The organism is Thalassotalea coralli (assembly GCF_055786205.1).
This window is the reverse complement of the sequence record NZ_JBVVBK010000001.1, coordinates 980,061-1,037,731: the sequence shown is the minus strand read 5'-3', so window position 1 is coordinate 1,037,731 and position 57,671 is coordinate 980,061. Positions and strand designations below refer to the sequence as shown.

The 57,671-nt window shown below is 39.9% G+C and carries 42 protein-coding genes and 1 riboswitch (2 of these 43 cut by a window edge); of the genes, 23 read left to right on the top strand and 19 right to left on the bottom strand.

Annotated features, from left to right (window positions below; translation table 11 throughout):
* The 8 genes from ACOB80_RS04585 to ACOB80_RS04550 form a co-directional block, all read left to right on the top strand.
* Nucleotides 1-226: the 3' portion of a DUF3144 domain-containing protein gene (locus ACOB80_RS04585; RefSeq protein WP_473164625.1), read on the top strand. 11 nt of this gene lie to the left of the window's left edge; 226 of the gene's 237 nt are visible here — the last part of the coding sequence; the start codon falls outside the window, past its left edge; it ends in the stop codon at nucleotides 224-226.
* Nucleotides 227-350: 124 nt separating this feature from the next.
* On the top strand, nucleotides 351-971 hold the full coding sequence (locus tag ACOB80_RS04580) for a LysE family translocator (protein WP_473164624.1): 621 nt from the start codon (nucleotides 351-353) through the stop codon (nucleotides 969-971).
* A 31-nt stretch (nucleotides 972-1,002) separates the two neighbouring features.
* Complete coding sequence (locus ACOB80_RS04575) at nucleotides 1,003-1,479, top strand: hypothetical protein (RefSeq protein ID WP_473164623.1); 477 nt, start codon at nucleotides 1,003-1,005, stop codon at nucleotides 1,477-1,479.
* Nucleotides 1,480-1,566: 87 nt separating this feature from the next.
* Nucleotides 1,567-2,133 carry a GNAT family N-acetyltransferase gene (locus ACOB80_RS04570; protein WP_473164622.1) on the top strand — a complete coding sequence of 189 codons (567 nt, stop codon included), beginning with the start codon at nucleotides 1,567-1,569 and terminating at the stop codon, nucleotides 2,131-2,133.
* 64 nt (nucleotides 2,134-2,197) lie between these two features.
* A complete protein-coding gene (locus tag ACOB80_RS04565) occupies nucleotides 2,198-2,413 on the top strand; it encodes a hypothetical protein (protein ID WP_473164621.1) in 216 nt (71 codons plus the stop codon).
* Between the two features lie 100 nt (nucleotides 2,414-2,513).
* A complete protein-coding gene (locus tag ACOB80_RS04560) occupies nucleotides 2,514-3,005 on the top strand; it encodes a P-loop nucleotide/nucleoside kinase family protein (RefSeq protein WP_473164620.1) in 492 nt (163 codons plus the stop codon).
* A gap of 242 nt (nucleotides 3,006-3,247) precedes the next feature.
* Nucleotides 3,248-3,754, top strand: a complete 507-nt coding sequence (locus tag ACOB80_RS04555) for a PEP-CTERM sorting domain-containing protein (protein WP_473164619.1) — start codon at nucleotides 3,248-3,250, stop codon at nucleotides 3,752-3,754.
* Between the two features lie 330 nt (nucleotides 3,755-4,084).
* On the top strand, nucleotides 4,085-4,639 hold the full coding sequence (locus tag ACOB80_RS04550) for a cytochrome b (RefSeq protein WP_473164618.1): 555 nt from the start codon (nucleotides 4,085-4,087) through the stop codon (nucleotides 4,637-4,639).
* A gap of 47 nt (nucleotides 4,640-4,686) precedes the next feature.
* Here the strand turns inward: ACOB80_RS04550 and ACOB80_RS04545 are convergent, their stop codons facing one another.
* Both ACOB80_RS04545 and ACOB80_RS04540 read right to left on the bottom strand, forming a co-directional pair.
* Entirely contained in the window at nucleotides 4,687-5,520 is an 834-nt protein-coding gene (locus tag ACOB80_RS04545; RefSeq protein ID WP_473164789.1) for an acetoacetate decarboxylase family protein, read from the bottom strand.
* A 9-nt stretch (nucleotides 5,521-5,529) separates the two neighbouring features.
* Nucleotides 5,530-6,366 carry an acetoacetate decarboxylase family protein gene (locus ACOB80_RS04540; protein ID WP_473164617.1) on the bottom strand — a complete coding sequence of 279 codons (837 nt, stop codon included), beginning with the start codon at nucleotides 6,364-6,366 and terminating at the stop codon, nucleotides 5,530-5,532.
* A gap of 141 nt (nucleotides 6,367-6,507) precedes the next feature.
* Here ACOB80_RS04540 and ACOB80_RS04535 point away from each other — a divergent pair, with 141 nt between their 5' ends.
* Nucleotides 6,508-7,194 (top strand): response regulator transcription factor, encoded by a 687-nt coding sequence (locus tag ACOB80_RS04535; RefSeq protein WP_473164616.1) that lies wholly within the window; start codon nucleotides 6,508-6,510, stop codon nucleotides 7,192-7,194.
* Complete coding sequence (locus tag ACOB80_RS04530) at nucleotides 7,191-8,507, top strand: sensor histidine kinase (protein WP_473164615.1); 1,317 nt, start codon at nucleotides 7,191-7,193, stop codon at nucleotides 8,505-8,507. The genes ACOB80_RS04535 and ACOB80_RS04530 overlap by 4 nt, the downstream gene beginning before the upstream one ends.
* 115 nt (nucleotides 8,508-8,622) lie before the next feature.
* Here the strand turns inward: ACOB80_RS04530 and ACOB80_RS04525 are convergent, their stop codons facing one another.
* Entirely contained in the window at nucleotides 8,623-9,465 is an 843-nt protein-coding gene (locus ACOB80_RS04525; RefSeq protein WP_473164614.1) for a LytTR family DNA-binding domain-containing protein, read from the bottom strand.
* A 169-nt stretch (nucleotides 9,466-9,634) separates the two neighbouring features.
* Between ACOB80_RS04525 and ACOB80_RS04520 the strand changes: the two genes are divergently transcribed.
* Nucleotides 9,635-10,087, top strand: a complete 453-nt coding sequence (locus ACOB80_RS04520; RefSeq protein WP_473164613.1) for a DUF2141 domain-containing protein — start codon at nucleotides 9,635-9,637, stop codon at nucleotides 10,085-10,087.
* Nucleotides 10,087-11,613, top strand: a complete 1,527-nt coding sequence (locus tag ACOB80_RS04515) for a carotenoid oxygenase family protein (protein ID WP_473164612.1) — start codon at nucleotides 10,087-10,089, stop codon at nucleotides 11,611-11,613. The genes ACOB80_RS04520 and ACOB80_RS04515 overlap by 1 nt, the downstream gene beginning before the upstream one ends.
* Nucleotides 11,614-11,635: 22 nt before the next feature.
* On the opposite strand, the gene ACOB80_RS04510 is transcribed toward ACOB80_RS04515, so the two are convergent.
* The 3 genes from ACOB80_RS04510 to ACOB80_RS04500 are packed head-to-tail and all read right to left on the bottom strand — an operon-like array spanning nucleotide 11,636 to nucleotide 13,777.
* Nucleotides 11,636-12,046, bottom strand: coding sequence for a GFA family protein (locus tag ACOB80_RS04510; RefSeq protein ID WP_473164611.1), 411 nt, complete (start codon nucleotides 12,044-12,046; stop codon nucleotides 11,636-11,638).
* 2 nt (nucleotides 12,047-12,048) lie between these two features.
* Complete coding sequence (locus tag ACOB80_RS04505; RefSeq protein WP_473164610.1) at nucleotides 12,049-12,339, bottom strand: hypothetical protein; 291 nt, start codon at nucleotides 12,337-12,339, stop codon at nucleotides 12,049-12,051.
* 58 nt (nucleotides 12,340-12,397) lie between these two features.
* Nucleotides 12,398-13,777: a DEAD/DEAH box helicase gene (locus ACOB80_RS04500; protein WP_473164609.1), complete on the bottom strand. Its 1,380-nt coding sequence runs from the start codon at nucleotides 13,775-13,777 to the stop codon at nucleotides 12,398-12,400.
* A gap of 98 nt (nucleotides 13,778-13,875) precedes the next feature.
* On the opposite strand from ACOB80_RS04500, the gene ACOB80_RS04495 reads away from it, so the two are divergent.
* On the top strand, nucleotides 13,876-14,343 hold the full coding sequence (locus tag ACOB80_RS04495; protein WP_473164608.1) for a nuclear transport factor 2 family protein: 468 nt from the start codon (nucleotides 13,876-13,878) through the stop codon (nucleotides 14,341-14,343).
* Nucleotides 14,344-14,421: 78 nt separating this feature from the next.
* Here ACOB80_RS04495 and ACOB80_RS04490 read toward each other — a convergent pair whose 3' ends face one another.
* Entirely contained in the window at nucleotides 14,422-16,944 is a 2,523-nt protein-coding gene (locus tag ACOB80_RS04490) for an acylase (RefSeq protein ID WP_473164607.1), read from the bottom strand.
* Nucleotides 16,945-17,345: 401 nt separating this feature from the next.
* Here ACOB80_RS04490 and ACOB80_RS04485 point away from each other — a divergent pair, with 401 nt between their 5' ends.
* The 3 genes from ACOB80_RS04485 to ACOB80_RS04475 all read left to right on the top strand — a co-directional run bounded on the left by ACOB80_RS04485 (nucleotide 17,346) and on the right by ACOB80_RS04475 (nucleotide 22,983).
* Nucleotides 17,346-17,930: a TetR/AcrR family transcriptional regulator gene (locus ACOB80_RS04485; protein WP_473164606.1), complete on the top strand. Its 585-nt coding sequence runs from the start codon at nucleotides 17,346-17,348 to the stop codon at nucleotides 17,928-17,930.
* Between the two features lie 146 nt (nucleotides 17,931-18,076).
* Nucleotides 18,077-18,694, top strand: coding sequence for an MlaC/ttg2D family ABC transporter substrate-binding protein (locus ACOB80_RS04480; protein WP_473164605.1), 618 nt, complete (start codon nucleotides 18,077-18,079; stop codon nucleotides 18,692-18,694).
* A gap of 233 nt (nucleotides 18,695-18,927) precedes the next feature.
* Nucleotides 18,928-22,983, top strand: coding sequence for a M36 family metallopeptidase (locus tag ACOB80_RS04475; RefSeq protein WP_473164604.1), 4,056 nt, complete (start codon nucleotides 18,928-18,930; stop codon nucleotides 22,981-22,983).
* Nucleotides 22,984-23,313: 330 nt separating this feature from the next.
* On the opposite strand, the gene ACOB80_RS04470 is transcribed toward ACOB80_RS04475, so the two are convergent.
* Nucleotides 23,314-24,009, bottom strand: a complete 696-nt coding sequence (locus ACOB80_RS04470) for a winged helix-turn-helix domain-containing protein (RefSeq protein ID WP_473164603.1) — start codon at nucleotides 24,007-24,009, stop codon at nucleotides 23,314-23,316.
* 250 nt (nucleotides 24,010-24,259) lie between these two features.
* Here ACOB80_RS04470 and ACOB80_RS04465 point away from each other — a divergent pair, with 250 nt between their 5' ends.
* Entirely contained in the window at nucleotides 24,260-24,925 is a 666-nt protein-coding gene (locus ACOB80_RS04465) for a response regulator transcription factor (protein WP_473164602.1), read from the top strand.
* A gap of 44 nt (nucleotides 24,926-24,969) precedes the next feature.
* Nucleotides 24,970-26,376 carry an ATP-binding protein gene (locus ACOB80_RS04460; RefSeq protein ID WP_473164601.1) on the top strand — a complete coding sequence of 469 codons (1,407 nt, stop codon included), beginning with the start codon at nucleotides 24,970-24,972 and terminating at the stop codon, nucleotides 26,374-26,376.
* On the opposite strand, the gene ACOB80_RS04455 is transcribed toward ACOB80_RS04460, so the two are convergent.
* Nucleotides 26,369-27,727, bottom strand: coding sequence for a DUF1501 domain-containing protein (locus ACOB80_RS04455; RefSeq protein WP_473164600.1), 1,359 nt, complete (start codon nucleotides 27,725-27,727; stop codon nucleotides 26,369-26,371). The two genes, ACOB80_RS04460 and ACOB80_RS04455, sit on opposite strands and share 8 nt — an antisense overlap.
* A 31-nt stretch (nucleotides 27,728-27,758) precedes the next feature.
* On the bottom strand, nucleotides 27,759-29,651 hold the full coding sequence (locus ACOB80_RS04450; protein WP_473164599.1) for a DUF1800 domain-containing protein: 1,893 nt from the start codon (nucleotides 29,649-29,651) through the stop codon (nucleotides 27,759-27,761).
* A gap of 69 nt (nucleotides 29,652-29,720) precedes the next feature.
* A riboswitch (cyclic di-GMP riboswitch) is annotated at nucleotides 29,721-29,826 on the bottom strand.
* A 194-nt stretch (nucleotides 29,827-30,020) separates the two neighbouring features.
* Between ACOB80_RS04450 and ACOB80_RS04445 the strand changes: the two genes are divergently transcribed.
* From ACOB80_RS04445 to ACOB80_RS04430, 4 genes are all read left to right on the top strand, one after another.
* Nucleotides 30,021-30,629, top strand: a complete 609-nt coding sequence (locus tag ACOB80_RS04445) for a histidine phosphatase family protein (protein WP_473164598.1) — start codon at nucleotides 30,021-30,023, stop codon at nucleotides 30,627-30,629.
* A 31-nt stretch (nucleotides 30,630-30,660) separates the two neighbouring features.
* Nucleotides 30,661-31,668, top strand: coding sequence for an adenosylcobinamide-phosphate synthase CbiB (gene cbiB / locus ACOB80_RS04440; protein WP_473164597.1), 1,008 nt, complete (start codon nucleotides 30,661-30,663; stop codon nucleotides 31,666-31,668).
* Nucleotides 31,659-32,702 (top strand): threonine-phosphate decarboxylase CobD, encoded by a 1,044-nt coding sequence (cobD, locus tag ACOB80_RS04435; RefSeq protein WP_473164596.1) that lies wholly within the window; start codon nucleotides 31,659-31,661, stop codon nucleotides 32,700-32,702. Before cbiB ends, cobD begins: the two co-directional genes overlap by 10 nt.
* 187 nt (nucleotides 32,703-32,889) lie before the next feature.
* Nucleotides 32,890-35,070, top strand: a complete 2,181-nt coding sequence (locus tag ACOB80_RS04430; protein ID WP_473164595.1) for an OsmC domain/YcaO domain-containing protein — start codon at nucleotides 32,890-32,892, stop codon at nucleotides 35,068-35,070.
* A gap of 100 nt (nucleotides 35,071-35,170) precedes the next feature.
* Here the strand turns inward: ACOB80_RS04430 and ACOB80_RS04425 are convergent, their stop codons facing one another.
* The 6 genes from ACOB80_RS04425 to ACOB80_RS04400 all read right to left on the bottom strand — a co-directional run bounded on the left by ACOB80_RS04425 (nucleotide 35,171) and on the right by ACOB80_RS04400 (nucleotide 52,412).
* Nucleotides 35,171-36,268, bottom strand: coding sequence for a serine hydrolase domain-containing protein (locus ACOB80_RS04425; protein WP_473164594.1), 1,098 nt, complete (start codon nucleotides 36,266-36,268; stop codon nucleotides 35,171-35,173).
* Nucleotides 36,269-36,402: 134 nt separating this feature from the next.
* A complete protein-coding gene (locus ACOB80_RS04420; protein ID WP_473164593.1) occupies nucleotides 36,403-37,257 on the bottom strand; it encodes a helix-turn-helix domain-containing protein in 855 nt (284 codons plus the stop codon).
* A gap of 475 nt (nucleotides 37,258-37,732) precedes the next feature.
* Nucleotides 37,733-46,174: a tandem-95 repeat protein gene (locus ACOB80_RS04415; RefSeq protein WP_473164592.1), complete on the bottom strand. Its 8,442-nt coding sequence runs from the start codon at nucleotides 46,172-46,174 to the stop codon at nucleotides 37,733-37,735.
* Nucleotides 46,175-46,181: 7 nt separating this feature from the next.
* Complete coding sequence (locus ACOB80_RS04410; protein ID WP_473164591.1) at nucleotides 46,182-47,012, bottom strand: sulfotransferase domain-containing protein; 831 nt, start codon at nucleotides 47,010-47,012, stop codon at nucleotides 46,182-46,184.
* Nucleotides 47,013-47,298: 286 nt separating this feature from the next.
* Nucleotides 47,299-50,469, bottom strand: coding sequence for a tandem-95 repeat protein (locus tag ACOB80_RS04405; RefSeq protein ID WP_473164590.1), 3,171 nt, complete (start codon nucleotides 50,467-50,469; stop codon nucleotides 47,299-47,301).
* 383 nt (nucleotides 50,470-50,852) lie between these two features.
* On the bottom strand, nucleotides 50,853-52,412 hold the full coding sequence (locus ACOB80_RS04400) for a PKD domain-containing protein (protein ID WP_473164589.1): 1,560 nt from the start codon (nucleotides 52,410-52,412) through the stop codon (nucleotides 50,853-50,855).
* A 251-nt stretch (nucleotides 52,413-52,663) separates the two neighbouring features.
* Between ACOB80_RS04400 and ACOB80_RS04395 the strand changes: the two genes are divergently transcribed.
* Nucleotides 52,664-53,476 (top strand): NBR1-Ig-like domain-containing protein, encoded by an 813-nt coding sequence (locus tag ACOB80_RS04395; protein WP_473164588.1) that lies wholly within the window; start codon nucleotides 52,664-52,666, stop codon nucleotides 53,474-53,476.
* A 106-nt stretch (nucleotides 53,477-53,582) separates the two neighbouring features.
* Here the strand turns inward: ACOB80_RS04395 and ACOB80_RS04390 are convergent, their stop codons facing one another.
* The 3 genes from ACOB80_RS04390 to ACOB80_RS04380 all read right to left on the bottom strand — a co-directional run.
* Nucleotides 53,583-55,934, bottom strand: a complete 2,352-nt coding sequence (locus ACOB80_RS04390; protein WP_473164587.1) for an alkaline phosphatase D family protein — start codon at nucleotides 55,932-55,934, stop codon at nucleotides 53,583-53,585.
* Nucleotides 55,935-55,996: 62 nt separating this feature from the next.
* A complete protein-coding gene (locus ACOB80_RS04385) occupies nucleotides 55,997-57,601 on the bottom strand; it encodes an FGGY-family carbohydrate kinase (RefSeq protein ID WP_473164586.1) in 1,605 nt (534 codons plus the stop codon).
* On the bottom strand, nucleotides 57,588-57,671 hold the end of the coding sequence (locus tag ACOB80_RS04380; protein WP_473164585.1) for a glycerol-3-phosphate dehydrogenase/oxidase. It continues 1,644 nt past the right edge of the window; 84 of the gene's 1,728 nt are visible here — the last part of the coding sequence; its start codon lies off the right edge, out of view; its stop codon occupies nucleotides 57,588-57,590. The genes ACOB80_RS04385 and ACOB80_RS04380 overlap by 14 nt, the downstream gene beginning before the upstream one ends.

Genomic DNA, 57,671 nt, shown 5'->3' with positions numbered 1-57,671 from the left:
GTTCGAAGAAGTAGTAGAAAGATATATTGCAAAAGCAGAGGAAATCGAATCAGAAACTTCAAAAGCGCAAGCAAGTTCTTCTATGCTATTTGCCACAGCTTGTTTCAATGCTCAAAGCATTCTCGAGAATTCAAATCCAGAGACTCTCCAAGAGAATATTTCAGAGTATATTGAAATGTATGAAGACATGCTGAGAAACTCTATTAAACATTACACAGCAAGTTAAACACATAACAAATCAGTTATTGGCGGAACGGTTAAAGCTTGGCTCAATTTAGTTTCGCTGCTCAAGTTTAGCCAAGCTTTTATGCCGCCATAAGTTAGGCGTTATTTATAAGAGAGTTCACAAAATGGATTTATTGGTATTTTTTTTATTTTTGCCGGCATGCTTTGCATTAAACATGATACCAGGACCAAACAATTTACTCTGTATGGCCAATGCTCAACGTTATGGGTTTAAGTATAGTGTTTGTGCAGGGTTTGGCCGAATAGTCGCTTTTGTTGTAATGATATTTTTAGCCGCAACAGGAATGGCCACCGTTTTATATGCCTCAGAAGCGATTTTCTTAACAATAAAAATTGTAGGCGCTATCTATTTATTTTGGGTTGCATTCAAATTATGGAGCTCAGAAGTTTCTGAAGTCGACGTTCAAAATCTCGATAACAATAATATTTATCAACTTGCTAAACAGGAATTTTTATTAGCCGCAGGTAATCCAAAAGCTATTTTGATTTTCACAGCGTTCTTTCCGCAGTTTATTGACCCTAATCAGAATGCCGGTTATCAGTTCACTATTTTAGGAGTGACGTTTTTAGGTTTAGAGTTACTAGCTATATCTATTTATGCTATTTTTGGAGTACACCTGCGTCACTGGTTTGCAAAGCCGAATATGAAAAAATTGTTTAATCGTTGTTGTGCCTTTTTTATTAGCTCTATCGGCATCGGTTTACTTACTGAACGTAGGGTTTAACATTAAAAGAAATTGGAAAAGGGCAAAGGACATGCGTAAATTAATCACTTATTTCTCAGCGTTATTAAGCGGTGCTATTTTTTCAATACAAGCGAGTGAGTGCACAAGTCAACTGACTTTAGAGGAGCATTTTAAAGAGAGCCCTCATGTCGCAATTATTGAAGTTAAAAGCATAGAAATTAACTCATCTCTAAATTTAAACAAATTCCTAGAGACTAACGATATAAACCTTAGTACTAGAAAGTATACTAGTGGAACAGCAGTGTTAGTTGAAACTCTAAAAGGCGAGCCTGATGCTCAACTTTTTACAACGGGCGTGATAGAAGGTGATCCGTGTTATGTTCCACAACTCAAAGGGCAAAAGTACCTCGTATTTTTAGCAGCATCAGATATAGCTCCTTTTATCAAACGTTACGCTACGATCAATATCAATGACGTTTCGACTAACCTACTCAACAAATGGCGCAACAAAGAACTTAAAGAAGCGTTTAAAAAATCTGAAACCTAGCCCCTCTATCGTTTCCGCTTTATTTTTTACATATTGCCTATATGTATAATCATCACATTCAGACGATATGTTTAGAAAGAGAAATCAGTGCAAAAATCTATTCCTGAATTAATTACTGAGAATCTTATTATTACGGTTTTAAAGCCGGAAGATTTCGCGCTTTTAGCGATCTTTGAAAAAAATAATAACGCGCACTTAGCTAAATGGGAGCCTAAAAGAGACGACACTTACTACTCTGATATTGAAGTGGAACGCCGCGTTAAATTAAATTATGAGCAATTCATATCTGGTAAATCAGTACCTTTCGTAGGGCTTGATAAATCACGCTCGAAAATTATTTGCGTTTGTCATTTTACCAATATCGTACATGGAGTATTTCAAGCATGTCATTTAGGTTATTCCATTAATGAGCAAGACCAAGGAAAAGGACTAATGCTTGAGATGCTTGAACCTTGTACAACTTATATGTTTGAGCACGTCGGGTTACACCGAATTATGGCAAATTACATACCGTCTAATGTGCGTAGCGAAAAACTATTAACGAAACTTGGCTTCGAAAGAGAGGGACTAGCTAAATCTTATTTGAAAATAGCTGGTTCGTGGCAAGATCATGTTTTAACATCAAAAATAAATCCGAATCATGATTGCGACTAACACGTTTTTAATAACCTGTGACTTGGTCTTTGATTCATAACTTTTTTAACATGGAGATTAATCAATGGATAAAAACACTAAAGTTAAGTTTAGAAAATTCTATTTTAAATTAGGGTTTCAAGTTGGTGCGTTCTTAGCCTTTTGCCTTGTTACCGGTTGGTTTTTTGGTAAAGAATTGGCTATCGAATCTAAACAAAGAAATGCAAGCCAGAGTAGTGAAATTATAGAAAATAAACAAAGAAATGCAAGCCAGAGTAGTGAAATTATAGAAAATAAATAAAGCTTTTCAATTTTACTAACCACCTATTCACTGGATTGGTGCAACATCATCACTTCATTCTAAGAGCTAAAATTGGCTATAACGTAAATTGAGTAGAACAATGACTATAGGGACATTAACCTTTTTCTGCGGAAAAATGGGCGCAGGAAAATCCACGAAAGCTAACGAAATCGTTCAAAACAGCAATGCTGTGCTACTATCGGAAGATGAATGGCTTGCCGCATTATATCCAAACCAAATTAAGTCTCTAAACGACTACGTTAAATACTCGCAGTTGTTAAAACCTCAAATGAAAGATCTAGTGCAGTCTATTTTAAAGGCTGGTACTGATGTAGTAATGGACTTTCCTGCTAATACTCTATCGCAACGACAATGGTTTACGTGCATATTTTCGGAGGTTAACGCACCACATATGTTAATATTTCTCGATGTTACAAATGACATATGCCTTAAACACATAGAGAAAAGACGTATACAGCAACCTGAACGAGCTGCGACCGATACCGTAGAACTTTTTAATGCAGTAACAAAATACTTTGAAGCGCCCAGTCAGGAAGAAAGGTTTAATATTCAAAAAATTGTATATAAGTAAAAAATACAGACCCCAAATAGTACCCTTTTACTTAAAGATTATCTTACCCTTACCCGCAATCTATCACGTTAAAAGATATGTCTAGCTTCACATTGTCAGCATTTTTTACAGTTAGTCTTTAATTTATATTTGGATTCAAACGCACTCGACACAACCGATTGTATTTATTATGTTTTAATTGAATGGTACAGATAGTGCTTTAAATTATAAAGTTAACTTATCTATCAAATGGAATAACAACGATGATCAAGAACTTAGCATTTACTTTTATCATGCTCTTAGTTGGAAGTGTTTCTCTTAATGCCTCGGCAACACTAATCACATATGAATTTAACGGTAACAACCCAAGCGGCTCTGCCATTCTAACTTACCAAGAGACAGTATTAGATGGAGATGCAGATCACAGTAATCTAGTATCTGTAACAGGTAACTTCGGAGCAGGTATGTTTACCTATTTGTTTAATTCAAACGATGCCTTCTCAGGATTTAACTACGATGTTTCTGACCTCAGCTTTCAAGGTTTTTACTGCTGTGGTGGCAACGCTGTAAGTATTAATGCCCCTTCTGGCGGCGCTCCAATAAACATTGGCACAGGTAGCCCAACATCTTTCAGTATCTCATCACCAAGTGGTGCTTATCAATTTACTGCGATAATCGGCCAGCCAAATATTTCTGTTCCTGAGCCTTCAACTTTACTAGTTTTTGCCTTAGGCATGTTTGCACTGAGCACAAGAAGATTTAAAAAATAGCGTTCATATAGTTACTTTTAATTAGATTAGAACACCAACCGTAATGGTTGGTGTTTTTTACTTTTAAACATCTCTCATAAACTAAAAAGCTACTCATTCAATAATTTCACCTAGTCTTCTAATTTATTTTTCACTACACCTTTAAAAGTAACATTCTTAATTTTCTAGCCTTCGATCCGCCTCTAATAACCGATACACAAATGCTAGATAGCCATTATTTTATTATCAATTTTCTACGTTTAAGCTTCACAATAGAAATAATTGACTATTTTTAGACATTGCTCATGATATATAAAAGGGTCAAATGCGAAACGCAGATTAGGAATAATTATGATAAAAGACACTGCAACGACGTTAAGTAAAACCACGGTAAGGCTACATTGGTTAGTGGCCTTAATGATGATTGGCCTAATTGCTGTTGGCATTTATATGGAAGAGCAAGAAGTTTATGCACTCTACCCTTGGCACAAATCTTTAGGTGTATTGATTTTACTTTTAGTAATCCCAAGAGTCGTATGGCGCACGTTGAATGGCTGGCCTAAAGCCGTTAGACAATACGCGAATATTGAAGTGTTTTTAGCCATAATTGTCCATTGGGTGCTTATACTAGGTACAGTTATTATGCCAATATCAGGCATGATGATGTCAGGTTTTGGAGGTCACGGCATCTTTATATTTGGCTTTGAATTGGTTGCCATGAACCCAGATCCAGCAAACCCAAATGAAGTAATCGCAACGAACGCCCAACTCGCTGGCATTGGTCATGAAATGCACGGTCTTATTGGCGAAGTATTGATATTCGCCATTGTATTGCACGTTGTTGGCACTGTTAAACATCATGTCATTGACAAAGATAACACCTTAAAACGAATGCTCGGGCGCTAATACTATGTGTTGCTGCGAGTACTTTAAAGGTTCGCAGCGACAAAAAGTCAAAGCGGCACGCCTGTTAGACTAAACGGTATTTTATTATGTAAATAATATGCCCCTAGCATGCGCGACGGTGTTAAGTCTAAAGCATGTGCCCTTGGTATCACATCAGTGTTCATGCTAACTTCTGCTAGCCCGTATTTTACGGTGACCAAGTTAGGAAGTTCCTCGGCTAATGTTAAAATACTTCCCTTTTCTCCCGTTCTTCCCATTTCAATCACTTTGCCGTTTCTGATGTTTAAAGAAGGTTTTAAAGATAAAGATACTAACTGTTCCTTTTCTGAATCACTTATTTCATAACCTTCAGTGTTTAAAGTAACTTCCATTTCGCCACCGTACTCCCCTAACGCCTGACCAGTATAAAGCGGCGGATATTTTTCAAATTCAATATCACCTAAAGTTTTAGGTAACCCCAGCCCAATAATTCCAGCCCACATCGAATGCTCATCAGTCACAGGCATGTATATACAGTGCCATACTTCTTTGCCTTGATACTCCGCCAGAATAAAAATAGCGTTTTCTTTGTATGGGGTAGCATCATAATCAATTCGAAAAAAGTCATTAATAAAAGCGAATACTAATGTTCTATTCGGCATATCAAATATCTCGGGCAGCAACTGTCGGTATACCGCTGTATTTTCAGTTTCGTAATACAGGAACACCCCGTCATTTTCCAAGTAGCGATACTGTGTATAGTCATCACTTGGTATATTTGAAACCGGCTCTTCCTCAGGCTTTTCATTCACGGCACTTTCAGCTGAGTCACTACCACCGCAACCAACAGCTGCAATAGATAAAATTGCGGCCAAGGTTAATTCTTTTAAGGTTACTTTCATCACTAAGGCCTACTTAATTGGTCGACCATTTAATCGAAAAGGAATAGTATTTTTTAAGTAATAGGAAGCGATGACTCTAGACGGGGTTAAATCTAGAGGGTGAACTTCTTGAGGCTCTCTGGTTGAAGGAAATTCAAAGCTAATTTCCCCTTTTCCTGCTGTTAAGGTTAACTTTTTATCAAGTACTTTCGCTAAATCTAAGATGCTACGTTTAGTCGCCCTACCCATTTGAATGACTTCGCCATTAAGTAGACTAACCTTTGGAAGCACTGATAGTTTATCGATATATTCTTTCTCATTTTTATCAAATTGATAGGCTTGCGTATCTACTTTCAAAGACATGACATAGTTGCCATCTGCAACGGCTTTGGCATCAAAAATAGGTGACTTTCTGTCAAAGCTGATTTCTCCCATAGATTTAGGTAAACCTAATCTTCTAGAACCGACGATCATCGATTCTTGGCTAGTAACTGGCATAAACACACAATGCCAAACCTGTTTACCTTGATATTGGGCTAACAAGAAAATTGCAGCCTCTTTATATGGCTGAGTTTGAGCATCCATTTTGTAAAAGTCTGATACAAAGGAATACACCATCAAGTTTTCTGGCATTTCAAACTCTTGTGGTAACAACTTACGATAAGCTTCTGTTTGTTGGGTTTCGTAATATAAGTAAACCCCGTCGTTTTCTAGATAAGTGTATCGCCTGTCTTCCGACCAGGCAGTTGAGCTAAATACAACTAAACTCATACCTAAGAAAAATTTGTTTAGAAGTAATTTACCTAGCAGTAGTTTGCTTACTAATAACGTTTGATATTTCTTTAATAACCAATGGCAACTAAACATTGTTCAACCTTGTTTATAATGACTAACTCATCACATAGTAAATTTAGTAAGTGGAGCAGTCAGTCAAGGTAATGCAATCTTGGTGTAAAGATATCGTAAAGATGCTTTATGTTCGAAAATGGTTGAGACTAAAATTTACATATGACAAAGAAAGATAGCATTTTAGTAATTGAAGACGATTTAGATGCCTGCAATATGTTGATTGAATATTTGACGTTTGAAGGATTTAACGTTGCTGCCAGTCATTCGGGTATTGACGGGCTAGATTACTTAAAAACGAATACACCAGACATTATTCTTTTAGACATCATGATGCCTAAAATGAATGGTATAGAGGTGTTAAAGCAAATTCGGCGAGAATCTGATACTCCCATACTCATGCTTACCGCAAAACACGATGATACCGCTAAAGTTCTTGGATTCGAGTTGGGTGCCGACGATTACCTAACAAAACCTTATAACCCCAGTGAGTTGAGCGCACGCATTAAAGCGATTTTACGCAGAACTAAAATATTCACACCTAACGACGATATTGTGAGCATTGCCAACTTAACGCTACTAAAACGCCAGCGTGTAGTTAAAATCGACGGCGAGCTAATTGAGTTAACAATGACGGAGTACAATTTACTCGAGTATTTCACTCAACATATTGATCAAGTTCTCAGTAAAGAGACTCTGTTTCAACAGGTTATCGGCCGAGAATTTGAGATATATGATCGTACCCTTGATATGCATATTAGTAACTTACGAAAAAAAACCGAGCATGCACACTTAAAACTAGTGACGGTTCGAGGCGTCGGTTTTAAATTGATAGAAGCACTTTTATGACACGATTATTCTGGAAAATTTTCTTCTGGTTAATTGTCGTCAACTTTGGTTTGGCTTCCCTTTTTTTCCTATGGAGTGGTGAACGCTTTTCTGCTGCTCAACAAAAGCTACCAACTGAGAAAGTCAGGAATATTCAATTACAGCGTATTTTAGCAGTTTCTTACCTTATAGAGCACGCTGGAGCAAACGCCGCTCGTGAATACTTAATGGAGCTCCCCCAAAGTAAATCAAAGGTGTGGGCTGTTGATAGTTATGGCCAAGATTTACTCAAAAGAAAAGTTCCTTTTTTTATTAAATACTCAAATCAAATACACCAACAGACGGCGTTAAGCCCTAGGGGTGTTGAGTATCAAGTATTCGCTTACATGCCAGATAAGGAAAAACAAACAGCTTATCTTGAGGAAAAGTTTCCTAGGTTGATTAGGCCTATTTTCTACTTTGCTGGTGCAGTTTTCGCTTGCTTCTGGTTAGCAAGGTACCTCACTAGACCAGTAAAAATCATCACTGAAGGTGCAAGAGACATTTCTGATGGAAGGTTTACCAAAGTACTACCAAAGCTTGGTAATCGTAAAGATGAGCTAGTAACGCTAGCGCATGAATTTGATAACATGGCTATAGAAGTTCAAAACAAGCAACAAGCCCTTAAACAATTGCTGAGCGACGTTTCCCATGAGCTAAGATCGCCTCTAACAAGAGTTAGATTAAGCCTTGGTCTACTGGAACAAAAACAAGAGCAAGTAACGGCCACTAGCTTAACAACAGTGTCACAAGAGCTAGACCGACTAGACGAGTTAATCGACCAAATTTTAACGGTAGTGCAATTGGAAAATAGCCCAAAATATCCGCTAGATGACTACATAGAATTGAAAGGGTTATTATCGAGTATCATAACTAATATAGGCGTTGAACTAGATGAAAAATCTTGCAACCTTTGCTTTGAGCATCAAAATGTCCCTTATGATCTAGTGATGTGTGGCAACGCAGAATTGCTGCATCGAGCCTTTGAAAACATTATTAGAAATGCACTTAAGTATAGCCCTAGAAATGGCACTATCTTGGTGAAAATTACCGATGATATGTCAGGTGTTCGTATTCAATTTATCGATCAAGGTCCAGGCATACCTGAGCATGAGTTGCAGAATATCTTCAATCCGTTTGTTCGCTTGGAATCTTCAAGAAGTACCGATGGTTATGGTTTAGGTTTAACAATTTGCCAACGAGCTATTGAACACAATAGAGGTAAAATTTGTGCTAAAAATGGTGAAACAGGCTTAATAATTGAAGTTACCTTTCCAAAAGACGTTTTCGTATAAATTTAAGCACAGTAAATGGTATCTAAAGCAAGCTTCTGACCTAACTATTTTTTATTTAGCCACTCTGCATTTAACCACTCTTTATTTAGCCACTCTTTATTTAGCCACTCTTTACTTAACCGATTATGGCTTTAACATTCGTCAGAAATGTTTGTGACACGGGCACTTTTACGTCATTTTTAAGGGTAAGTATTAGCTTACGCCCGTCTCTTTCACTGCCGGAAATAGCTTGAGTTGCAACCCACCAAGAGCGATGTGTTTGAAAGCCTTCGACTTTATCTAACAAGGCAAGTGCGTCTTTAAAGCGCATTAACACCATATGATTACCCTTGTCTGTGTATACGTTTAAGTAATGGTCGTCCATCGCCAAACAATAAAGCTCACCACGCTTTTCAATAGGAAGCTTTTGCATAAATTCAGCAATCTGGATTTTGCCTTCATCTTCAACTGTTTTAACACTGCTTTCGATGGTTTGCTGCTGCTCTTGAATAAACTGTTTTTGTGCTTTTAAATAAGCCTTCATGGTTGCACCTAAAGTAATAATGCCACCAATAAACAGGCCAACGAAAAACGACTGCTGGACCAAATGCCAATAGTTAGACGAGAAACCAAAAAAGAGCCCAATAATAAGGGGCGCTAACATGGCCATAGCAATACTTGCCACGACAACACCAAGACCTATTTGCAGCTTATAGTGCCCTGCCATTTTTTCAAAATACTTAGGCAACATCCATTGTGTTACGTAAATAATAGGCGAATAAACAAATGAGCCAGTTGTGCAAATAGCCAACCAGAAAAGCCAGCTATACCAAAAATTTACTTGATCCATCCCGAAAGGTTGTAGAAAAGCAATAAACGAAGCAAACAACACGACATAAGCTAAATCTGACATCACCTTCTGTTTACAAAACAAGCGACTTTTAAGCTGATGTAGCGATGTAATTTCACGATTCGTCAATTGGTACCCCTTTTAAAAACAAGCACTTTGGTGGTTCTTCACGAATTATTTGTATAGCTTCACGAAGAACCGTTAGCAGTTAAAAATGTTACTGGCTATTGTTCGTTCCAAGCAAACAACAACCACAAATTATTGTAATCAATCAATTCTACAAAACTTGGAGAGTAACATGCAATTAACAAAATTCACGTCTGTTTTAATGAGCGCTTTTATCAGCATGGGTTCATTTTTTTTAAGCCCGGATGTCACAGCAAACACCCTTCACCTTGAAATCGACAATATTAAAAATGAAGACGGCAAGTTACTCATTCAATTATTTAACAGTGAGAAGAGTTACAAAGAAAATAAAGCGGTAAAAATGGCTCAAGTGGCTGCTAAAAAAGGACAAGTTAAAGTGACTTTTAACGACTTAGAACAAGGCGAGTATGCCATTCGCTATTTTCACGATGAGAACAACGACAATCAAATGGCAACGAACATGTTCGGTATGCCTACCGAAGGTTTTGGCTATTCAAACAATGCGCAACCAAACTTTGGACCTGCAAGCTATAAAGATATGAAGTTTGAGTTAACTGAAAAAGAGCAAGTAAACAAATCTTCTGTAATCTACATAGGAGGTTAATGATGAACCGTCGCCAATTAATAAAATCTGCGGCAGCGTTATCGGCTTGTTCAACATTATCGCCATTTAACCTCTTAGCCGTTGAAAATAGCAGCACTGATCCACTTATTTTAAACAAAAAAGCATTTGATAAAGCACTTAAAAGCCACCCTGAGTTAATTGCTTTTCAAGGCATAGAAAATGAATATGCTTGGCAAGAAATGACCATTGAAGGTAAGTTACCAGTTCACATTAAAGGTGCACTTTACCGAAACGGCCCGGCTAGGTTAGAGCGAGGTTTACAAAGGTATAATCACCTTTTTGAAGGCGACGGTATGATCCAAGGCTTTTACTTCGATAATGGTCGTCTATTTCATCAAGGTAAGTTTGTTAAAACTAATAAGTTTGAAAAAGAACAATCGGCAGGAAGATTTCTGTTTTCCGTGCCTGATAGTCAAATTAAGAACGGCTTGCCCGTTTCAGGGCCTGACTCTATCAATACTTCGAATACAAGTGTCTTGCCTGTAAATGGTAAATTGTGGGGCCTATGGGAAGCAGGCTCTCCCATGGAGCTTGACGCGAAAAGCCTAGACAGCAAAGGTTTTATCGACCTAGGCAAAAACAGTAAATACGCCGGAAAACTCAAAGGTATGGCGTTTTCTGCTCACCCAAAAGTTTCACCGAATGGTGACATTTGGAGTATTGGTTATTCGTATACTGGACACGTGGTCCTTTATCACATCAACGCTAAAGGCGTTACACAAAATGTCTCTATGATAAAAACCGACTTTAGAGCTGGCATGTTACATGACTTCTTAATAACCGATAAACACATTTTATTGATACTGCCCTCTTTGGTTGCAGATAGGAGCAAAGGAGGCTTATTTGGCTCTATTTCTTACGACAACACCAAGCCTATGGATGTATTAGTGATAGATAAGCAGTCACTTACATTGAAAAAGCGTTATGAAATAGACGCTGGCTTTGCCTTTCACTACGGTAATGCTTGGGAAGAAAAAGACGGTACGATACATTTCGACGCTAGCCTTTATGAAAACTCAGAAGTACTCGCTTACTTAAGTGACCTGATGAAAGGTCAAATTGTACAAGAGCCATTTTCAGCAAGAACTGTGCTTTTCACTTTAAAACCTAACGGAACTTTTTCACGCGTTAATATGAAAGGTGAAAGTGAATTCCCGCGAGTGCACGATAGATTAGCAGGCTTGAGAACCGATTGGTTATACAGTGTAGGCTCAGTTAATACTGACTTATGGAGTGACGCGGTTACAGCGTTAAATACAGCAACAGGTGAAAAACAGCAATTCGTTTACGGAGATGACTTTTTAGTTGAAGAGCATATTGTGGTGAGCAAAAGCAGCAAGGAAACCGACGGCTACCTATTAGGTACCGCGACACATGTTCCCTCTAAGCGAACTTGTCTAAATATTTTCAAATTAGGAAAAATAAACGATGGTCCCGTTTGCCGCGCATGGCTACCCTACCATCTACCTATTGGCTTTCATGGTAATTTTATGTACGCGAGTTAACGACCAATCCAGAGTTTAAAAGTTATTCTTCTCTGAATTGACAATGTTTAGGTAGATCATCGGTAAGCGACAGCCAATCAACCTTTGAGTCGGTATAAATGTGAGACTTCACCTTTACCGGCTCAAGGTTATCAAATGCAGCTAATGCAACTTCTATCGTACCGTCTTTTCGGTTATATGAGCTTTCAAAAAGCAGACTTGACCCACAACACTTGCAGAATTTTCTTACAACGTTTCTTTCCGATTGGTAACTTGCTAAATACTCTTCACCGTTAACAATTTTAAAGTTTTCGAGTTTTACTTCTGCAAAAGTAGAAAAGGCTGCGCCATGAAATTTACGGCACATTGTACAATGACAATGTGCGATATTTTCCATAAATTGGCTTACCGTAAATGTTACTTTGCCGCACAGGCAGCTAGCGTTGTTGCTCAAGGCTATCCTACGTCTAAGTTAAAATCATCTAATTCACCTTCCTTAGCGAGTTCTATTACCGTAACCGACACTTCCATGCCGTCTACTGTCCACTTCCCTGTAAGTTCGTTGTATAGCACCCGAGAAATAAGGGTTTTAAGAGAGTCATCGCTATAGCTAACGATCATATTGCAAATATAGTTATGGACGGGTTGGTAGTCTGGAATGGCTACGTGAACAGGCTTTATCTCCTTGCCCGTTAATGTTCTGCGTTTGTACCATTCCTTTTCTATAATTTCGAATTTCCTTGCCATTTTTAAATCCTTTCGTTACTACAAGTGGCAATCTCAACTATAACCCTTTTTTTTAGCTTTAACTATCGGCTTCCTGATCGGTGTCGATTTCGCCGATTGGTTTTACGGCTTTTTTTCGCATAATAGGAAGCTCACCAGCATCTTGAACAAACGAAGGCTTTTTCACTTTTTTACTCGCCTTAGGTTTAGCTTTTGATTGTTTGTTAGGCTTGTTATCGGCCTTTTTCTTCTTAACTGGAGTTTTCTTTGGTTTAAGGCCTTTAAATTTGGTCTTGAATCCTTCTAGCTGAGAAAATTCAAATGAGGTTTGTAAGAACGCCTCAATGTTTTTAAAGCTCAACCAGTCTTTAGGGCCAACAAAGGAAATTGCATCACCCTGCTTACCTGCTCGGCCTGTTCTACCAATACGATGAACAAACTCCTCACTGTGTTTAGGTAAGTCAAAATTAATCACATGAGAAACATTCACCAAATCTAAGCCGCGAGAAGCTAGGTCAGTGGTGATCAATATTTTATGCTGACCTTTCGCGAAACTTTCCATAATTTGGTTTCGCTTGTTTTGCGGTAAGTCACCACTTAGGGCAACCGTATCATGTCCCTGCTCTGCAAGTTTTGTGGCCAACATTTCGGTATCAGCACGTGTTGCGGTAAAAATTATCACCTGCTGTAACTGTTCTTGTTTAAGGACATTCGCCAACATTTCCTGCTTTTGGTCTAAGTTATCAACCAGATAAAAATGCTTAGTGATATCTTTGTGTTCTGTGTGCGCTGCACCGATAGCAATCCGTTTTGGCGAATTTAAGAGTTCACTAGCAAAATCGTTCACTTGGGCATGATCTAATGTTGCAGAAAATAACAATGTTTGGCGTTTTCTGTGATTCGCTTTTTGATTGATTAATTTCAGCTCTTTGGCAAAGCCTAAGTCGAGCATTCGGTCGGCTTCATCGAGTATTAACAGCTCTAAGCCCTCAAGATACAAGTGGCCTTTTGTTAAGTGATCGGCCAAACGACCAGGAGTAGCAACAACAAAGTGAGGATCTTTTTCCAACGTTTTTACTTGGTCGTTAAAGTTTTCACCGCCCAAGATCAATACCGATTTAAACTGGCTGTTACTGGTAAACAAACGCAATTGTGCAAACACTTGCTTAGCTAATTCACGAGTAGGCGTTAATATGAGTACGCGAGCATCTTTTTTACTTAACGCTCGGTTTTTCATTATCCGCTGCATCGCCGGTAATATAAATGCTAAAGTTTTGCCTGAACCTGTTTTACTCGAGGCAATAAGATCTTGTCCTTGCATCGCCACAGGAATAGCTTTGTACTGAATTTCTGTCGGCGCTTCAAAGCCAAGATGGTCAACGGTTTCTTGTAATCGTTTGTCTAAGCCAAAGTCACTAAATTGCAATGTTTGTTCTCTTTTTTCATTAATTACCCACATTATACCTTGTAACAAAGTGAGATGCTTTTGCTATTTACCTTTAACGTAAAAAAGGCAACACTAGTGACGCCCTTGGCGTTTTATAAAGAGAATAGCACATGAGAAAATACCTAGCGTTCGCGTTACTTGCATTGCCACTTCACAGTTTTGCTCTAAGCGACGATTCAACAAAAAAAATAATGACACCTATAAACAATATGTTCGATGCAATGAGAGAACATGACGGCAGCAAACTAAAACAACAATTCACCACGACCGCTATTTTAGAACGAGCCAAAAAAGATGGCTCTGTCACCCAAACAGATATTGCTAAATTTGCAGAATTTATCAGCAAAACAGAAAAGCACTTAGACGAGAAGTTGTTTAATGTTTCCGTTCACATGAGCGATAACGTTGCTAGTGCATGGACGCCTTTTGCTTTTTATTTAGATGGTAAGTTAAGTCACTGTGGCATTAATAGCTTTCAATTAATACAGCTAGAAGGTGAATGGAAAATTCAGTATTTAATCGATAACGCTCACCCTGGTGATTGTGAAAAGTTTATCGCTAAACATAAGAAAGCTTAATTAACCTTAACCCTTAATTTAAGTATGAATATTAAAAAGGCGAGCTAGATGCTCGCCTTTCTCATTATTTTTTAGCTGTTATTCATCGTTAGAGCTAATAGTGATTTCAGCAATTTTGTTTGCTTCGATATCAGCTTCAGTAAAGCGTAAAGGTCTTAACTGTGGTTGCTCTGAGTACAGTAACGATTGGTCAGTGTTGTGCTCATCACCGAATGTACGTGATTGAGAATAACTTAATAAACCACGTGCTACAGGTCCATCATCAGTAAAACTTACAACACTCATCCAACTGCTGCCGTAACCAATGTGGTAACCCCCAGCATCTGTGCTTAAAATAGAGCTAGCATCTTGCGCTTGATAAACATGGCGTGGCAACACGGTACCATCGTTACCTGTTCTTGAAGTAAAGACGTTAAAGCCACCTTCTACATTATGCGCACCGCCCCACGGAATTTTAACGCCCGACGCTTGTCCTGTAGGTAAGCTACGCTCAACAAACTGTACATCGCCTAGTGGCGCATCTAACGCTATTCCAGCCGCATTCACCTTAGTAATCGCTGTTGCCAGTTGACCTAAAACAACATCGTTATTTGCTAACGTATTTGGCGTAGTTATTGGGCTTTCAGCATCATAAGCTACTTGCCATTGTGGGTTTCTATGGAACTGAAATGCAAATTCTCTGAATAAATGCGCAGCAGCACTATCGGTATTCATTAGGCCATCCCATTTCGCCAGCGCACCGCAGCCAGCCGAAATATCAACACCGTTTACAGGCGTTGAGCCTTGGTCATTACACGCCGACAAAAGCGCAGTTAACACCGACTCACCTAAGTAATTTCTATTGCCAACTAAAGCATGTTCAACTTCTGCAGCCGAGAATTTCATATCATCGCCAGCAGCATCAGCAAGCAGCTTATGCCCCATGCGAGAACGCAATGACTGTTGATTACCTACTTGACCGTATAGCGGTGAAACACCGGTTATTGGAGATTCAGCATTGGTTAACCAAAAGCTATCATTGGAATTTTGCACATAATCACTACCTTCATACTTAGGCGCATTGGCATAAGGTACAGGGATATCATAATCAAACGCAGAAATATTGCCCGGTAAGATAGTAAAGCCTGCCGCTTGCTTAGCACCAATTAACAATGGATTTGTCGTTAATTCATGAATAGCAACATCAGATAAATGAGGAACGGTTGAGTCGTCTATATAGAAAACGTTACCTTCTTTGTCAGCAGACATAGTGTTGTTAAAAATAACACCGTCATAATCTTTAAAAGCTTGCTTAAACTCATCCATGTTACTGGCTAAGTTCATTGCAAGCCAATGGTCGATAATGTCAAAGTTCTTAGTATTGGCGTCTTTAATGGCGTAGGCTGAAGTATCAGTCCATTCAAAGCTGCCTGGAACCACAACCATAGGTCCTTGACGGCTAGAATAACTTTTCTTAGCAAGCTTAATGGTAACACCCGGTGCAACCGCAACATCGATAACAAGTTCTCGTTGTTTAAGCTCAATTGGCGTTCCGTCAATTTCCTGAGCAAGTTTTCCCGGTAAAACATCGGTCAGCGCTAACTGATAAGCAACAAAATGTTCAGCGGTTGAAAAGGTGTGCGTCCAGGCAACATCTTCGTTAAAGCCGATATTTACCACACCAGGCATGCCAGACAACGACCCACCCATAACATTCATGTGACCAGGAATAGTCGTATGAAACTGCCAGAACCTCAGGTTTCCAGAATGTGGAAAATGAGGGTTAGCTAACACCATACCTTTGCCATTTTCAGTTTTATCTTTACCAAGTCCCCAGCCATTTGAGCCTAAATCGTGCGGATTTCTCTCAGGTAACGTAACCTTAGGTGTGAACTTCATTGAGCTGGCTGGCGCGGCACCTGCTACAGGGTAAGGTAAGTAGCTCTCTCCAGGAGGAGCGGCAATGAACATAGGCGCTAAAAAGTTTGCAGCCCCTGGCAATAAAGCGATACCAAGTGAATAAGTAAGAATATCGATATCCGTGATCGGCTGAACCCAAGGCTGACCAGCACACTGAGGGTCTATACCCGCTCCCGTATCACTCAAGTAGCGGTTATAGCCTTGCGCATAGCCACTTAACAGTGCTTTGCTGTTTGATGATAAATTCGTGTAATAACTTTCTGCTTGGTTTCGAATATCTAAAGCTAAGTAGCCAAAATCATTGATTAAGTGTTCTGAATCTCCTGAGCCAAGGACCATGTCAGGACCAAAATACATTGAACGTTTAGAGTTATACTTGATGATTTGATCCGCTAATACACAAATATTGTCTTTAGCGAAAGCGTAACCAACTCCGTATGCAAGGCTTTCTAAGTTATCAGCAGTTACATGTGGCACACCGTAATCTGTCCAACGAATATTGGCTGAAAGTACGCCGTCTGTATCAAACGAAGGAACAGGCGTCACTACAACAGGCGGCTCTGGTTCTGGTGTTGGCTCAGGTACATAAAGCTCTGCATTGTTTTCGTACTTGTAATCGCCATCTCCACCGCATGATGCGAGTAGAAATAGAGCACTGGCAACTGCCAGCGACACTTTATTAGGTGTTGTGATAGTTTTCACGGTAATAGACTCCCCTTAGCCTGTTGTTATTTTTAATTCCTACATTATTATTTTTTTCTGATCGTACCAGTTTGTATCACATACAAATATTTTGGACAACTGTATAATTTAAGAATTAATTTGGTCTAGATTTTGACCAGCGACTTTAATGGTATAGTAGGAATTTATGGGAATAGCAAAAAAGTAATTTGCGTTCGTTCTTATTAGCTCGCAGACATGTTTGAGCGCTCATCTATTTCTTATCTTATTGTTCAACAATTAGATTATGCTCTTCAGTTTACATCAGACGTTAACACCTAGGGCTTAACACCAAGACTTGAATTGTATACTATTCCGTGCATAATAAAGAGAGTTACAAACCAGTCAGTCTGTATTAAGTAGTGATAAACTGAGGTTGATAAATGAGAGATGCAGAGCAAACAAGACAACGAATTTTAGAAATTACGGCTGATGAAATCCATCAAAATGGCTTTCAAGCAACTAGCTTGTCTGCGATTTTAAAGCGCTGTGAAATCTCAAAAGGTGCCTTGTACCATCACTTTGAGAACAAAATGGAGTTAGGCTATGCGGTTTTCGAAGAAATTTACACCCCAATGTTTCTCAATACATGGAAGCCAGCAGTTGAAGTAGATGACCCGATAGAAGGCTTGGTGGAATTTTTTGTCGGTATTTGCCAAGAAATGTCTTGTGACGATGTAATGTGTGGTTGTCCTATTAATAATTTGTGTCAAGAAATGTCAGGCGTTGATGAAGGCTTTCGACTGCGTATCTTAAACATGCAACAACAACTTAACCACTTGATTGCTATAAACTTACAGCGAATCGCTCATCAGCTAAAAAGCGATGTAGACTTTAGTCGTTCAGCGTATTTTATTGTTTCTAGTTTTCACGGAGCATATAGCTTAAGTAAAAGTAGTAAAAACAAAGAGTTATTTGAAAAAGTAATAGAAGAACTCTGTCTTTATATAAGAAATTTACGCAACTAGCCCTACTTACTTATAACTAAATAGCATACATATGTAACCTTTTTGTCTTAATTTGTTACTAATTTATATTTTACAAACCGCTCGGTCGGTATGTAAAATACCTACCATAAATTTTCAGTATCACGTTATTTTAAAAAGGACTCACTATGAAACATTTTCTGTTAGCGGTTAGTTTGCTATTTCCCGTCGTTTCATTATCAACATATGCAGCAGTAAAAGCGCCAGCTTCTGCGGCAACGGCGCCAGAGCAAGTTATCAAGCAAACTGGCAACAAGCTATTTACTCGTATCGCAAGCAGCCAAGAGCAGCTGAAGAAATCTCCAGAGTTAATGCGAGATATTGTTGAAGAAGAATTAATGCCGGCAATTGATTACAAATACGCTTCTTTCAAAATTTTAGGTAAGCATTTACGTAAAACTACGCCAGAGCAGCGTGAAAAATTTGTTGGCTCTATGCGTCACTACTTAGTGAAAACTTATGCAAATGCCTTGAACCAATATAAAAACCAGCAAGTTATTTACGGACAATCAAAGGTTAAAGGTAAGCAAGCCTCGGTAAACACGATTATCCGCGAAACGGGTAAACCGGACATTAAACTGGTTTTCCAAATGCGTAAAAACAAAAAGACAGGTCAGTGGAAAGCGTACGATATGATTGTAGAAGGAATTTCTTTGCTAAGTAGTAAACAAGCTGAGTTTAATAGCCGCATTAACAAGTTTGGCATTGACCAAGTCACTCTTGAGTTAGCTGCCTTAACCAAGTAACAGAATTTCTATAGTCTTCGACTATAGTTGCTCGCTCCATAGCTCACTCGATAGAGCACCTTTAGCCAACCTATTTAGGTTGGCTTTTTTTATAAGCAAATACACTGTTTGGCTTTCTTTATTTTCCTCTGACACTTCGCTGATACAAACCGACATATTAATTTAGCTGACTCTCAGCAGCCTATTCGCTAGTTTGAAATGGTGTTAATACTAATAAATAAAGGAAACAAACTATGCGTATCACCCCCATTGCGATTGCATTAGCAAGTATTCTTCAAATGCCAGCACAAAGCATGGCAAGCGACTACGATCTGCTATCAACCCAAGCAAAACAAATAACTCGAAATAAAGCTACAGAACGAGCTCAATTAGAACAAATACAGCGTTCATCCCGAGTTGACGGCTCAAAACCTGTATACATTTCTCCCGTACTAAAGACTCCCCAGTTTTTTTGGGCAAACCCTGAGTCAGCGCCTTTTGCACGTCAAGCTGGCGCAGAACTATCCAGAGAGCAGCTAAACCGAAAAGCTGGCGACTATTACATAACGCAATATCAACAATTACTTGGTTTATCAGGTAAAACAAAGCGTGGATTGAAATACCAGCATGCTTCTCAAACTGGACGAAAGTCGTCCATTATTACCCACTATAAACAATATGTTAACGATATCCCGGTGTTAGGGGGTGGTGTTAATCTACTGATGGATAAACAGCATAAGTTAATTTCTGTTAGTGCAAATTTAGCTCCTCAAGTAATGCCGATAAACAGCGAGCAAAATTTTAGTGTGGCAGAAAGTAAAGCTATCGCGATTGCCATGTCTGATCTCATTAAACATTCTGTTTCAAGCAAAGCCTTTTCTCGTTCAGATGAACCAAATAAATTTCAGTTAACATCAGAACAGCATGGCTGGAAGCTCAGTGATAATGTGATGATTGACCGAGTGTTTTATCCACAAAAGGATCGTATTTTAAGCGCGTACCAGATTTCAATTCGAGTGACTATCGACAAAAAAGTTGCCACAGATAGAGTGCGCGATAAATCTACAACTGAAGTCAAACACTATGGGTACATAATCTCTGCCACAACAGGTAAAGTCTTGCAAAAGAAAAATTATAGCCACTCTGCATTTCATGGTAACGACACCGACTTTAGCTACTTAGTTTACGCAGACCGATCCACCAAATTGCCACAAGATGGCCCTGACGGAAACAATGGTAGCCCCCACCCAACTGGGCAGCCTGACGGTTTCCAAGCGGATTTTGGCGTACAGGATCTGCTAACCATGCGACATGCAGGTATAGTCACTCAAGACCCTTGGTTGCCAGCAGGTGCTACAGAAACACGAGGAAATAACGTAGACGCTTATATTGACGCTTCTGCACCTGATGGCTTTACCGAAGACTCCCAAGATATGCGAGCTAAAATCAATGGTAATAACGAATTTAACTATGTGTTTGATCCGACGAAAGACGCTAATGCTGATGAGACTCAAAAACAAGCTGCTGTAGTAAACTTATTCTATACCATTAACTACCTTCACGATGTATTTTACAACGCAGGATTTGATGAGGCTTCAGGTAATGCACAGCTCAATAACTTTGGCCGCGGAGGTGTAGAAGGAGATCCTATTTTAGCTGAAGGTCAAGACTACTCAGGGCTTAACAATGCCAACATGGCAACGCCTGTTGATGGTCAATCTCCAGTTATGCAGCAATACCTATTCCAAGGGCCACCAAAATTTACTTTCGATCTAAACGGCGGGGTCGATTACACACTTAGCACTTATGGCAACCAACTTGGTAAAGCAGATTTCGATACTGGAGAAAACGTCGAATTTGTTGTTCCAGATAACGAAACTTACAACATCTGCCAACCATTTTCTAATGCTCTCGATATGACAGGTAAAGTATTAGTTGCTCACCATAACGACCAATGTGACGCAGATACACTTTATGCATCATTATCTTCCATTTCACCGGCAGTGGCGATTCTCGTTAACCAAGAATCTTTACCTCTCCAACTAGAAGAAACCTTGCCTTACGGTATTGTTGATGCCGAAATTAGAGAATCTACTGAAGGTTTCGTTGAAAAAGTTGCCAGTGAAAACTTGACTGGCCGTGTAGCTCGTAAAGTCAAACAGTTTAGAGATTCAACGCTAAGTAACCTTGTTGTTATGCATGAATGGGGACATTACCTACACGGCCGTTTAGCTGGTAATGGTCAAGGCCCAGGTAACAACGTATATGGTGGCGGTATGGGTGAAGGATTTAGTGACTTTATCGCCTTAATGCATCAAGTACGCGAAGAAGATTTAGCTAAGCCTAGTGGCCAAAACTATGAAGGCGTTTATGCGCAGGGAGGCTGGACTGACGGCAGCTCTGTTGATGATGACAACCAAGCCTACTATTTTGGTATTCGTCGGGTTCCTTATACCACAGATATGAGTAAAAACGGTCTAACATATAAACATTTCAGTCTAGGTCAAAGTTTACCGGACCACCCTATTGCCAACGACCAAACACATGTAACAGAAAATGGCGCACACTCACAAGGAGAAGTGTGGGCTACTGTACTTTTTGAAGCCTTTATGGGGCTTGCCCGCGACAGAGAGCGCCTTACATTAAGCCAGGCAAAACAACGTATGCGTCAATATCTGGTTTCAGGGTTAAAACTTACCCCATCTGATGCCACCTACTTAATGGCTCGAGATGCTATTTTAGCGAGTGCTGTTGCTAATGATATTAAGGATGCAAAAATCATCGCTCAAGCGTTCGCTAAACGAGGTATGGGAACATCTGCAACCTCACCGTCCGTTGACTCTACCGACTTAGTTGATGGCCTAAAAGAAAGCTTTGAAATGACATCAATAGCTCAGCCTCGCGGCTTATCATTAAGCTCGATAGAAAACACTTGTGATACTGACGATGTTTGGGATCCAATGGAAACAGCGGTTTTAAACCTAACAATCTATAACAGTGGTGTAGAAGCTTTACCTGCAGGTAATTTATTACTCAGCTCAAACAGCAAAGTCACATTCCCTGAAGGAAGCTCAATCTCGCATGGTGAACTTGCGCCATACGCCGAACAATCAATTCAGGTAAAAGTACAACTAAACGAAGACGCGCCATACAACGAAAAAGTGATGTTTGCCGTTGCTTCCGAACAGAAACCAGAAAACATAACTAATTACAACTTGTTAGCTAATTTTGATATTGGTTTAGGCAGCAACGAATCTTTTGAACGTAGCATTGATAACGAACAGGAAAAGCGATTCTTAAACTGGACAAATACTCGTGATAAGAGCAATGAAAACCTTACGGACGATACTTGGTATGGCGGTAACAATGGCACAACTAAATCAGCAACGGCAAAAATATGGCCATACGTTGGTGAATTAGATGAGTCACTTGAATCTCCAACATTTACCGCAAGTGCCGATCAAGACCTGATACTAAACTTTGAACACTTTTATGTTACCCGTGAGCATTTTGCAGGTGGTTTAGTTGAAGTAAAAGCTGACGACGGAGAATGGACCGCTATCGATGGAAGTATGGTTACACGCTTTGATCTTGACGGCAGTGAGCTAGGTAAAGGCTTTGGCAGTAGCTTTGATGCTTCAGCTGAAACTAACGTTGATGGTAGAGATGCATTTACCGGTGCGAACTCCACGGAAGAAGAACAACAAAACCGTGCTGCTTGGTTGAGAAAAGTCAGTATAAACCTTGGTAAAGACTACGCGGGTAAAACAGTGCAATTTAGATTCCGCTTCGTTTCAGCCTTCGTCGAAGGTGAAGCAAACGATGTCTGGGAAATTGACAATGTTTCTGTGCTTGGCGTTACCAACAAGGCGTTTGATAAAGCGACTATAGAGAACGAGAAACTGTGTAAAAGTAATACAGCACCGACGCTTTCACTTTCTGCAGTTAATGGTACATTTAAAGATAACGTATTAAAGGTTTCAGCAAATGCGGGGACAGCTGTGACACTAACTGCGAACGCAACCGATGCCGAGAATGACAACTTAACCTACCAATGGAAGGTTGCATCTGGCACAAATATTAGCCTTGATAATGCCAATAGTCGCCAAGCGAAAGTGTCAATTGACAAAAACGCGAATACCTCTACGGCAACAATTTCTGTAGTGGTTAGCGATGGAAAAGAATCTGTAACGAGTAGTGCTCAGATTTCCATTTTAAAAGCGAAGAAAAAGAAAAGTGGCGGCTCTACAGGAATACTCGTCATCTTTGGCCTGCTAGCCCTATTTGGTATAAGAAAGAAGTTGCGATAACCCCCTTTCGCTTCCATTCTTGAGACACTTTAAAATCACAGGCGCCGAAAGGCGCCTTTTTGTTATCGCCCTCAAGCTTTCCGACTGAGGGGGCTGAATTTTCCAAAGTTTGCTCGATAACCTGCTCTTCGGTTATTCCTCTATTCCCCTATTTCCATTTTCCACTTCTCCCAGAGCGGACTTTATGGCGAGTAAAAAAGAAAAAGAAGATCAGAGATAATTGAACAGTTTGAAGTACTGTAAGAAGTTTTTAATAAATGAAATGGAACGCGTTATCGTAAAAATAGCGAAGTCGCCATTGCGGCGAACTTCAAATGACATATAAAAAAATTAACTACACAATAAGTAACCTTTATTTCTTACTGTTTTTATAATTTTTGGGTTTCTAGGGTTGTCTCCTAGTTTTTTACGTAACCTGGAAATCCTCAAGTCTACAGGGCGATCTAAACCATCGTATTCAAAACGAAATATCTGTGAATGAAGCTGATCTCTAGACGCAATAGAGCCCGCAGATTTAGCTAATATCAACAACATCTCATATTCCGCGTACGTTAGTTGCACATGCTGACCGTTTTTTGTCACTGTCTGTTGATTAGTGTCTATCACGATATTACCTTCGTTAACACTAATTCGATCTCGATATGCTAGTGATTGTCTATGATTACTGCGACGAAGTAAGGCTCTCAAATGAGCCAAAAGTAAACGAAAGTTAAATGGCATGCACAAATAGCCATCGGCGCCAATTTCTAATCCGCGTATCTCTGTTTCTTCTTCACAATCAGAAGAAATCATAAATATTGGTTTATCAAAAAGTTTCCTAAACTTTGAACACGCTGCAAATCCTTCCTGACATGCGCCCATTAAATCAAGCAAAATTAAATCTGGTTGAAAATGTGAAATACTTTCCGATAAGTTAGCATTGTAACTGGCAACTGATACCGTAAACTCATGTTTGTCTAGATATTGCTTAGTAAAACTCGGTAGCGAATCATCAGATTCAATCACTAAGACTTTATAGTTTGACATTTCAACTCCAAAAGATTCTGTTAACTTTCAGTTAACAGATTACGCTTTGCAACTGACACAAACCTGACACAATAAAATTATTGCCAATTAGCGTATGTTTATTTGCTTTATAAATTCCATGATATGCTCAGTATATGGGGCTCTGTTATTTGACTGCTAGGTTGCACACTTGTCAGTTAGTTGTCAGTTTATGTTGAGATAATAGAAAGTAAGCGTTAACCGTTTTTCAAAATAACAAAGGTAGACAGGCATGCGGATATTATTGGTTGAAGACGATGCTGATTTGGGCTCATCATTACATAGAGCACTCAACGCCGAAAGCTATGTAACAGAATGGGTTACTAGTGCAGAACAGGCTGGCATTGCCCTTCGCGATGATGGCTTTGACCTTATCGTGCTCGATCGCATGTTACCTGCGATGTCAGGTGTTGAGTTGATTAAAAAACTCAGATTAAGCCAATGTACAATTCCAGTATTAATGCTAACAGCAGTCATTGGTACAGAACAGAAAGTACAAGGGTTGGATGCGGGTGCTGACGACTATTTAACTAAGCCGTTTGACTTAGATGAATTACTCGCTCGAATTCGTGCATTACTTAGGCGAAGAGAAGTAAAGCCAAATCTTATTTTTGGTCAAAATAAACTCCATGTAGACGTTTTAAAAAGTGAAATGACTTGGCATAACGAAGTGTACCAATTGTCTAAGAACGAAATGATAATAATGCGTTTACTGATTGAAAATATTGATAAATACGTGTCAAAGAACAAGATTGAAGATGCAATAAGCTATTGGGAAACGCCTATATCAAGCAATGCAATTGAAGCGCACATTTCGAGGTTAAGAAAACGATTAGGAAAAGACCTTATTCAAACGATGCGCGGTGTGGGTTATAAAATATCAGCCCAAAACACCTAACTGCACATACCACTACGTGATTATTTAATTTATTCGGTTTCTTTATGTTGAACGAAGCATCTTTACGATACAAACTGACTTTTAACAGTATCATTATCTACTTTTTCATTTGGCTAAGCACGGCAGCCATTGTTTATTACAATGAGTTCAAGAATCTTGATGATTACATGCTTTATGATATTCAAGACGTTGTTTATTCAAGTATTCACCAAGATGTTTCTTTATGGTGGCAAGAAACACCAAACGATAAAGAAGCTTTATACAAATTAGCTTCGATTTGGGAAAAAGAATTATTTGAGATACAAGTTTGGCACAATGGCGAGCGTGTTTTTACCACAGATGAAACAGAAAAAGTGCCATTGCCTAAACTCTCAGGCTACTTAGAAATGGACGATTACGCACTTTATCATCAGGAGTTTAAGGAACAAGGCGTAAACATTGTCGTGCCGATATGGGAACTAGACACCGTAGACCTATTTATGACCATTATTAGCCAAACGTTTATTCCTTTTCTATTGCTGTTACCTTTAGCCTGTATCGCTTTATATGTGGGAATAGATATAGCGCTAAAACCACTGAACAAACTTTCACAGGCGATCGAAGAAAAATCTGCCAATAATTTAGAAGCGATACCCGTTAGCAATACCCCAAAAGAAGTTTGGCCAATAGTAAACTCCTTGAACTTACTACTAAAACAAATCGATAATTCGCTTGAAAGTGAACGTAACTTTACGGCAAATGCAGCTCATGAGTTACTAACGCCACTTGCCGCAATTAAAACTGAAGTTCAACTCTTGCTCCGTCAGGATCAAGTAACTAAAGATAACTATTTTGTCGACTATTCAGCGTCATTACAAGCAATAAACAGTCGTTTAGATAGAGCAACGCATACCGTAGAGCAACTAGTGCTACTGTCTCGATACGATAATGAAAACCAAAATAACGATATCCCCAGTCAGTCCACCAATATTCGTGACTTAGTTCAGGAAGAAATTTCAGCACTAGGGGGGAAAATTGAAGAAAAAGCTATTTCCTTTTCCTTTATTGAGCATCCTTTGACACAAGAGAACAACAACACAGATTTTGTATTCAATGGAAATAAAGTTGCACTACAAATCTTATGCCGTAACTTATTCGATAATGCCGTAAGGTATACACCAGAAGCTGGCTATATCAATATTACTATCTCTCGTTTTAGCCATGAAATAATGCTTGAGGTTACCAACAGTGCCGAAATAATTTCCAAGCTATTATCTTCTCGTTTGTTTAAACGTTTCGTTAGAGGGCCTGGTGTTAGTGAATTAGGATCAGGGTTAGGCTTATCTATCGCTCAGCAAATTGTCAAACAGCACAATGCTGAGCTTGCTATTGACGCTTCCCCAGATAAAAAAGAGTTTCAAGTGCGCTTGAAACTCCCTCTAGACAATATGTGTGATAACAAAACTAACTAAAAATATCGGGGATATTTCCTAGCTGAGATAAGTTTGGAAATATACTCGCTATATCCTGCTCTCCAACACCAAGCCATTGGCCCATAGCTGCTGCATATTGGTCAACGGCCATTGTTGGAATAAGCCGGCCATTGCCCGCATCGTGCTGATGACCAAACTCTGCTTCTGGAATGTCACCAAAAATACGCTGCCCGTTAATTCCGCCGCCAACAACGAAATGGTGACCTCCCCAGCCGTGATCGGTACCATCTCCATTAGCAGAGAGGGTTCTGCCAAAATCAGATGCTGTAAATAAAGTCACTTGTTCACTGATGCCTAATTCTTCCATTGCTAAATAAAACGCAGCTATCCCTTGGTCGATTTGCTGTTGTAATTCAGGTAAAGAATTAGCTTGTTCGGCATGTGTATCAAAGCCCCCCATCGACACCATAAATACCTGACGATTACTGCCAAGTTGCTCCCTTGCTGATATAGCATTGGCGACAGATTGCAATTGCATGCCTAATCGAGATGCAGGAAACGCTTGGTTAAGCCCACTGCTAGCACTCGTGGCTTCATTGTAATGCTGATTAGCATCAAAAGAGCTTTGAATTTTACTGGCTACGTCTTGTTGTAACAAACCGCCTTCTTGAAAGTACGCAGCGCGAAAATGCGGAGTTAAATGTTCATTCAACGCTTCATTGTCTAGCACATCTATGGTTAAAGCGCTGCCTCCAGATACTTGATAAGGTGTCGTATGTTGTCCTGTTAATAATAAATCTCCACCACCTGTTGTCACGTTAGCAAAGGTTGAGTTAGCAGGATTAATCGAATCTGAAAACAAGCCCGCCCAGCCATACTGAGCACCTTCTGTCGCGCCTGACATCCAAGTCGCTTGCTGATCGTTGTGAGAAAACAACCTTGGTGGCAATTGAACTTGTTCTAATGCACTTTTATCCACGGGTTCAATAAGTGGCCCAACATTTCCAACAATAGATGCTTTACCTTGCTGAAACAAACGCTGCAACTCAGGCATCTCTGCCGGTAAACTAAATTGGCGTTGACCAAAATCTCCCTGATTTATTGGCGACAGGGGTAACAACGTATCTAGCGTTCGTGGCGCCTGCTGTTTGTTTAAAATATCCGCACGAATTTGCGCCCATCGTTGATAGCTTGATTGGTCATAGGGTATGACTGTATCCCAATTATCTAAACCACCATAAAAAAATACGCATACCAAGGCTTTATAATCGTCAGCTTGGTTATTCCCTTGTGCAAAGCTTTGCATGCTCGTCAATGTGGCAGACAAGCCACCTAAAGATGCCGTCGCAAGAGATAAAGAGCTAGCTTTTAAAAATTTACGTCTATTCATCACCATAGTATTTCTCCACTTACTCTTGCCGCTACATTTGCACTAAATAATCAGGTGAGGTCATCACCAAAAGAATGGCTAGTTTGACCTTGTTTTCGCGTTCCTGCTCAGTTTGAGCGGGCAGCACATCTAAGGCTGTAAACAAGTGATTTAGCGTTTGCTCACTAAGGCTGCCATGGGTAAGCAATAAATTGATGTGATCAATTAACGCTTGTGTGTTTTCAACAATATCGAGTTCATTTTCATAGTTAGCAATAAAGCTGTCTGGAGCACCATCAGCATCAAAATTTAATCCTTCATCTTCGAAAAAGCCTTCGACAAGTTCAACATCGATAAACTCACTATAACCAAAAATATAAAAGGTCATGAAGTTGCTGTAGCCGACAATTGAACTGGCATTCATGAGTTGCATCTCTGGCGCTTTTAAACCTTGATTGCCACTCAGAGTGCCTGGTGCAACATATCCTGGTCTAAAGAAATTGAAAACGGAAGGAGAACGATAAGGGTGTTGCCCAAGGGTTCTGCCACTCGTGGTGTCCCATAATTTCTGCTGATACTCGGGAGTCACATGCTCAACATTAAAAGCGCGCGCCCAATGAGTAAAGCGGATAATTGGCTCGCGAATTTTGCCACTGGTTTCACCTTGAATCTCACGAGCCTGCTGATCAAATAACACCGCTGCAATTGTGGCTGCAAGATCCCCTCTTCTGCCATCGCCGACGTCTTCACCATTGGGTAATTGAAATATGCCAGCATCGAATGCATCTGCTACACGTTCAATATATTCAGGGGAAGGGTTACTACTGACGAAGCGCTGAATAAACTGCTCTGCGATAAAAGGAGCAACATTAGGATGAGCAAATATATGGTCTAGTGCCATATCTATACTTGTTTTGGCATCAGTATCCTCGGGAATAGTCATTCCTAAGAACTGTTTTTCCAACATTGAATGAGACTCTTCAAATGTCTGCATCGGCGAAGCAAAGGCTAAGTCATCCGACTCTTCTAATATTTCTTCATTTAGGTTTAAGCCTGTAAAAACACGGGCTAAGCCAGTAATATCTTGATTAGAGTATGTCTCTATAGAGTTTCCTTGCTCGTCTAATTTATGGCTACCATCTTGATTAAGAGCAACAACACCAATAGTAAAAAGTTGTAATAACTCTCTAGCATAGTTTTCATCGGGCATACGCCCTGTTTCTGGATCACCTTTTTCACTACCTAAATACGTCAGGTAGTACCCCATTGCAGGAGAGTAGGTTACAGCCTCAAGCAAATCGCGATAATTGCCAAAGGCATGCTCTATTAGTAAATCTTGATAATAAGCGACAGCACTAGGATTATCCGTTAACACTTCCCCGCCACCGTTAGAGACGACAAGTAACTCGGAAAGCGCAAAAGCAATTCGTTGTCTCAATTGATCTTGGCCTTTAATGCTATTACGCCAAAATCCTATAGTTGTTGCTTCCAGTTGAAAGATACTTATTTCATCGGGGCGAATTGAATAGCCATTCATTTCCTCAAGTACAGGTAAAAGGTAACTAGCAGAGTGTTGTTGTTGAACTAAAAACCACTGGGAAAGGCTTTCGCCAGTTAACTCATTAATATCGTTTAATGATGCACCAAAAGTAGCTTGATTTAGGAATCTTGCGACTTGCTCAGGTTCTTCATAAACAATATCTTCGGGTGTATTGACTGGATCTGACGAATCGTCATTGCCACTACTATCGTTGCCGCTGTTACTGTTACCGTTTCCGTCATTTTGATTGCTATCTTGGGACACCGACGAAGCTGGTGCAGATGAATCACCGCCACCACCGCATGCGCTTAATGAGATAGTTAACAGCAAGAAAATTAAAATCGATAGTTTTCGATTTCTTGTAGGTGAGTATTCAGAAATTTGATAATTAGATAGAAAATGCATAACCCCTCGCCTACACAACTAGGTTTATAAAAGCGCTGACATTGATGCACGAAATACGATGAGATCAATTACGGTAACCCCGCTTTCTTTAAAAGATTAATTGGTGTGAAACCAACTATCTCAAAGACCGGAAGCTTTGCGACCCAACCTCACGATTGGTGTGCTATTGTCAGCTGATCGTAAACTCAGTCTGGCACACCAATACCGCTTGTGTCAATTTAGTTACAATTTTTCATTTTTCATGCTCACAACAAGTGCGACAACACATAAATTAAGATTGATGGCTTTCCTACAATCCGCTATCCTGCTGCACTTCAAAGCTTTTTGATGCTTTTAATATAATCTAATGGGATTAAAAAAATACGCGCTATGAAAACGACTTTTTACCTTATGCGACACGGTCAAACGATTTGGAATCAAGAGTTTAGATTCCAAGGACAATTAGACAGTCAATTAACCGAACAAGGTAAAATGGAATCGCAAAATGCAGCCCTTGCGCTAAAAAATAAGTCGATTGACCTTATTGCTAGCTCACCTTTGGGCCGGGCACAACAAACCGCGCAAATTTGTGCTCAAACAATATCAAACGCTGGGGCAATGAACACAGTATTTATTGACCGGCTTGCAGAGCGACACTTGGGAACTTGGCAAGGTGAACAAATATCGACCCTAGAAACTTTACCTCTATACCAAGAATTCTTTCACGGCTATAGCCAAGCTAAACCTGAAGGCGGCGAAAGTGCCATCGAGTGCGCAACCAGAATGTATCAATCGTTAACTGAGCTTGCTAAAGACTATGTCGGCAAAAACATTTTAGTGATAACGCATGGAGAAGCAATGCGTTGTTTACTCGCGAAGCTAGGGCTCGTTCATCAAAACAATGCTTATCAGGCCGTGACTAATGGCCAACTATTTGAAGTGACATATTGTCATCAAGAGCAAGATTTAAAGTATATAGACTTGCCAACAGTGGCTTAGATAATACATCAACTCTATGGATTTAAATATATTGGACTTTTACGCTTTATCTTTAACTCTGATCATTGCCTACATACTAGATCTTGTCTTTGGCGAAGCTAGTCGATTTCATTATTTAGTAGGCTTTGGCAAAATAGCTCGCAAGCTGGAGTCACTATTAAATCCACACAAAAACCTCTCATCCGAGACCTTCCAAGCCAATACAAAACCAAAACAACAGAACTTAACCGGCGTTAAAATTTCGGGGCTTATTGCCTGGTGCCTACTTGTTTTACCCTTCCCTATTATTTATATCTTGCTAAATCAGCAATTTGCTAACCAACTGCCTTGGATAGCCTGGGTCTTTATTGATGCATTCATCGTGTATTTGGCGATTGGCGTTACCAGTTTAAAAGAGCATGCAATGCAAATTTACCGCCCACTTAAAAGCGATAAGCTCAATGAAGCACGTAAATTCACGGGCTACATAGTCAGCAGAGATACGTCGAATTTAGATGAACAACAAATGTCACGTGCCACTGTTGAATCTATGTTAGAAAACGGTCATGACGCGGCAATTGCATCGCTTTTTTATTATATTATTGGCGGTGCGCCTTTAGTGATTGTTCACCGCTTAGCTAATACTCTAGACGCGATGTGGGGCTATAAAAACGTGCGTTTTCAACACTTTGGTTATGCGAGTGCAAGATTAGATGATGTGCTAGGTTTTGTTTCGGGTAAAATCACTGTATTGCTTTACGCATTGCAAGGGCTTTTAGCTGGAAGATTGCTTTCCGCTTTAAGAAACGCATACCTTCAGGGTAATCACTATAAAAGCCATAATGGCGGCTGGGTAATGGCAGCAGGAGCAACAGTGTTAAATATCCAATTGGGTGGCAATGCAACTTATCATGGTAAGCAAGTAAAGTCTGTCACACTAGGTCAAGGAAGCCATGCAAACTTAAACGACATTCCTAGAAGTGTTAATTTAGTCAATCACGCCTGCTTGCTGTTAATCTTGTTTGTTTGTCTAATTCAAGGAGTAATGCATTGGCATTAACACACGGTGGCCAACTTACAGCAGTGGCGAAACAATACAATATTCCTGAGCACCTTTGGTTAGATCTATCCACGGGTATCGCACCTATTGCCTATCCGATTCCGACGATTGCTGATGAGTTTTGGCAAAAACTACCTAACATTGATGACAGCTTAATTAGTGCTGCAAAACAGTATTACCAAACTAAGTTCGTTGTTACCACAAACGGTAGCCAAGCAATAATTAAAGCGCTGCCTTCGTTATACCTTACTAGCTTACAAGCAAAAAGTTGTAGCGAACTTACTGTATTTCTACCTAAAGTTGGTTACAAAGAACACGAACATGCTTGGCGACAAGCTAGAGCAAATATCGTGTTATATGATGTAACTCTGCCACCGATTGAACAGCTGTCAGAAAACGATGTTGTCGTCATCATCAACCCTAATAACCCAAGCGGTAAGCATTTTACCAAAAGTGAGTTGTCTAAATATCACCAGCAAGTGATAAAACTCAATGGTTTATTAGTGGTTGATGAAGCCTTTGCTGATGTTACAGCAAACGAGCACTCATTAACGACTGAAAGCGAACTTGGCCACTTGATAGTACTGCGCTCTTTTGGCAAATTTTTTGGTTTAGCTGGTATACGTGTTGGTTTTGCCTGTTGTGATAATGATTGGCAACACAAGTTTTCAGAAGCTCTTGGACCATGGCAAGTCAATGGCCCAGCACAAGTTATTGCAGAAAAAGCATTAAACGATACCTTGTGGCAAGCACAGCAAAGAGAAAGGTTAACTGTTTTAAGAGATCAGCAACAAACCCTTTTACAAACAGTGTTTGCTCCGCTAAAAATCGCAAAAGCCACTGGCTGTGATTTGTTTATCACCCTTTATTTTTCAGATACAAGTATTGCCCCTAAGCTATATCATCAGTTATGCCAGCAAGCTATCTATTGCCGCTTAACCGATGAGCAAGATAGCTTGCGTTTTGGTATCACAACCAAGGCTAACTTTAATACATTAAAGCAAGCCTGTAAAAACGCTTTAGAGAAGCTATAAAGGCACTCTACTTTCCTCTTTGAATAGGCCAAGTCGATTGGTCACAATCTCGCTTATAGCGTTTTTTACCTTGATATAGAGAACAAATTAGAGACTATTGGCGTAAAACAAAGGATAATTAGCTAATTAGTATTTTTGAGTTTGATTTGACCCAACAAACTCCGCGCCAACTTCTGGAAATAATTCAATGGAAATTAAAGTTAATTTTCTCGACAACTTGCGCCTAGAAGCCAAGTTTGATGATTACACCGTGATTGCAGACCAACCTATTCGCTACAAAGGCGATGGCTCGGCACCAAGTCCTTTCGACTACTTTTTAGCGTCTTCAGCTTTATGTGCAGCCTATTTTGTCAAGGTTTATTGTAATTCGCGCGATATTTCCACTGAAGGTATTCGCATATCTCAAAACAATATTGTTGACCCAGAAGATCGTTACAACCAAATTTTTCAAATAAATGTCGAATTGCCTGATCGTATTTCTGATAAAGATCGTCAAGGCATTTTACGTTCCATCGAGCGTTGTACTGTGAAAAAAGTGGTACAAACAGGTCCTGAATTTAAGATTGAGTCAGTAGAAAACTTAGACGAAGATTCACAAGCCATGTTAACGGTTAAACCTAATGAAGGTGAAAATACCTTTATCTTAGGAAAAGATTTACCGTTGGAACAAACCATTGCGGACATGACAGCAATATTGGAAGAGCTAGGCATGAAGATCGAAGTATCTTCTTGGCGAAATCTAGTACCACATGCTTGGTCATTGCATATTCGCGATGCTGCATCACCTATGTGTTTTACAAACGGTAAAGGTGCGAGTAAAGAAAGCGCACTATGTTCAGCATTAGGTGAATTTATCGAGCGCTTAAACTGTAACTTTTTCTACAACGACCAGTTTTTAGGGCTAGAGATTGCCAATAGCGAATTTGTTCATTACCCAAATGAAAAGTGGTTCCCATTAGAAGATGATGACTCTCTACCTACTGGCCTGCTAGACGAATATACACGTGAGATTTATAACCCTGAAGACGAGCTCTGTGGCTCACATCTTATCGATACCAACTCAGGCAATGTTGAGCGTGGTGTATGTGCTATTCCTTACAAACGCCATTCAGACGGTGAAACTGTATATATCCCGTCAAACTTAATTGAAAACCTGTTCTTAAGTAATGGGATGAGTGCGGGCAATAATATTAATGAAGCGGAAGTACAGTGTCTTTCAGAAATATTCGAGCGCGCGGTAAAACGTGAAATCATCGAACAAGAAATTGCCTTACCCGATGTACCGAAAGAAGTACTAGCCAAATACCCTGATATTGTCGAAGGTATCGAAGGCCTTGAAGCTCAAGGTTTTCCTATTGTGGTAAAAGATGCCTCTTTAGGCGGCAGATTCCCGGTAATGTGTGTGACCTTGATGAACCCTAAAACGGGTGGCGTATTCGCATCATTTGGTGCCCACCCAAGCTTTGAAGTAGCACTTGAACGTAGCTTAACTGAGTTACTACAAGGTCGAAGTTTTGAAGGCTTAAACGATGTACAAAAACCAACGTTTAATTCGAGAGCAGTATCAGAGCCGGAGAACTTTGTTGAACACTTTATTGACTCAACAGGCGTTATCTCATGGCGATTTTTCAGTGCCAAGCAAGACTATCAATTCTGTGAATGGGATTTCTCTGGCACAACTGAGCAGGAACGCGAGCGTCTTTTCGCTATTTTAGAAGAGTTAGGAAAAGAAGCTTATGTTGCCGAGTTTACCGACTTGGGTGTTGCCTGCCGTATTCTTGTTCCTGATTATTCAGAAGTGTACCCAGTCGAGGATTTAATTTGGGACAACACTAACAAAGCACTTCAATACCGCGAAGATATTTTAAACATTCATTCATTAGATGAAGATGCATTAATCGACTTGGTTGAGCGATTAGAAGAGAGTCAACTCGACAATTACATCGATATCATCACTCTTATCGGTATTGAGTTCGATGAAAATACTGTCTGGGGACAGTTAACGATTCTAGAACTTAAAATCCTTATTTACTTGGCAATTGGTGCGTTGGAGCAAGCAGCCGAACTTGTCGGTGAGTTCTTGCAATACAACGACAATACTGTTGAGCGCGGCTTGTTCTATCAAGCCATGGACGCGACCTTGGAAATAGCGTTAAGTGAAGATTTAGAGTTTGAACACTTCGCCATTGCCTTTGACCGTATGTTTGGCGAAGAAACAATGCAAGCTGTTGTCGGTTCAATTACGGGTGATGTTACTTTCTATGGTCTAACCAAAACCAGCATGAACCTTGAAGGCTTAGACAAGCACTTACGCTTGATTGAAAGCTATAAAAAGCTGCACCAAGCAAGAGCTAATAAAGCGAAATAAACAACGAGCCAGTTAAGCAAAGAGTTAAAAAACCAAGTCAAAAAAGCCAGCTTCATAAATTGAGCTGGCTTTTTATTAGTTGCGATCAGCTAATTAACTTTTATTGCCTATTAGTTTTGTCAGTAGCCTGATCCCAGTTTTGAATAATAGTAAACGCTGCTTCTCTTAGTGTGCCCGCTACTTCTTCAAAGCTCGCATTAGTAATAATGGAAATCGCTAACTGTTTTTCAGGAAAAATTATCATCCAGTTTTGCGTACCATACATACCGCCATGGTGAATGAAATATCGACCTAGTTTGTCATCGCTCGCTGCAATCCATGCATAAGCGATAGCATCTGTGGCTGTTACCTCAAACAACGACTGATGAGACAGCTTAATTACTTGGTTAGTATCGTTAAGCTGTAGCTTCATATATTGAACCAAATCTGTCATGTTAGATTTAATAAAGCCGCTACTTCCAGAGAAGCTATTTGGCTCAATAAAGGCCTTCGCTCGTTGCCCTTTTTCATCGTAGCCATAAGCGAAATTAGCTAACTGATCAGGTTTAAGGTTTACTTGAGTATGTGACATACCTGCGAGTGACTTCATTCTCTCTTGCAAGATTTGATCAAATGGCTTTTGATAAATAATCGATAGGACATAACCTAAAATCTCATAACCAACATTTGAGTAGCTGTATCGCCCTTGTTTATCACTGCGATCATGTTCAAGTACCGCTTTTAACAAATCCATGCGTGTCTCTATCTTGGTATCGACATCAAAATCACTATCCATTCTAGGCAGGCCTGAAGTATGGGTTAGCAATTGCTGAATGGTAATCGAGCTTTGAGCATAGTTATTAGTATTTAACTTTTTCATTAATAACGGAACAATATCTTTATCTAACTCGATGACGTTGTTGGCAACAGCATCAGCCACTAACAATCCCGTCATAGTTTTTGTTACCGAACCTACTTCATATAACGTTTGATTTGTCGGCTTATTACCCTCACCGATAGTTAGTTCACCGAAGTGGCCTGTATAACTGTTTTTTCCGTCAACAACACCTATCGATAACGAATGAAACCTGGGATCAGCCAATACTCTTTTCGCTTGTTTTTCCATTAACGTTTCAGGGGCATTTTGCTTTGCCTCTACATCTAGCGAGAACAGAAAAATACTGGTTATTAAGAAACAAATACTGTGTTTTATTTTCATTTAGCTTACCTCTTCCTAGCTTGCACAAAGTGTCTCAAGTGAGGTCTTCATTTTAAGGTAGCCAAATGGGAGGTTCGACCGACTAAAAAAGTCGAACCTCTTGTTTTTAAGGGCTTCAAGGAAAGTCGTACTAATTAGTCAGCAAGCTGGTGCAGTTTTCTAAATTGGGATGGTGTCATGCCTTTATGCTTTTTAAATGCGGTATTAAAAGACGATTTAGAGTTAAATCCTACTTCATATAGAATCTCTAAAATCGTCTTTTTGCCACTGTTTGGTTCTGATAAAAAACGCGTGGCAGCTTCGACTCTCTGCTTGTTGATATAGTCAAAAAAGTGCACATTTAAATATCTGTTTAACGCAAGTGATAATTGCTGAGCGTCAACATGAATAAGATCAGCAAGTTTGTCTATGGTGATATTCGCTTCAAGGTATGTGTGATGTTCACCCATATGTTTTTCTAACGCGTGAATAATTTGTTGAGATTCATATGAATCAATATCATTTTGGCGAGGCTTCTCTAACTCCTGCGTTTCGGCTGTATCAGTTATTTTTAATTCCTCAACGCCACGAAAAATCTCAGGCGTATGCAAAGCATGCCAGACAATCCAGCAAACAAAAGCGAGGGTACAAAACAGCATTAATGGCGTTAGAAAACTAAGTTGTGCTTCCCATGCAGTGAATTTAAAGAAGTTCCGAATAGATACCATAACAAAGTCCAGTAGAAACAGAACCATGAAGGTAAACAGCCAGTTTTTATTTAAAGCTGACAAGTCTGAGTAGGTATTTTCGATAGTATGCTGATAACGGCGTAACATCAAAAATATAGCGATTAAGTAACTTGCAAGCTGTGTGTAGGTGATTAAGTGGACGATGATAATTTCTAACATCGGTGCTTGGTTATTGTAAAAAGCTAATTTTGCTGGATCATCACCCAAATGAAATCTAGGAATAAATAGCAAAGATACAAAAATATAGGGTAATAAATGCAAGACATCTTTTCGCTTAAAGGAAAAATTTTCAACAAGAATCGATTTAACAAAAAAATAAAGGGTGGGAGCTAATAAGGAGGCGATATTGGCTCTCATCATATCCAAATTTAAGTGGGATTTATAAAAGCTATAAAATATGAAATTACTTATATCAATTGCCGTGATTAATAAAAAGGCAGCGAGCAATCGATTACTTAGCGGTTTGCCAGTTTTTAGCGTCAGTAAAAAAGCGGAGAATAATACATGAAGAAAAAAAATGAGTAAGGCGAAATTTTCAGACATCAACAGGCTAGCGTTATTTACAATTTTTATTGGCTGTAGACTATATCAGGTTAGTACACGAATAACTTAGCAATAATTAACAAGCATTCGATTAAGAGTGCTTTGGTAGTAAATTGAAATAAAAAAGAGCACCTAATGTGCTCTTTTCATATTCAAGGTCTAATTAACTTAAACCTGATTTACTATACACAAACTATCTGCGTGCTTTTAACACTCTTCGCATAGCAACTAAGCTAATAAGCGAAAGCAATATGTATAGTACACCACCAGATTTTCTTTTTGGTGTTGGTGTCGGCTCAGGCTCAACAACTGGCGGCACATAGATTTCAACGCCAACAGAGCCAGGGTCAACAACTGTTGAGTTAGCGACACCATCAGCGTCATTCGGGCCACCATCGACAATTGTTAACTGAACACAGAAGTGACCCTCTGTTAAGCCTTCGGTCCATGTATCGTCTTGTGGTGGCGGACAGAAGCCTAATTCGCCTGGCGCTGAGTGCAGTTTATTCTCAGCATCTTCAACAAAAGTTTGCCATTCGCCATTTTGGAATTTACGGTATTCCGCATCAGCTGGTAAAGCGGTAGTTTGAGGAATGACAATGCTTGTTGCAGTACCAACAGGTAACCCTGATACCTCAAAGTCGTAAACTCCGCCAAAGTGCTCATAAACAACATCTAGTAATAAGTTAGGTTGTGATGAAATATCTTCGTCACTCAAACGAGCGCCGCCCGCAATACTAATTAACGAGAACTCGCTCAGAGCACACCTTACACCTGGCTCACATTCAATCAAGAACTCTTGATTTTCAGTTGCTACCGATGGAAGTACATTGATCATGGAAATGTTATCGAGATAATTAGGTATACCATCATTATCACTATCAGCTAAACCTTCTTCACTATCAACAATGCCATCATTATCAGAATCTTCCGTTTCACTCAACGTAGGTAGCACTTCAGTAATGGTTACAAACACTTCTACAGTATCTGTTGCACCTTCAAGATCTGTCGCTGTAGCTACAATTTTATGAACGCCGACTTCAACATCATTTGCGTCAAAGATCATATCTTCATCGATAGTGGCGACATCCAAAATCGACGCATCAGTATTCGTCCAATCTACTGTGTGAGCATCACCAACGTTTCCATCGGTGATCATTGCTTTCACTGTCACCTCACCATTTTCTTTTGCAAGAATTAGGGCGCTTTCTTGGGCTTGCTCAACCGCAAGCTCAACAATTGGTGCAATGTTTTCTTCAGCTATTGTTAAAACAAACTCAGGTTTAAGACCAAGGTTAATATTACTTTGCGTAGGTGATTCTAAAGATAATACTAGAGACTCAGTTCCCTCAGAGACATTGTCTTGATTAATTGAAACAAGGATCTTACTTTCGATTTCTCCTTGCTCAAATTGAGCAACGTAACTTTCAACGCTAAAGTCGTCATCATTAACGCTACCTGAGTCACTAACAAATACTTCAATAGCTAACGGATATTCTGGCGATTGACCATTGAGTACCACAGGCACTTCTACTTGCGTCCCTTCTGCTGTGATTTTGTCTTTACCGAAAGATACAAGTGGTCGAACATTTACCGTTTGCATCGCAGTGGCTGTATTGCCTTTCTTATCGGTAGCAGACCACTCAACAGTGTGTTTGCCCGGGGCCAACTGTAATTTGCCTTCAGCAAAAGCCACAGATTCAATCGCACAGCAATTAAGACCATCGATGTTATCAGACGTAAAACTAACCAATAATTCTGCTAACTCTTGTTCTGAAATATCACTAGCTACATTGAGCACGTCTTTTTCAGTAACGTCAGTAAACAATGCAACTGAGTCAATTGTGATTTCTGCAGGCGCAGTAATTGTTGGCGCAATTTCATCCTTGTAGTCATCTGGATCTGTAGGATCAGTGCCATCAAGTTGCTCTTGGTAATCACTTACGCCATCACCATCGCTATCAACACCTGCTGAAACATCAATAGAAAAGGCTTCTAGGGCGTCAGAGGCTTTTCCATCAGAAACACTAATCACGATATCTGTGTAAAGCTTTATATTTTCAACTGATGGAGTACCCGATAGCATACCTGTTTCAGCGTTAAAACTTGCCCACTCAGGCTGGTTTTCAATACTAAAAGTTAACACATCATTTTCATCAGCATCTTCAACTGTTGGTGTAAACGTATAAGCTATACCCTCTTCTGCGACGGTAATTGGCTCGCCAGAAATAGCAGGAGCATCGTTAATTGCGATAACGCTAATCGTGACGGTTGCAACATTAGATTTAAGCGATTGTTCATCCTTAACGCTATAGGTAAATGAGTCACTGCCTGTATAGTTTTCATTCGGCGTATAACGAATAATGCCTGCTTCAGTATTTAAAACAGCATTACCATTTGTTGGTTGCGATTCAATGGTTATAGACATCACATTGATTTCACCATCAATATCGCTGTCATTATTAAGTACGGCAAGCTCTTTATCTTTGCTATCTTCGTCAACACTGAAGGCATCGTTTTCAGCTATTGGCGCATCGTTTACTCCAGTAACGGTAACGCTAACACGAGCAATATTGGAAAACAGTCCTTGGTCATCTTTTACTTTATAGGTAAATGAATCACTGCCACTAAAGTTTTCCTCAGGCTTATAGCTAATAACACCTGTCGCAGAATCAAAAGAAGTAACACCATGACTGGCATCAGCCACTATAGAAACTGAAGTTTTATCAAGAGTGCCATCAAGATCACTGTCATTGCTAAGCACATTAATATTGGTTGCTGCTGCATCTTCTGCAATGGTTAGAACATCATCAGCTGCAACTGGGCCATCATTGGCGTCAGTCACACTAATCATTACCGTTGCAGTATTAGATACAAGACCTAATTCATCTTTGACATTATATGTAAATGAATCACTACCACTAAAGTTTTCTTCTGGGGTGTAGCTAATTACCCCCGTTGAAGTATCAATTGCAGTAACACCATGACTTACATCAGTAACAATTGCTATTGACGCTTTGTCTATTGTGCCGTCAACATCAGTGTCATTGCTAAGTACATTAATATTGGTTGCTGCTGCATCTTCTTTAATCGTTAGAACATCATCAGTAGCAACAGGCGCATCATTAGTGCTGCTAACGTTTACTGTCACAGTAGCAGTATTTGAAACAAGGCCTAATTCATCTTTAACACTATAGGTAAACGAATCACTACCACTAAAGTTTGCGTCAGGTGTGTAGCTAATAGTACCTGAATCGTTACTCACTGTTGCGCTACCATTGGCAGGTGAAGAAACGACCGAAATGCTACTGTCATCTAGGGTACCATCGATATCACTATCATTTGCTAACACATTGATTGTGGTGGCTTCAGCATCTTCATCAACCGTTAAAGTATCATTAACTGCTACAGGCGCATCGTTAGAACTTGTCACAGTGATAGAAACTGTTGCAACGTCAGAAACGACACCAGAGTCATCTTTAACAGTATAAGTAAATGAATCGCTGCCATTAAAGTTGGCTTCAGGTGTGTAGCTAATAGTACCTGATTGACTATTAACACTTGCACTACCATTTGACGGCGAAGAAACGATAACAATAGTATTTTTATCGAGCGTGCCATCAACATCACTATCGTTGGCAAGGATATTAATAGCTGTCGCTTCTGCGTCTTCATCTATTGTTAAAGAGTCGTTATTAGCGATTGGTGCGTCATTTTCTTCGGTAACCGTCACTGTTACAGTGGCGATATTAGAGGCAAGATTTAGATCATCTTTCACGCTATAGGTAAAATTATCTGTGCCAGCAAAGTTAGCTTGTGGTGTGTATTCGATAGCGCCTGTCGAATTATTCACGACAGCGTTTCCGTTTGCAGGAGCAGAGACTATAGTAACTCCCGCTTTATTCAGCGTACCATCTATATCTGAATCATTTGACAGTACAATGATAGAAACGCTGGTATCTTCAGCAGTCGTAGCAATATCATTAGTTGCGACAGGTGCGTCATTTTCACTTGATATTGTCAAGTTAACCGTAGCTATATTAGACCACTCACCGTCATCATCTTTAACACGATATCTTAATGAATCACTACCAAAGTAATTCTCGTCTGGCGTATATACAATTCTACCGTTTGCACTTTGAACTTGTGCACTACCTTTACTCGGATTCGACGTTATAACAACTGAACTATTTACTAAAGAACCATCAGAGTCACTATCGTTTGCCAGAACACTAATTGTTTTAGTGTTGTCTTCAACTAGAGAAACACTGTCGTTATTCGCCACAGGTGCGACATTAGATGGCGTTACGGTAACGGTTACCGTAGCCACATTTGATGTAGCTCCTGTTGAATCGTCTATAGTGTAAGTAAAGCTATCAGAACCTGAGAAACCTGCATTGGGCGTGTAGTTAATGGTATTAGTGCCACCGTTAAATACAGCTGTACCATTCGACGCAGCACCAACAACGACAATTGTGGTTGGATCAGGGTTGTCACCACTGTCTACATCAGTATCGTTGGCTGCAACATTAATGGATATAGCACCGCCATCTTGAACAGCCGTAGCACTATCGCTAACTGCCGTAGGCGTATCATTTTGGCCATTGACCGTTATTGAAACACTGGTGGCGATTGACGCATCGCCACTATTGTCTTCTACCGTGTAAGTAAAACTGTCAGCACCTTCATAGTTAAGATCTGGTGTATAAGTAATAACACCAGTACCAGTGTTGACACTTGTTTGACCATTACTTGGTGCTGTTACGACAGTAACAGATGCTGCATTTAACGAACCATCAACATCAGAGTCGTTGGCAAGTACATCCACCATAACGGCATTGTCTTCATTTGTTGTATCAGTATCTGCCGTTGTTGAAGGCGCATCATTTACCGCTGCAACCGTCAAATTAAAGCTAAAGTTTGCCGCACCATTGTCATTAATGTTACCTGCACCATCGGTCACTCTAAAAGCGAAGCTATCACTTGTTGTTTCGCTACCGTCATGATCATAAGTTAACTGGCCAGCATCAATGTTCGCCTGAGTAAAGGTTGCATTATTACTTAACGACGAACCATTGTTTTTCAGCGTACCATTTGATGGCGCGGTAACTAAAGTATAAGTGACATTAGCGGCCACGCTTAAATTGTCGCTAGCACTTAACGCTGTATTGGCAATAACAATACCAGTGTCACCTTCACTTAAACTACGGCCAGCATTTGTATCTACCGTAGGATCTGTAGCATCAATGGTAAAAGACGTTAAAGTCAACGCTGAACTCGCATTACCTGCAGAGTCGGTTACGGTAAGCGTACAGTCTGAATAGGTGCCTGACGACAATGGTGTCGAGTTGTCAGTAGCTGTTAACGTAATAGTATTATTACCAGAACTAACCGCACCTTCATCACCACTGCCACAACTTCCACCAACTGAAAGCGTACCTGCTTCAGTGGTTGAAAATGTCACATCAGGAGTGCTGTCATTACCAGGGGTAGAAACGGCTGTTACCTCAGCAAGTACCGGCGCACTTGCGTCGACAAAAACTGATGTCAAACTACCGACACTATTCAGCGTGGTATTAACATTGTTACCAGCACTGTCTCTAAGTGTGCCTAAATTAGGTAAAATAGCAGCACCTAAAGCAAGACCATCTAAGTCTTGTTCACCTGACTGTACAACATATCTAAATGTTAACGCTGAAGTAGTTGAACCACCCACATATAACGCTGAGCGAGTGTTGCCACCTATGGTAACTTGTAAACTTGGCGTACCGCCTGAGGTATCAACTGTGACGTTCTCGTCAAAGTTAACGATAAAATCTAAGTTAGCACTTTCAGTATAGGTACTGTTAGATGGTACTGAAACAGAAGTTACTGATGGCGCGATATCATCATCAAATGTGGTACCTGTGCTATTATTAACAGCTGACGTTGAGCCCATTTGCGTGCCACTAGCACCCAATGTTAAGTCAGTATCACCATCAACAGTTAAAATAACCGTATCGCCGTCTGTTAATCCGGTGTTGTCATTAAAGAATCCATTAATCGTGTAAGTTTCCGAACCACCGTCAGCGATAGAAATCGATAAGCTTGAAAACGTTATCGTATCATTTACCGCACTATAAACACCTTGAACATTCGTGACGTCAGAGCCATTTAATCGCCAAGTCACCTTATTTCTAGCAGCATCGGTGGCTGTGCCAGTTACATTGACCACGATTTCACTCACCGTCATCGCTAAACCATCAGCGCTGCCGCCATCTGACAATGTAAAGTCGAATAAATCAACGGCTTCACCTACAGAATCTGCGGAGTATGTTAAGCCTACAGGCTCGGAAACCGTTGCTGAAGCAGTTAAATTACCATCACTATCTGGAACAGAAACAGTTACCGTAATATTCTGGCTTGCCGATGTGCCACCGTCACCATCATTAACAGTTAATCTTACGTTTCGAGCACCGGGTGTTGCAGAAGAATTATCGGTATTTTCATAGGTAACGGCTTGCAGCAACGTTTGTACGCGAGCTGTATTGGCATTACTATTAAAGTTAACAACAAAGTCATTACCTGCAGCTACGTTGTTTCCTAGCGTTCCAATAACAGTGCCAGACACTGACACATTACTGCCTGCGGTACTACCGGCTAAGGCGACTGAACCAGAGGTATCAACACTCAATGTGTCTTCCGCTGCATCCTCACCTGAAGTGATGGTTACGGTGACATTACCACCATTGAAGTCAGTCGAGTCGACATCTGATAATGCTACAGCGGTATTTTGATCAAGTACTAACGCACCTGCACCTTGGGCATACGATACTGAATCGCCATCTAGATTAGTGATGGTTGGCACATCGTTATTTGCAGCAACCGTAATGGTAACGTCTTGATTAGCAGACGTAGCGCCATCGCCGTCATCAAGAGTAAATCGGACATTTCTCGAACCAGTGGTTGGTGTATCTGTATCTGAGTTTTGATAAGTGACCGCGCGTGCAAGGGTTTGAATATTACTTGGCGTTGCATTAGACGAGTTAAAATTTACAACAAGGTCATTACCTGCAGCGATATTATTTGCCAAGGTTCCGACAACTGAGCCACCAACACTAACGTTACTCCCTGCTGTTGTTCCGCCAAGTGACACAGTCCCCGTCGTATCTAAACTTAGAATATCTTCTGCGGCATCTTCGCCAGAAGTAATAGTAACGGTTAAACTACCGCCATTAAAATCACTAGAATCGCCATCGGTAATAGTTAAACTCGTACCCTGATCAATAACCTCTTGTGTGTCACTATCTTCAGTATAGGTAAAACTGTCGCCATTTAAATTAGCAAATGACGGAGCAGCATTTGCTGCCCCTGCGTTTTTGATGACGAAGTCATCTATTATTGTTGATACGATATTCCCGCCCCCCTGGCGGGTAATGGTAAAACTGGTAATGTCGGTAAAATTAAGAGTAACAGTTGTAGGAGTACCAACTGGAGCACTAAAAGGTACAGCTGCACCAGAGCTTGGCGTAAAAAGATAGGTATTCCCATAGTTTGCATTTATAAGCAAACTATCAATATCAAACTCCTCTCCGCCAACAAAATCAATTGTCACCGTAGAGACAATATTACTAGCGCTGTAATCAACATAGACGTTATTACCATTTGCATACAATGCTGTTGATAACCCCGAATCGGTAGTTATTCTGAAATCGAAGCCATCAATTTGATAAGACAGTGTAGTGCTAGTTCCAAAAGAAAACCCAGTACTGTCGATTGTTCTGCCTGTGCCATCATTTATCGCTAAAACGCCGGAAAAATCTGCTAGAGCCTTTTCACTAAAAGGCAAGTCACTTTCTATTGTTCCAGTTTGTACTTCTAGTAACCAATCGGCGCTATTAGCGCTATTTCCAGTGAAATCATTTGACGCGGCTACATCAACGTTAGCTTGATTAGCAATAAGCTGAATAAAGTCCTCACCTTTTTCACTCTTGGCTAGCTCACAACCATAGAGCAGTACATCTGCACCATCTTTGAGGCTGTCATTTAAGCTTGACAATACCTGTAAGCGATTTTCAAGTTTAGTCTTATCAATTTGACTATTACCTAGCTGTAACACACCATCAGTGGCATGTGAAACGAGGTGTAGGCTGTCCAATTCAGAATAACGACTAAGAATTGATTCTAATTGCGACAAACCATCTTGTGTCGAGTCAATTTCAACAACATCAACGCCAGGTTTCGCTTGTTGAAAAAATAAGTGCTTGTCTTGAACCCCATTGTCAACAATCACCAACTCTTTTGTTGGAGATAGCGCTTTTAATGTAAGTTCACCAGTATTTTCTTGCTGTTGTTCAAAAGGCGCTTTAGCTGTTTGTATATCTAAATTAGTGGCAAGCTTGTTAGCGACTAATTGCATATCAGCCGCGGAAAAACTTTCAGTTGCTACTGTTGTGCTTTCAGCAGAAGTAACAGAATCGTTTGCCTCGCTTTTAACATGTGCGCGCGCGTTAGCGGTATTAGATACTTCATTTTTTAGATAAGAGGTATCTGCGTTTCCTCGCCTTTGATAACTTCCATAGGCGTGCGCAGTTTGACCTGCAACGCCCATTGGAACCATTACGGCAACAATTGAATTTAATAAATGCTTATTCATTGATGTCCTATTCCGAGTCTTTTGATGGAGCAATAATGTTGGCAGACGTTCCTGTATTGTCTTGCCAAAACGCCATATCGCTGTACTGTTTAAATAAATCTGGAGGTAAAATACTTCTACGCGGGGTAAAAGCAACTTGGCGTTTTACCGTGTGAAGGCCCTTTACGCCTAGGTGTTGATCAAATTCACCTTCTTCGTAATCAACATGATCAAAGTCATGTTCAAACTCTGGCTGTTCGATAAATTGATAAAGAAGTTGCATACAGCGTTTAGGATGCTGCGTAAGTAAATCGTAATCGATTAATAAAAGTTTGTTAGAGTGCTCGCCATAATAAGCCTCTTTTAAAGCTGTCCAAGCGCTGCCAACTGCCCCCATACCACTGACTAATGATTCACAACGCGAATACACGGTTTGCCTACTTTGTGGTGAGAACATCTTGCTGTAATCAAATGGGTTTTTGCGATAAATCACTTCGAAACTATCCATGATCCAAGCAGGATTTCTAACGCAACAAATCACCTTAAAGTCGCTGCCGAATAGTTGCTCTAATTGGTGCAGACGAGCAGTCCAAATGCGATTAGTATCGAAAATAATTTGGTGAGATAGTTTTTCGCGATAATAAGCATCGAAAACCGACTGACAGATATCTTGCCTTTTAGTGTCATCAAAGAAACTAAAAAACTCACTCCCTGCCCCCATTTGCTCTAATAAAGAATTCATTAGTCCAGCTACGGGGCTAGACATAGACGCATGGAATTTAGGGTTTTGTCTCAGGATACCTGAAAGTAACGTAGAACCAGACCTTGGTAAGCCTGAAATAAAATGAAACTTGGTCATTAATACTCTTCATCCTTGATACAGATGTTATGTGTTCAAAAAATTTACACACTGAACAATTTGTATCTTAACTCTTTAAAATAACAGAATTTTTACATAAGTTTTCCTTGATACAGGGACACTTTAACATGTAACAAAAATGCATCAAGAAAAAAGGCGTCATTTGAGCATTTTATTGGTCGGATGTCTAAAAAAGTTACAATTCAGAGACAATTGAGAAACAAAGATAAAAAAGCCAACTCAAAGACTGAGTTGGCTGTAACACGACTAAATAATAGATTTACGCTTAAGAAAAGTTTTGCTGCCTACGAACAGCAAAACACCATATCGCAAGTAGAGTTAACCAAGCCATACTACCACCGCCGCTAGAAGAAGACTCTTTCGGCTGAACTACAGCTGGTGCAGCTGCTACCGTAAAAGTAATCGTACCTTGCACGCTAGCAGTGCCATCACTTACTTCATAAGTAAAAGAGTCTGTTCCTGAGAAACCGGAGTTTGGCGAGTAAGAGTATTCTCCATTTGAAGAAAGAGTTAACGTACCGTTGGTAACATCTTCTACAACGCTATAAGAAAGGCTGTCACCATCGGCATCAGTTGTCGCCATAGTACCGCTTGCTGAGCCATTATGGCTCACGCTTGCAGAGAGTGTTTCTGCTACTGGTGCATCTTGCGTCGCAATAACATTAACAAAAATTTGTTGCTCTGCAGCCGCACCTTCACTGTCTGTTACTACAACGATGAAACTTAATTCGCCAAACACATCAGCATTTGGCTTAAAACTAAATTCGCCTTTACTTGAAACAGTAACGGTAGCATTTGTTACAGAATCTTCTTTAAGTAAGAATGACACTTCCTGACCTTCGACATCAGTTGCAGTCAATTTATCGCTAAACTCACCGTCTTCCATTACTTCAAAGTTAACTTGCTCCACCAATGGCGCATCATTAACAGAGTTAACAATGACTTCAATAACAAAGTCTGCACTTGCACCTTCTTCATCGGTTACAGAGACAGTGACTTGGTCGTTACCAAAGAAGTTAGCGTTCGGTTGGTAAGTTAATTCACCACTTTCAGTAACACTAGCTGTACCATTATTAGGTGCTTGGGACAAAGCATAGTTTATTGAATTTTCCTCAACATCTGTCGCTGTTAACTGTACCGTCGTTTCTATATCTTCAATGGCTTCAACTAAGGTTGATGTCAGTACCGGAGCATCGTTTACTGGCTTTACTTCATAGCTAACCGAGAACTCAGTATAGCCACCATGGGTATCTGTAACGGTTAATGTCGCTTCATCTTTGCCGTTATAATCAACGTCCGGTGTATATTTTAGTAATCCTTCATCCGTTAATTCCAGTGCGCCACTAACCGGTTCTTTTACTATCTCGAAACTGACACTATCGCTTTCCTCATCAATAGCGGTCAACGTAGTTTCAAGAGAGGTATCTTCATCAAGTGACAAGTCTAGGGAATTATGTGTTGGCGCCAAATTAATCATAGTGCGCTGGATAACACCCGCACTGTCTTTTACAACATTAAAAATATTTTTTTCACTTCCAATACTCTTACCATTAGTAGATAAGTCGGTGTTTTCTGAAATAAGTAAGGGGGAATCGGTTGACGATATATCATACAACATAGCTTTTTCACCAAATACCACTAAATAGTTATCGTAGGTGTGCAGCGTTGCCGTATAACTGTCTAAATCAATAGGGAATCGACTTAATAACTCGATATTCGTTACATCTTCAAGATTATATAACGAAATATAGTTTTGTAACTCTATAACCTCTTTAACAAATAATACGCTGTCTTTAGTTAACATATTTCCTTTGTTCAAACTAAATGCCATATCGACTCGATTTACTTCTTCGACGTTACTCAAATCACTAACATCAAAAACAAGCAGTTGACTTTGAGCACCCATTGTAGGCACGAATATATAGTTTTTATAAGGCAGTGGGGTTTGGATGAAGTCAGACCAGTAATGCGGATTTTCAAGTTGAAATTGCCCTCTCTGAGTCAAGTTCAAATCAAAAAACGTAAACTGATTATATTGACGAGACAGAAAGCCATTTTCTAAAGAAATTAACTCACTATCTCTTGCACTAATATTAGTATTACCGAAAGATTCACCTTCATCAATGCCTTGGAGAATGTTACTAAGATTATGTCGTTCAACACGCCCTTGATCCTGTACCAATAGTTCGCTTTCAAAGAACTCAACACCCGTTATTCCGTATCCAGGCTCTAATCTCGATGTGAAAGACGTTTCGTTATTACCTATTGTCCAAACATTAAATGCTCTATCTGCGGCAGATGATACGAGTATATCTTCTCTAATTGTAAAATCTGTCACTTCACCTGAGTGTCGATAACCACCCGATTTAACCAAGTTCAAACTATCATCAATGCTTATCACTTCAATTCCGGCCCACTTTGCGGTTAAAAACAGTTGATTCTCATGACGTATAACATCTGCTAAAAATCCTTCTGAATAATATGAACTTACTTCGTGGATATTATTACTGTTTGATATATCAAACAGGTACAAATTAGATAAGCTTCTTCCAAGCAAAAGGTTATCGTCATATAAGTCAAAGTAACTAGCTTCATGATCTGAAAAATCCTTCACTAATGTAATGTTATTTTCTCTTAACTCAGCAACCTGAAACCCTGAATAAAGATATCCTAAGTATAAAATGCCATTTCGCATTTCCACTGAGTAGTATTCAGCTTTGGCATCTTCAAATGCTAATTGCTGTTCTTGCTCTATTATGCCGTCAAGACTTAGGTTAATCTGGTAAAAAACCGCTTTTTCATCTCTGTTATTTAAAACAGCAATAAGAGAGTTATCACTATAAGTAACTGAAAACCAATCGAACGAAGGTGAGTTATTAGGCCTAGTACCAAAAAATCGAGAGGATATTGTTTTTAATTCGTTTGCTTCTGATAAACGATAGTGTATTACTTCAAAACTAGGATAACTTGCGGCCACCAAGTAAAAATTATTATCGCTACCAAATATTAAATTGGCATCAAGAGAGTGAACATTCAAGGCGTTAGAAAATCGATAATTAAATTTTCCTTCAATAAAGTCTGCGACCACAATGTTGAGTTGGCCATCGGTTAGTACCAGAAACAATAACGAACCTTCGAATGACTTAACATCCTTCACTAAAACTTCATCTAGTGAAGGGTAAAATTGCCTAAAATCAACTTTTTCTTTGATTGTAAACTCGTTATTCGAGTAGTACAAAATATCCACAATGCTTGTTATTCCTCCGCTGCCAGCTCCATCAGAGCCAGTTACAGCAAAGTAGTTACCTAAATTTGCTACTTTGTTATAGGGCTCAGAGCCAAATTTATCTATATTTACTAGGGTAGCTTTTTGTGCCAAGCAATTCATTGAAATAATAGATAGCAGCACTAAAGAGAATAGGCGTACAGCAAACATACAACATCCTTTTTATTGAATAAAACTCTTATGTTTTTTTTGTTTTCTTAAAACAATAGAGAAAAATCTCGGACCAAAGTAATTAGACAATATGACATTATCTAAAGACTGTTTTTAGTTCTTTGATTTCACTCTCTATTATTGCGGGGGTGTTTTTGGGGCAGCAATGTAACAAAAAACCACCAGCGCAACAACTTTTAAACATTCTGTTTACAATATTTTTTGATACTTCGCTTTAGTTTGATAGTTCGCCAAGAAAAAGGCTTGGGTAACTAATTTAGATATATGGATTTGTACACGTAAAAATCGACATTTGCATAACAAAAAGGGTAATAACTATACGATTATTACCCTCTCATCAGCTGATATTTTGCCACTATTAATTACTTTATGATTCGAATTGTCATTGGCTCAGAAAATTCATAATAATCACCTTCAGCGTTAAACGTTGCTTGAACATGGTTCAAATCGACTATCTGTTGACTTACCCATACTCTCTCAGGCTTCAATTCAACATGGGCAGCCCCTGACAAAGCTTTATTGTTGTTTAACGTATCACCATCTCGAACAAATCCACCAACAAAAGACCATTGCTCACAAGAACTAGTATCGTAATTAAAGGTCAGCGAATTAGGCTCAAACCTGATTAACCATCCACTACCTTGTGGAACTAAGCAAAAGCTACCATCATCCAGTTCAACGCGTTGAACCGAAGCGCCACTATTATTATTAACGTACATGGCAGCTCCAGTGGGAACATAAGTTTCGATTTCCGTCATTGTTTGCAGGACATTATCGTAAACATAGGCTTTGTTAGTGCCACCACCTAACACATTTCTACCGCCGACGAGTAATACTTTATTATCTGGCAATGTTGTCGCAACAATCTCATCAAACGGCTCAGGATAAATCGCAGATGAAAACTCCCAAATTTCTTGAACTGAATTGTACATTTCTATCGTATTTGTATGTTGAGCAAATACATTTCCTGGTTCATTAACTCGATGATCCGTGCCAGAAAAAAACACTAATGAGTCATCCGATAATAGAGCTGGCATAGCAAAGTTTCGCATCATATTCATCGAAGGAATTTGAGAAAATTCTAAGGTAGTTGGGTCAAATATCTCACCGTAATGTTTACCATATTCATTCAAGTTTATATCCCACTTTGCGCCATTTTTTATGGCAGTTTGACCATTATCCTGAGAATAAAGCACTACTCGGCCGTCACTTAACAACGTCGTACTTTGTCTACCAAGTGGGTATGGTCTAGCAAACAAAGAATCGCCGACTTCCTGCAAGTTAGCGTCATTTAAATCCAATATAAATGATCGATAAGACGGCTCTAAACAACCATAAACAGCAGTACTCGCCCCTTTAAGCTCGGCGACTAGCTTTTTACAACCACCTGAAATCAATACCTTGCTTTCTGATAGTTGTGTTAAACGTGCCCCATGAATATTGTCCGGCAGTTTTACATCTATTGGCTGGTTAGGCTTTATAGTGACAACGACTTCGTCACTAGCTGTCGCACCATCATTATCGGTCACCGTTAATAGAAATGTGTAAACCTGCTCCTCTGAAATATTTACGTTGTTAAATTGAAAGGAAGCCAATAATGTATCGGCATTAAGTAACTCAATCGCTGATTGGCCTGCAATCGTTGTTGTGTCTTCCCATTTTACCGTTTGAATCGAGCCATCCGAATCAGATGCCTCTCCAGATAATTCGACAGTTAAGTTGGAATAAGCACTTAGCTCAATGTTTTGACTCTCGCCCGCATCAGCTACAGGCGCAGTATTTGAGCTATTAGCATTTGAAGGGTTTGAAGAGCTGTTGCTATTGCCGCCCCCGCTGCCACCGCCACCGCCACCACATGCTGTAGTAAGCATGGCTAAAACCAATACGCATTTAACGTTTCTTACAAGCGTAACTAAATCCACAAATATTTCCTTACTGTTAATATACCTACCTTTAAATCCTTCGAGCAATATCCTTTAGCAATCCAGTAAAAAACACTGTGCTAAAAGTTACTGAAGCATCTAATGCGAAGTAAAATTACGATATCACTGGGAAAAATTGGCATTCAACCGTTTAATTGGCACAGAAACATGTGTCGGACACATATTTATAGCTTGTAAGGCGAAAGTAAAGTAAAGTTAACGTTAACTAAATGGAGATAATTAGTTATTAAATGAATCAGTTAAAAGACGTTATCAATAAAGTAAAAGTAGAGCGAAACATACCACTAAAAACTATTATTGCTGAATGTGAATGTAGTCGTACGCATTTTAATAAGGTTATTTCGGGAGAAAGAAAAGCAAGTGTGGAATTCCAAGAGCTGCTAGCTCATTCTCTTCGCATCGAACCTTCTGCACTAAGTGTGCTTCTAAAACAATCATTTGATCAAAAAAATAGCGAAAATAAGCGAAAAGACTCACCAGTCGAATCAGACAGTTCAGACGACGTCATCCTTCCTTCAGAAAGCAATGCTTACAAACTTTTATCCTTTTGTTTAGCAGCATGCCTCCTTACTATTGGCGTTTATTACGTTGCTAATAAGGCTTTCAGCAACGATCCAGTGAAGAACACTAAAAACATACAATCAAATGTAGATAATAAGATATCGGTAATTGAAGGCGATGCTGCGAAATTTATAAAAGACGTGACAATTCCTGATGGCACAATATTGCCGCAACATTTCGCATTTACAAAAACATGGCGCATAAAAAATACAGGAAATGTTGAATGGACGGACCGATACTTCACACGTATCACCATGCAATCTCCTTATATTTGTTCTTCGACTGATATGGTTAAAATACCAAAAACCTTACCCGGCGAAACAGTTGATATTTCTGTAGACTTTGTTACACAGGAACAAAGTGGCTCTTGTATGGTTAATTGGGTGATAACTGATAAAGAAAAAACAAGATATTTTCCAACATTAAAACCCAAATATTTACTTGTCATGGTGAGCAATATTGACGAGATGAATAAAGGCTAACCTCTTAATTGACCGAGACTCAAACATTTAACAGGGAATGACTTTCACCATTCCCTGTTTAGATTATCCAGTGCCGAATAATCAGTTACCTTCGAATCCCACACACTTAACCAAGTTGTGTTAGCTCACCATCTAAAATTTGGAATTGGTATAAACGTACTTTTTCCAAAAAGCTTTCGGCATCGTTGTAGTAACTGCGAGAAACTAAGTCAATATCGTGGAACTCACTACCAATATTGTGGAAGTTAACAAGCACTTTATCGGCATCAACTTCAACGATTGCCACACCGTGTTCCCACATGCGCGAGAAAACTAAATCATCGCTAATATCCTCACGTTTGGTTGCGGTGCGCACCATTAAATCAAAATAGAAAGGTAAATCAGATAAAGCCTCTGGCACTTCACCTAGTTGCGCAAAGATACTATTCATACCACCTTGTAAGAAAGAGCCAAATGTCCCAGATGATACCGAAGACGTAGTAAAGTTATACGAGCGCAGTCCTGTTGCCTCATTTGGCTTGTGTGCCGTAACATAGCTACTATGTATGTCACCGCCTAAACTGATCACACCAAACTGACTCATCACATTATCAATAAGGCTCGATTTAAAGTGTGGGAAACCATCCCATTGATCGGCTTCTAAATAAAAACGCTGTTTAAGCTGAGCAGGAATTGCATCAGAGCTGAGTACATGTTCAAAAGAACTGAGGCCACTGTCAGCACGATTAGACGATAAATCGAAAATCAGCGGCGAGAAAGTTACCGAACTTCCGAGCATTTTCCATGTGCTATCTGAAGTTGCAAATGTTTGTCCTAGCCAGTTAGTTTGCTCTGCACCGAATGCTTGCTGTGCACTTCCTCCTTGTAATCCTGCAAGGTATTCACGGTATGCAGCATACAAGTCATAAGTGTCTTTAATCACAAAATAACGACTACCGATGAAGTTAAACAATGAAGTTTTGCCTAATGTATAAAATGCTAGGCCTTGCGAAACACCTTCTTCTGGCAGTGCTGGCAATTGCTGAATTGGATGTTCAGCCGGTAAGCTATTTTGCGCACCAACCAAGGCTAGGTTTAAGTAACTGGTCGCTAAGTTGCCTTGAATAACCGAAACAGCTCTTTGTTGCGCTTGAACGAGTGCCTCTTCCTGTGTCATCTCGATTCTCGCCAGCAACTCTTGCATGTACATACCAGTGAAGATTTCGATAAACGCAGACTTGTAAGGAGCAAACATAGCATCATCTATATTAATATATGGCGACATTTGGCTAACAACAGCATCCGCTGCCGCTTGCCCCATACCTGTTGCAAATAAGAAACCTGATAACGTAGCTTGATCAATTTCCACCGTCGCAGGGAATGCATCCTCAGGTACAATATGATCAGGACGGTTAGTCCGAAAATCCGTCATCGCTAAGTGCAAATGCTTACCAAACTTAAAGTCGCGGTAAATTCGCGTATTTGGATATAGGTGTTCTTCACTAATTGGCATTAAGCCATTAGCTAAGCTCGCTTCAGTATGCGGCTGTTCATGATCAATCGGCATATATTCAAAGTAAGCAATCTCAGAATTTTTCTTACGTTGTGTTTGCTTTTCATTACTAGCGCCATCTAAATATGTTGCGTTATCTCCCCAGCTGTCATCGGAAAATTCATGGTCGTCCCAAATTGCGATCAACGGGAAACGCTCATGAACGCGTTGTAACAATTCATCGGTTCGGTAGGTTTTATAAAGCTGCCTATAGTTATCTAAGCTATTTGCTGCTTGGGTTTTACTCTCACCTACGCCTATGGTCAACGCCCCTTCTGTGTCAGTAAACTCGATACTTCTAGAGCCGCCAGTCGCTTGGAATAAAGAGTCACCCGTTGTTTCATAAATGTAGTCCCCTAAGTGTACAACGAAGTCTAAATCGTCATTATCCAGTAAAGATAAGTAATTGTTGAAATAGCGACCGATATAGTCTTGGCAAGACACATAAGCAAATTTTACTTTGGTATCGCTATCAGCAGATGCTGCAGTTTTAGTGCGACCGGTTCTACTCGCGTGATTGTTACCACCCGATTGATAAATAAAACGATAGTAATAATGTTGACCTGGTTCTAAATCCGTTACACGAATTTTCAAACAATGATCAGATTCAGCGACGGCATTAAAGGACTCTTCCACAACTAGGCTACTAAAGCTCTCATCTCCCGAAACCTGTAATATCACAGGAATGTCACCCGTTGCCCCCGTTTCAATTCGCGTCCATAAAATTACCGAATCGGCTCTTGGGTCACCAGAAACCACAGACTGAGGAAAATACTGACTTCCATCTAAAATACTTGGTGAATCAGTACCGGGGTCGACTTCATCATCTTTGCTTGAGGAACTGCCACAACCGACAATACTCGAAGTCACTAGGACACTAGCACTAACAGCCAGCGTTTTCATAAATTTTCGACGGGTATAAATCATTATTTAATCCTTATTTGTATATAGAGCTTGGGGCTCAGCCTGTTGTTATAATTGTTGGTTCATCATTCTGGATAACCAGTAATGTTTTTAATATCTCGATAAATCGGTTTCAATTGACGGTACATTTTTAAGTAAACTTTGCGGTACAACTTATTGTAAAGCTGTACGTTTTCTGCGTTAGGAAAAAATGTATCTGTCACGCTTGTCATGGCGGCCGTAGCCTCTTTGTACGTTTCAAAAAAGCCACCACCTACAGCAGCATTTATCGCGGCGCCTAACCCTGAGGTTTCATAGGTATGAGGGCGATGAGTAGGCAAATTAAAAATATCAGCCGTAAGTTGTAAAGCAGCATCCGACTGAGAGCCACCACCCGACACCATCAACTGGGTAATCTTCGTTTTTTGCCTTTTCTCTAATGTTTCTTTTCCTTCACGTAGTGCATAGGCAAGCCCTTCAAGAATTGAGCGATAAATATGTGCCCTTGTATGAACATCACCAAAGCCAATGATGGCGCCTTTGGCTTCTAAGTTCTTTAAGCCTGGTGACCAGTAAGGCTGAAGCATCAACCCCATTGACCCTGGAGGCACTTGGGCAACAAGTTGATCAAACAAACTTTCAGGAGATACGCCTAAGGCTTCACTTTCGGCGATTTCATTTTGACCAAATTCTTGTTTAAACCAATTCACCATCCAAAAGCCACGGTATATCATCACTTCGCTATTAAAGTTATCTGGGATGGCAGAAGGATATGGCGGAATAAAGGATTGAGGTTCGATATACCGAGTATTGTTGGTATTTATCGTTGCAGTAGTGCCGTAGCTAAGGCTAGCTGTTTCTGGGCTAATACAGCCTGAACCCAACACTTCACATGCTTTATCAGAAGCAGAAGCGAGTACTCTAGTGCCCACTTTAAGGCCCGTCGCATTTGAAGCTTGTTCGGTTATCTCTCCCAACAGTTCACCAGGTTTAACAAGTTCTGGCAGCATTGAGCGCTTAATTGGCAATGCATGCCATTTCCAGTCATGGCGCCCTGCCCATTGCTGCTTTTTATAATCAAACGGTAAATAACCCACGATACTGCCAATAGAATCACGATAGTTACCTGTTAGTTTGTAAGTAAGAAACCCTGACAATAAGAGAAACTTATCAGTTTGTTGCCACAAGTCTGGCTGGTGATGCTTAAACCAGTTTGCTTGCGCTTTTCGACGAAAATAACTAACAGCTTCACTTTGACCGACAAGCTTGAAGGCTGCTCGCCAATACCAAGGCATGGCTTGATTATTTTCACTTAATCGCTGATCTAACCACAATATTGCTGGTCTTAGAGGTTTACCGCTAGCGTCTAAATTAACCACAGTGCCTCGTTGAGTGGTTACGGTAACCGCTGAAATTTTGCTCTTGTAATCATTTTTTATCACTTCATCTTGCTGCCAAAGTAACTGACAGCACTTGGCAAACATTTGCCAAAAGTAATCTACATGTTGCTCTGCCCAGCCTGGGTTTTCAGAAAAATACGGCTCTAACTCAACGCGGCTTTTAGCTACGAGCTCTCCTTTTAAATTAAACAGTAAAGCTCGAACACTCTGCGTCCCATTGTCTATTGTCAATATCAATGTATCGCTGTCATTGTTTGTCTTTTTAGCGCCTTGCATTTCAGAACTTGGCATTTTCACTACCTTTAGTCATTTCAACGGGTAAGCTATAAGACGCTTGCCATAACGCTAGATATCGCTTCAC

Bases quoted from the DNA above. Each gene is read 5' to 3' on its own strand.
- ACOB80_RS04410 (WP_473164591.1), bottom strand. From the start codon at position 47,012: ATGACCAAGTTTCATTTTATTTCAGGCTTACCAAGGTCTGGTTCTACG.
- ACOB80_RS04475 (WP_473164604.1), top strand. From the start codon at position 18,928: ATGCGTATCACCCCCATTGCGATTGCATTAGCAAGTATTCTTCAAATG.
- ACOB80_RS04550 (WP_473164618.1), top strand. From the start codon at position 4,085: ATGATAAAAGACACTGCAACGACGTTAAGTAAAACCACGGTAAGGCTA.
- ACOB80_RS04460 (WP_473164601.1), top strand. From the start codon at position 24,970: ATGTTGAACGAAGCATCTTTACGATACAAACTGACTTTTAACAGTATC.
- ACOB80_RS04495 (WP_473164608.1), top strand. From the start codon at position 13,876: ATGAGAAAATACCTAGCGTTCGCGTTACTTGCATTGCCACTTCACAGT.
- ACOB80_RS04425 (WP_473164594.1), bottom strand. From the start codon at position 36,268: ATGAAAATAAAACACAGTATTTGTTTCTTAATAACCAGTATTTTTCTG.
- ACOB80_RS04575 (WP_473164623.1), top strand. From the start codon at position 1,003: ATGCGTAAATTAATCACTTATTTCTCAGCGTTATTAAGCGGTGCTATT.
- ACOB80_RS04445 (WP_473164598.1), top strand. From the start codon at position 30,021: ATGAAAACGACTTTTTACCTTATGCGACACGGTCAAACGATTTGGAAT.
- ACOB80_RS04480 (WP_473164605.1), top strand. From the start codon at position 18,077: ATGAAACATTTTCTGTTAGCGGTTAGTTTGCTATTTCCCGTCGTTTCA.
- ACOB80_RS04565 (WP_473164621.1), top strand. From the start codon at position 2,198: ATGGATAAAAACACTAAAGTTAAGTTTAGAAAATTCTATTTTAAATTA.
- ACOB80_RS04560 (WP_473164620.1), top strand. From the start codon at position 2,514: ATGACTATAGGGACATTAACCTTTTTCTGCGGAAAAATGGGCGCAGGA.
- ACOB80_RS04405 (WP_473164590.1), bottom strand. From the start codon at position 50,469: ATGTTTGCTGTACGCCTATTCTCTTTAGTGCTGCTATCTATTATTTCA.
- ACOB80_RS04515 (WP_473164612.1), top strand. From the start codon at position 10,087: ATGATGAACCGTCGCCAATTAATAAAATCTGCGGCAGCGTTATCGGCT.
- ACOB80_RS04520 (WP_473164613.1), top strand. From the start codon at position 9,635: ATGCAATTAACAAAATTCACGTCTGTTTTAATGAGCGCTTTTATCAGC.
- ACOB80_RS04555 (WP_473164619.1), top strand. From the start codon at position 3,248: ATGATCAAGAACTTAGCATTTACTTTTATCATGCTCTTAGTTGGAAGT.
- ACOB80_RS04530 (WP_473164615.1), top strand. From the start codon at position 7,191: ATGACACGATTATTCTGGAAAATTTTCTTCTGGTTAATTGTCGTCAAC.
- ACOB80_RS04470 (WP_473164603.1), bottom strand. From the start codon at position 24,009: ATGTCAAACTATAAAGTCTTAGTGATTGAATCTGATGATTCGCTACCG.
- ACOB80_RS04580 (WP_473164624.1), top strand. From the start codon at position 351: ATGGATTTATTGGTATTTTTTTTATTTTTGCCGGCATGCTTTGCATTA.
- ACOB80_RS04505 (WP_473164610.1), bottom strand. From the start codon at position 12,339: ATGGCAAGGAAATTCGAAATTATAGAAAAGGAATGGTACAAACGCAGA.
- ACOB80_RS04465 (WP_473164602.1), top strand. From the start codon at position 24,260: ATGCGGATATTATTGGTTGAAGACGATGCTGATTTGGGCTCATCATTA.
- ACOB80_RS04385 (WP_473164586.1), bottom strand. From the start codon at position 57,601: ATGCCAAGTTCTGAAATGCAAGGCGCTAAAAAGACAAACAATGACAGC.
- ACOB80_RS04500 (WP_473164609.1), bottom strand. From the start codon at position 13,777: ATGTGGGTAATTAATGAAAAAAGAGAACAAACATTGCAATTTAGTGAC.
- ACOB80_RS04455 (WP_473164600.1), bottom strand. From the start codon at position 27,727: ATGAATAGACGTAAATTTTTAAAAGCTAGCTCTTTATCTCTTGCGACG.
- ACOB80_RS04390 (WP_473164587.1), bottom strand. From the start codon at position 55,934: ATGATTTATACCCGTCGAAAATTTATGAAAACGCTGGCTGTTAGTGCT.
- ACOB80_RS04415 (WP_473164592.1), bottom strand. From the start codon at position 46,174: ATGAATAAGCATTTATTAAATTCAATTGTTGCCGTAATGGTTCCAATG.
- ACOB80_RS04450 (WP_473164599.1), bottom strand. From the start codon at position 29,651: ATGCATTTTCTATCTAATTATCAAATTTCTGAATACTCACCTACAAGA.
- ACOB80_RS04540 (WP_473164617.1), bottom strand. From the start codon at position 6,366: ATGTTTAGTTGCCATTGGTTATTAAAGAAATATCAAACGTTATTAGTA.
- ACOB80_RS04535 (WP_473164616.1), top strand. From the start codon at position 6,508: ATGACAAAGAAAGATAGCATTTTAGTAATTGAAGACGATTTAGATGCC.
- ACOB80_RS04395 (WP_473164588.1), top strand. From the start codon at position 52,664: ATGAATCAGTTAAAAGACGTTATCAATAAAGTAAAAGTAGAGCGAAAC.
- ACOB80_RS04485 (WP_473164606.1), top strand. From the start codon at position 17,346: ATGAGAGATGCAGAGCAAACAAGACAACGAATTTTAGAAATTACGGCT.
- ACOB80_RS04430 (WP_473164595.1), top strand. From the start codon at position 32,890: ATGGAAATTAAAGTTAATTTTCTCGACAACTTGCGCCTAGAAGCCAAG.
- ACOB80_RS04545 (WP_473164789.1), bottom strand. From the start codon at position 5,520: ATGAAAGTAACCTTAAAAGAATTAACCTTGGCCGCAATTTTATCTATT.